Below are 52767 nucleotides of genomic sequence, written 5' to 3'. Positions count from 1 at the left end.
GACCAACCTACGAATACGAAGCGATCGCGCTTGAGCCAGTCGTCGAGAACGTCAAACCACCCTCTACTGGGGGCACGTCCAACTGCGATGGTCATCGGACTAAAATCCTCTTTTTTTACTAAAATTGCAACGTTTCTAAGGCGTTACGGAGAGCCAGTGTAACCGACTGCCGTGAGGAATTAACGTTTTTTTTGACAATCTCAACTGCTTTTAACCAACTGAGATTCTGAGAGCCTGCTGACTAGTTAAGTCATTATTTCTCAGGGTTATGACATTACACGTACCATCGGCTAGTAATCTAGCTTGTGGTAACTTAATGATTCTTAACTTATCACACTACTCAGGGTTTTTGCCTGATACGCAGAAGCAAATGAGCTATGAAACACAAACCTTATAAATAATATGAATATCAGAATTTTTACAATTTGACACAACTTTTCTCAGAAATCTCAAAAAAATTAATGCAGATGGACGTATGTAGGTAACTTTTTTCCAAGAGATCCACAAAGAGGCAGGGGGCAGTCCTGATCAAACAAGTTTCACAGCCTTGAATGAAAGAATGACTGGGGGCTGGGGACTGGGAACTAGTATTTTTACTCAGCACTCAGCACTCAGCACTTTCAAGTCAGGAGGGAATACTGACTCCTGCACTGAAGCCTGTGACCGAACTTGGGTCAAAAACCCCGCCGTCTGGCGCTTAGAATTGGGAGCCAGTCCGGTGGACGGGAAACCCTGCATAATACCATAAAAGATTATATCGGTAGTATGGAACATAGAGGGGCGTAGTTCAATACAGTTCAGAATGAGCAACAAAACACTTCTAGAGCCGACCATTGACGCGTCTCGAAAACCCAAAATTGTTGCCAGCAGTCCTTAACCCAAGTGTATTGGGGCGTAGTTGAGTTTTTGTTAACGATGTTTGGTAAAATGCAGGTGGTGAAACTTAGCCAAAGAAAAAAGAAGTTGGCATACCTTGACTAACTACAAATAGCCTAAGTGGTTTGTCCCGTAGTGCAAGTAAGGCAGCATCATCCAGGACAGTAAAATTTGTAGAGTAGAGGGTAAAAAATTTATGGTCTGCGGCAGGGTTTCCAGGGACTTAAAACATAGCCCTTAGTGCCTCCTAAGCAATAGCTAAATGGGCACAGACAGCTACCACTCTATGCAAAAGCATTTAGTGGGCGAGTATGTAACAGCGAGTATCTCACGGGCAATGGTAGTTCAATGACGACATCAACAACGATTAACAAAGGCGATCGCCTCCTGCATCAAAATGTTCTCGGTTCTCGTCGGTTCAGCAACTACTGGTGGGCAACTATCGTTACCTTGGGAGCAAGTGGCTTTCTCTTGGCTGGAATATCCAGTTATTTAAAAGTTAATTTACTTATAGTTTCCGATCCAACCCAACTGGTATTCGTCCCTCAAGGACTGGTAATGGGGTTATATGGGGCTGCTGGCTTGCTATTAGCCACATACCTGTGGCTAGTGATTTTATTGGACGTTGGAGGCGGTTACAACGAATTTAATCACGAAACTGGCGCAATCAAAATCTTCCGTTGGGGGTTTCCTGGCAAAAACCGCCAAATTGAAATTGATAGCCGCATAGAAGATGTACAATCTGTGATCATAGACGTAAAAGAAGGTCTTAATCCCCGTCGTGCCCTCTATCTACGCATTAAGGGGCGGCGAGATATACCCTTAACACGGGTTGGACAACCTTTATCTTTAACAGAGTTGGAAACAGAAGGCGCAGAGTTAGCCCGCTTTTTGGGAGTGTCGTTAGAAGGATTGTAAAGGACTGGGGACTGGGTACTGGGTACTGGGTACTGGTAAAATTTATTTGCCTGATATTTGTCTAATTCCTACATCCCTAATCCCCAGTCCCCAATCCCCAGTCCCCAATCCCTAATACCCCTTAAAACGATAAGATACTCTGGTTAAATCGGTAACAGGCAATGCGGTTAAAAATTTCACAATTTTTGCTTTCTTTTGTGCTTATCAGTGCCTTGATGTTGGGGGGATGTTCAACACAGCAAGTCGCTTCTAATGCGTCTTCTCCAACCTCGACAGCTACCTCGAACACAAGCGAGGCAAGCACCAAGACAACTACTGAAGCAACTTCTGTATCTCAAACTAGTAGTGAGAGTATTCCTGGACTGGCAGATTTACCAAGGCTGCAAGGTAAGGCAACTGTGGTAATCACGGTTAAAGGCTCACCGATTACGATTGAAGTAGACGGCACTGATGCCCCTATTACAGCTGGTAATTTCGTAGATTTAGTGCAAAAGGGTGTGTACAACGGTTTAGCTTTCCATCGAGTTGTACGCGAACCGCAACCGTTTGTAGTTCAAGGGGGCGATCCTCAAAGCAAAGATCCGAAAGTTCCAGCAGATAGCCTGGGAACCGGTAGTTATATTGACCCAAAAACGGGAAATGCCCGTTATATACCTTTAGAAGTTAAGCCAAAAGGCTCAGATACTCCGATTTACAATAAACCATTTGATGCTAGCGCCCAACCTGTCGTATTACCCCATAAGCAGGGTGCAGTAGCAATGGCGCGATCGCAATCACCAGACTCCGCTTCTGCCCAGTTTTACTTTGCTTTAGCAGATTTGGCGTTCTTAGATGGTAACTACGCGGTGTTTGGCAATGTCACTCAAGGCTTTGATGTCGTAAACAAAATTCAGCAAGGCGATCGCATTGACTCCGCTAAAGTCACCCAAGGTGCTGAAAATCTGAAAACACCAGGAAAGTAGAGGAAAAGGGCAGGGAGCGGGGAGCAGGGGGAGAATAATTACTAACTTCTAACTCCTAACTTCTAAATTGGTAAAGGTTGTTTTCACTGGTATTGGTTTAGTTTCCGCTTTGGGTGGAAGCCTAGAAGATAGTTGGCGAAATTTAATCGCGGGTAAATCTGGAATTCGATTACATCTACCATTTCCAGAACTTAGACCACTTCCTCTAGGTTTGATTGGTCAACAGCCATCTGAGTTGACAGCATTAACTCAGATGGTTGTTGCTTCTGCTTTGCAAGACGCTGGGTTAGTTGCACCTTTAGCTGATTGTGCTGTAGTCATTGGCTCGAGTCGTTCTTATCAAGCTTCTTGGGAGAAGTTGGCACGGCAAATGCATCATGAGGCAGAAAATTTTCCCGTGTCCTCTTTTGGAAATTGGCTAGATACATTACCTCATATCAATGCGATCGCAGCTGCAAGGCAAATCGGTGCATCGGGGATAGTTTTAGCACCGATGGCAGCTTGCGCTACTGGAATTTGGTCTATTGCCCAAGCAGCTATGCTTATCCAAACTGGGCAATGTCAACAAGCGATCGCAGGCGCAGTGGAAGCACCGATTACACCTTTAACTTTAGCTGGGTTTCAGCAGATGGGTGCTTTGGCGAAAACTGGGGCTTATCCCTTTGATTTGCATCGGGAAGGCTTAGTGTTGGGTGAAGGTGCGGCTGTGTTTGTCTTAGAATCAGCAGAGTTTGCCAAGCAGCGTCAAGCAAAAGTGTATGGTGAAATTCTTGGTTTTGGCTTAACCAACGATGCATATCATAGTAATTCACCAGAACCTAAAGGCAAAAGTGCGATCGCAGGTATCAAACAATGTTTAGAACGTAGTTGTCTATCAACAACCGATATTGATTATATTCATGCTCATGGCACAGCTACCCTGCTAAATGACCAAATGGAGAGCATGGTAATCCAGCGTTTATTTCCCCAAGGCGTGGCAGTTAGTTCCACCAAGGGAAGCACAGGTCATACATTAGGAGCATCTGGAGCTTTAGGTGTAGCTTTTTCTCTCATGGCATTAAAGCATCACATATTACCGCCTTGTGTAGGGTCGAAACAGCCAGAGTTTGATTTAGATATTGTTACAGCCGCACGTCTAAGTAAAATTCAGCAGGTATTATGTTTGAGTTTTGGCTTTGGGGGACAGAATGCCGCGATCGCCTTAGCAAGATGAAAGGGAATAGGGAGTGGGGAGTGGGGAAACTAAGAAAGCTTTTCATCAGGCGGAATATATAAATTTTGATTAAGTTGACACAAATTTCATTGGTGTCAACTTAAGCTAAAACTCCTTTAAAACCTCGTTTCCAGCCTCCGGATGTAAATGCTGCTCCTGGTGGCTCTGCCGCCAGCAAGAGAGGCGGAGCCTCTAGGACGGCATTCCCAGTCTCCGACTGGGAACGAGGCAATCTAAAAGCTACTTCTAGACTTGCTTTCACGTTAAGTTGACACCAATGCACAAATTTGCGCCCCTACAAATGGTGATTTTTGAATAATTTTTACATATCAGAATATAAAACATAAAACTGTAACAAAAACTACAAAAATCTTGTTTTTCTCAAAAAAAGGGATAGGCTTAAGTATAGATGATATCCGGTTCGTAAAGATACCGTGATTAGGAGAAAATTTATGATTTCAAAATCCTCGTTGCTGGCGGAAACTGCTTCTCCAGCGCATATATGCCCATTTGACCAAGCCTGTAGCTACTTAGAAGCGGCAGCTAAAGAATTAAATTTAAATCAGGGTTTACTAGAAATTCTCAGCCACCCGCGTAAGGTTGTCACAGTTTCCATACCCGTGAAACTAGATGATGGGGAAATACAAGTTCTCGCTGGACATCGGGTACAGCACTCTGATGTTTTAGGCCCATACAAGGGTGGAATTCGTTTCCATCCGGCTGTAACATTGCGCGAGGTATCCGCTCTAGCAATGCTGATGACCTGGAAATGTGCCTTGTTAGGTATTCCTTACGGTGGTGGTAAGGGTGGCATTGCTATAGATCCCAAACACTACAGCGTTGGCGAATTAGAACGAATCAGCCGTCGTTATATCAGCGAGTTGATCAAAGATATTGGGCCTTCCGTAGATATTCCTGCGCCAGATATGGGTACTTCTGCCCGTGAGATGGCTTGGATGATGGATACTTACTCTGTAAATGTCGGTCATGCTGTACCAGGAGTTGTAACTGGGAAACCACTTTCGATTGGTGGTTCTCTGGGGCGAGAAATGGCCACCGGACGTGGCACGATGATTATTGTCCGTGAGGCGTTAGCAGATCGAGGTAAATCCTTGGTAGGAGTGCGAGTAGCGATTCAGGGTTTCGGTAACGTCGGCTGTGCCGCAGCAGAATTACTATATGAAGCAGGCGCGAAAATTATCGCTGTTTCAACTGGTGCTGGGGGAATATTCTCTGAAGTTGGTCTTGATATTCCAGCGTTGAAAGTCTACGCCGCTGAAAATCGTAAGAGTATTGCGGGTTTCCCACAATCTGTACCAATTAGCAATGCAGATTTATTAACTTTACCTTGCGATGTCTTAATACCAGCAGCTTTAGAAAACCAAATTACTGAAGAAAATGTGAATCAGGTACAGGCGCAGATTGTGGCAGAAGCAGCTAACGGCCCGGTTACTCTTGAGGCTAACTTGGCATTAGAGGCGCGGGGTGTGACAGTGCTACCGGACATTTTGGCGAATGCTGGCGGCGTAGTCGTGAGTTATTTAGAGTGGGTGCAGGGTCTTTCTTACGTATTTTGGGATGAGGAGCGCGTGAACCGCGAAATGGAGCATTTGATGGTACAAGCCTACCGTAAGGTGATTCATCAGTCGGAGGTGCGCCAAATTTCCTTAAGGTTAGCAGCTTACACTTTAGGGGTGGGTAGAGTGGCTCAGGCACTAACTGACAGGGGTCTTTATCCTTAATTGTTGATAGCGACAATTGAATTTATGAGGGAGAATAAATCATCAGTGGGCAAAAGTTTAGGCGATCGCTCACTGATGATTTCTCTATTACAGTAGTTTTCATGTATTTGAACTACATCTGTCATAAGGGCACAGCATTGCTCATTGGTGTCAACATAACGTGAAACGGGCGGTTAGAAACCGCGTCTACACAAACAAAAGCTACCGATCCTGGGTTTCAAAGCCTGAATTTGAATTTAGTCCGCAAAGGCGGACTTCGCCTGTGTAGCCGCGAATTCTATTCGCTTAAATTTGTTGTAAAAGCCAATACGATCAAAAATTAACCAGGATTTTTATAAGATATCTATAAATATGAATATGTGGCTAGTAGTAGCTTTTATCTGTTTTAGTTGGATATTGTCTTTATGTTTGCATGAGTTTGGTCATGCAATAGCAGCATATTGGGGTGGTGATACTTCTGTCAAAGATAAGGGGTATTTGACATTGAACCCACTCAAATATACCGAACCGAGTTTGAGTTTAATGATGCCGTTATTTTTTCTCCTCATTGGCGGTATTGCTCTACCTGGGGGAGCAGTTTATATCAATCACAGTCGATTACGCGATCGCAAATGGAAAAGTGCAGTTTCGGCTGCTGGCCCAATTGCCAATTTGATTGTAGCTTACCTGCTATCACTGCCTTTTCAATTGGGTTGGGATTCTTTAGCTCTCGAAAATCCAAATTCAGTTTTATTTGCTTTGATTACTGCCCTAACTTATATAATTTCCCTAAATATCTATGTCGTTTTGATTAATTTATTACCTATTCCTGGCCTAGATGGTTATGGAATTATCGAGCCGTGGCTGCCAAAAGCAATTCAACAGCAAATCAACAAGGTTGCTAAATATGGAATTTGGATATTGATTGGTTTGTTATGGTTTGCCAGACCTTTTAATCAGTTTTTATGGAATTTCACTCATACAATTAGCGAATATCTTCATCTTCCAGAAAATTTAACTGTTTTTGCGAATGCAATATTTAGAGAGAATTCGCGGTATTTAGTTATCGGATTAGTTTTAGTTTTATGGATATTTAGAGATCAAAACCAAGAGTTACAAAAAAAAGGTGATAAATTAGTTTCATCGCGACAATATGAGCAGGCGATCGCTTGCTATGACAAAATAATTAAAAATAAACCCAAAAATGCTGATGCTTGGTATTGGCGAGGCTACGCGCTTTATTCTTTAAACAAACATGATGAAGCGATCGCCTCCTACGATCGAGTAATTAAAATTCAACCAAACTACGTTAATGCTTGGTATTCACGGGGTTATTCCCTTTATTTTTTGCAAAGATATGTAGAAGCAGTTGATTCCTATAAAAAAGCTTTGGAAATCAAATCTGATGATTCAAAAACGTGGTACTATCAGGGCATTGCTCTTACAGATTTAGGACGCGATGAAGAAGCTTTAGCAGCATATAAACAAGCGATTGCCATTCAGTTAGATTTTTATCAAGCTTGGTATAAACAAGGCGAAACCTTGGCAAAATTACAGCGTTATGAAGAAGCGATCGCAGCCTACGATAAAGTAATAGAAATTAGACCAGAAGATAGCAATACTTGGTGGTTACGAGGACAAGCTTTAGCAGCACAGAAAAATTATCAAGCAGCCTTAGACTCATACAATCAAGCAATTACAATCTATTCTGACTTTTATGGTTTCTGGTTGGATCGTGGCAATGTCCTATATTATTTACAACAATATGAAGAGGCAATTGCCTCTTACGAAAAAGTTATTGAATTAAAGCCAGATAACATCAATGCTTGGAATAACAAAGGTGGCAGTTTGATAAAATTGCAACGTTATGAAGAGGCATTGATTGTCTACAATCGAGCAATTGAAATTAAATCTGACAATGCTGATTGCTGGTATAACAAAGCCTGTTGTTACGCACTACAAAACAATGTCACTCTAGCAATAGAAAACCTACAACAATCAATCAAACTTGAAGCAAATAGATTGGAAAATGCTAAAACCGATCCTGATTTTGATACGATTAGAGAATATGAGATATTCCAAATTTTAATTGACGAATATAGTTAAGCTACTGCGCCCCTTTAATTTGCACTCTTGCTGGCGGCAGCCCCAATGACCGAAGAAGGCAAAAGTAAAAAGTAAAAAAGCAAAAGAAAGAAAAATAAAAATAGTTTGTTCGCGTAGCGTCTCGTAGAGAAGCCCCTAAATTTATTTATGGAATAAAATAAAAACATTTATAACGATAGCGCAGCGTTAACGAGTCTTCTCCCAAAGGGAGATGCTAAGAGCGAACGAGCGTCGTGGCGTAGCGCGTTCGCTCTTAGCGTCTCGTAGAGAGAAATAATACGTCATTATTAAATCTCCTAAATTTATTTATGGGGATTATCTTTTTACTTCTTAAGGGCATTCCCAGTCTGAGACTGGGAACGAGACAGGTATTTATTAACAGTTTATCTGCTAGATAGCTACCATGTAGCTACGTAATTTCCATGAATATCTCCTTTTGGGGGTAACATAGTGAAACAGCGGCGCTGATTTTTACTGTTTTACCTAGTCAAGTTTCGTTTCACAGTTTTGGGAATATGAGTAAACTAATTCCAGCTATCAGAGTCAAAAACTTCAGCTTCTATTACGACACTCAAAAGATAGTTGAAGGCGTGTCAATGGATATTTACCAAAACCAAATCACAGCAATTATTGGTTCTAGTGGTTGTGGCAAGTCTACTTTTCTTAAATCGTTAAATCGCATGAGTGAATTAGAAGCAGAAGTGAGAGTTGAAGGAAAAGTAGAATTTTTTGGACAGAGTATTTATGAGCGTCGTGTTAATATCAATCGCTTACGTCGCCAAGTTAGTATGGTTTTTCCCAAGCCAAATCTTTTTCCTATGAGCGTTTATGATAATGTTGCTTATGGGGTGAAATTAGTTGGATGGCATCCGAAAGTAGAATTAGATGGAATCGTTGAATCTGCCATCAAAGCTGCTGAACTTTGGGATGAAGTTAAGAATAAGCTGCACAAATCAGCTTTAGAGCTTTCTGGCGGTCAACAACAAAAACTATGTATTGCTCGTGCTTTAGCAGTCAAGCCGAACGTCCTGTTGATGGATGAACCTTGTTCAGGTCTTGATCCTACGGGTAGCATGAAAATTGAGAATTTGATTCATAATTTACGTTCTGAATTAACAATTGTGATTGTTACTCACAATATGCAACAAGTTACTCGCCTATCTGATTTTACAGCTTTCTTTTGTAGTAATGAAAATCGGATTACTCAAATGGTTGAATTTGGTACTACAAATAAAATGTTTACTAACCCGATGGATTCTCGTACCCGCGACTATGTTTTTGCCCGCGTCAGTTGAAGTGTTTCTAAAATTCTAGCTATTTAGAAGGTTACTAAGGGACTTCCAAATAAAAAAATATTCAATTAACTCTTGTGGGGTGGGCGACACGAGAGCCTTATGGACTGGGCGGGCAAGATGTTCACCCCACAATATTGGAATTGGATAATTTGTTTCTTGGAGTTCCCTAAATGGAGCAAGCGGAAATTAGGGGTTAAATTTAATTTTCTCTTGCTTTGAGTTTTTCTTGTGTTGGGCAATACGAACTGACATTTACAGTATTTTTTTATACTATATATTTAAAGATAAGTATCTGCTCTAGACCACCTGAATCATAAAATGAAATGTCCCCGGTGCGAATCTACTTCATATCGTAAAAATGGTCGTCGTCATGACAAGCAGAATTACCTCTGCAAAAACTGTGGTAAACAATTCCTTGAGTCTGCATTCCCTGGTTCTTTAGAAACTGACTTGCTTACTAACAGCAACGGCCATACAAAAGTATCTACAGATGAAGCGACGGAACTTTCTTTAGTAAAAAACTTACTAGAAGAAAAAATCACAGAGAAAAGTCTTGACTATTTTAGTTTGAGATTAGCTGAAGAATTGCTGCAAGTTATCTTATCGCCTGATTGGCTAGAATCTGCTGTATTCAGCCAATTTATCCAAAAAATTCAACAAAAATCTGAAGTTAAACATCAATTAGAAACAGGAATCTCACTTCTGCTTTTGGATGCAGAAAACTTAAAATTAGATTTAAATTCAGAATTATTTTTAGCCAGTATTTGTAAGTATCCTCTCCAATTTAAAATGGCATTTGCTAACTGGAGAAATCCCAGTATTGGGAAGCAAGATATTGAATTATATAATCGTGGGTATCAACTTGTCCATGTGCCAGAGGGTAAGGATAGCGCTGATGCAAAAATGATCGCATTTGGTGCTTGTATTTTACGGTCTTATCCAACAGTTAAAGAAATTTTGGTTTGTTCTAGCGATGGAATTTTAATTCACCTCTGTAACGAACTCCAAAACCAGGGATTGATTGTTTATTGGGTACGTAGACAAGGACAAACTTTGCATATAGAAAACCGAAATACTGGCAAATTAACTCATTATTCCTTAGCAATGGCAACAGAAGTTCCATCTTTGGAAAAAGTGGTTGAGCAAATACAAGATTTAATTAAAAATGAACAAAATTCAATCAATGCTCGATTGAACAGTTTAGCAACGATAGCAAGCTTATTTCAAGAAAGAGCCAATATCAATATTAAACATCATCCCAAGCAAGTAGAAATTGAGGAAATCAGCCCGATTTTAGATAACTTATCTGCACAATCTACTCAAGAAGAAAATTCTTCGGTAATTTCTAATGAAAAAACATTAGATAAATTACTATTAAAAATTATTCAAGATATACAAATAAAGTCCCCTAAAACTAAATTATCTGTGTCTAAATTAGGTTCAGAATTACATAAAATAACCGGAGAATCTCCTAATTCAATTATTAAAAAATTAAAGTTAGGTTCCAATTTTACTAAATATTTAGAATCATCTCCTACATTTACATTAAAGGCGAGTGGCAAGGAATATGAGGTAACGCCGCTACTCTGTGAGTAAATACTTTCTGGATATTTAGATACAACCTGAGCCTGTAATTCTGTATTATGTAAAAAGATGTAAAGAAATGTAAATAATAAGATGCAAAATAAAGTCGTTGTTATTGTCGGTGCTACTGGTGGTATTGGTTCAGCTTTGACACACAAACTTGCGCCTACAGGAGTCCGGTTGGTACTGGCTGCGAGAGATGTCGGTCGTTTAACAACACTGGCAAATGATTTACCAGGGGAAGTTTTGAGCGTTCCTACAGATATTACTGACCCTCAACAAGTAGATGCTTTGATAGAAAAGACCATAGCTGAGTTTGGTCAAATTGATATTTTAGTGAATGCAGCTGGTGCTGGTATACTCAAGCCATACAACAGCCTAGAACCTGCTGATTTAGACAAGATGCTAGATGTCAACTTAAAAGGCAGCTTCTACACCACTCAAGCGGCTGCTGAAGAGATGCAAAAGCGCAAGTCTGGTCATATCTGTAATGTGGTAGGAATTCTGGGCAAGCATTCGATGGGGATGGCAGCGGCTTATTCTGCTTCTAAGTTTGGTGTTGTCGGTTTCAGCAAGTGCATGGCAGAAGAACTCAAGCGTTTTGGTATCAAGTTCACGCTATTCTACTTTGGTGGGGTAGATTCTCCTTTCTGGGATAACGTCAACCTAAAAGTAGACCGGAAAAAAATGCTTAGTCCTGAAACTGCTGCCAATGCGATTTTCTTTGCCCTTTCTGCTGAACCGCAAGCTGTACCAATGGAAATTAATATTCAACCTGATAGTCATCTGTTCTTTTAGAGTGGGAGTACGCCTAGATAATTCTTGCTTAGGAAGGACGTGAAAATCTAGCAAAAATGGCAGAATTTACAGAGATATAAGCTGTTATGCTGTATTTTCAGTATCTATGAAAATTGATCACGTTCATTTCTATGTAGAAGACGCGAAAGTATGGCGGGATTGGTTTATACACCATCTTGGTTTTCAACCAGTAGCCGATCGCATCAGTTCATTTCATACTTGTACAGAAGTGGTGAAAAGTGGTGATGTCTGCTTTTTTCTGTCTTCACCACTGTTGCCTACCAGTCCAGTAGCCGAGTTTCTGCGTCAATATCCCCCTGGTGTGGCAGATGTCGCTTTTGCTGTTGAAGATGTCGAAGGCGCGATCGCACTAGCTCAAAAACACGGTGCTACAATCCTACAACCCATCCAAGAACGCCAGGTAGGTACAGCGTTCATCAAATGCGGCAAAATTGCTGCCTGGGGTGGACTGACTCATACATTGATAGAAAGGTCATTTGTCATTTGTCCGTCGTCATTTGTAACTAACACAAATGACAAAGGACAAATGACAAATGACAACACTTTTACCGCCATAGATCATATAGTGCTGAACGTAGCAGTTGGGGAATTAGAGAGTGCTGTGGCTTGGTACGAAAACATCCTCAATTTTCAACCCCAGCAAGCATTTAAAATTAAAACCAATCGCTCTGCTTTACACAGCCAGGTGATGGTTTCGCGTAATGGTAGCGTCCAATTACCAATTAATGAACCGGCTTCTAGAAATTCTCAAATTCAGGAGTTTCTCGATGTCAACCGGGGACCAGGAATTCAACATATTGCCTTGCGGACAACTAATCTTGTGAGTGCGATCGCTAAATTTCGTGCTAATGGTTTATCCTTACTCTCAGTTCCCCAAACCTATTACACCCAGCTAAAACAGCGTCCAGGACTTACACTATCACCTCTAGAACTGGATGCGATCGCTCAACAAGAAATTCTCGTAGACTGGCAAGAATATACTCCCGTCAGTAAACAACAAACCGCACCCCTACTATTGCAAATTTTCACTCAGCCCATTTTTGAACAGCCGACATTTTTCTTTGAATTTATTGAACGTCGTTTGCAAGCTAAAGGTTTTGGCGAAGGTAACTTTCGTGCTTTATTTGAAGCTATTGAAAGCGAACAAATCAAACGCGGTACTTTGCAATGATGTCTGAGTACAAAATATCAATTGAAAGTCAACCAGACTCCAAACAAGTTGATTTTGTAGACAAACAACTTCACCAATTCAATATAAACAAAATTGGAGATTACCAATATACGCCACTGTTTTTATTGCTTCGTGATTCCAAAGAAAAGGTCGTGGGTGGCTTGGAAGGTTTTATTGGCTTGGGATGGCTTCATATCGGTACTCTTTGGATTGCAGAAGAGTTAAGAGGTGATGGATATGGAAAAGCACTACTTTTGGCGGCAGAACAGGAGGCTGTTAATCGTGGCTGCTTAAACGTATATGTTTTTACTTACAGCTTCCAAGCTCCTGAATTTTATCAGCACTTGGGGTATGAAGTTTTTGGAGAGTTAGAAGATTTTCCTCCAGGTCATCGCCGATACTTTCTTAAAAAGAGTTTACAAAAAAACCTTAGCTAAACTTGATAGTCTCGAAAAATAGCCGTACATCTGAGATAATTTTAATAAAAATTAACATTTTCCGCCGATGCTAAGACTGATTACTGACTTCGACGGCCCAATTATTGATGTTTCCGAACGGTACTACCGTGTTTATCAATTCTGCTTGGAGAAAACCCGTCGTCCAGACCAAGTGGTGCAAGAACTTGCAAAAGAAGAATTTTGGGAGTTAAAGCGATCGCGCATTCCTGAAAAACAAATCGCCTTAAATTCAGGGTTAGACGAAGCCCAAGCCCAAGAATTCGCCCAATTACGGCGGCAAACTGTGCATACAGAAGCTTATTTCAACTATGATACTCTCGCCCCTGGTGCTGTGGATGCACTGTTAAAAATTCAACAAGCTGGAATTGATTTAGCAGTGATGACCATGCGCCGAGTTCGAGAACTAGATTATGCTTTCAAAAAATACGATTTGGGGAGATTTTTCCCAGAAAACCGTTGTTATTGCCTAAGTAACGACTACGTGAAAACTCGTGATATTGAAGATAAGCCCTTGTTAATGGCTAGGGCATTACAAGAACTACCCCCCGCTGCTGATAACTGGATGGTGGGAGATACAGAAGCCGATATCACCGCTGCGAAAAATTATGGTATTAGGGTGATGGCTGTAGAATGTGGGATTCGCGATCGCACCCAATTGGAACTTTACCACCCCGACTTAATAGTTAAAGACTTTAGCACTGCTGTAGATTTAGTTCTAGAATCTCAACGCCTTGTCTAGAAAGACTTTGTAGGCTGCAACAGCTTGAATCAATACCATATCCGTAGTGAGGGTACACGTATATGCACCCTTACCGCGTGTTAAAACCAAGAAAAATAACACACATCAATCATGTATTCTTTTTAGAAGTTTCTAGAAGCTTCCTGACGGCTATCGATTTAGCGTAGAAAGCTACTAACCAACCAAAAGAATATAAACGTCAGTACACTAGAGAACTGATTCGATGACAGATTGACGAATGGTATTTGTGGTAAAAGCCAGATAGCAATTAGTCCCCCAGCGATTAAGCCAATTATTAAACTAGCCAGGGTGAGTAAAACTGCCCGGCCAAATTTGCCTTCCTTACGATTGAGAAAGTAAATACTAGTGCCTACACCAACCACCAATGCCAACTGTAAAATCTGCTCGCCTCCTTCTGGATAGAACAGGCTAATAGAACTCAAACCAAGAAACCAAGCTCCTGGTAAGAGTATATCCGCAGGCGATGGCTCATCGAGCAGCCGTTGTAGCCATGCAGGTGACTGCTGGCGAGGGATTGGACTTTCTTTAGGAGGCGATTGCACTCGCAACTCTGGAAACCGGATGCGTTCAGGGACTTTGATTTTACCTTCCTGGCGCATCCGTAGGCGATCCATTAAAATCGCATCGTAAGCCGCTTCAATTACTTCTAAATGCTTGGCATCGCCATTGTGTTGCTCGAATAGGCGATTACGAGCATCCTGAATTTCATCGAAGCTAGCCTCTTCTGATACCCCAAGTTTTTCGTAGGGATTTTGATCGCTCATGGGAGTTTATTACTTCAGCCTCAGTCAGCGGCAGTCTTTATGTCGAAGAAAAAACAGCTTTAGGTTTTATTTTGATCGAAACTAAAGTCTCTATCTACTTTATGCCCTACCAGGATAGTAGCACGGGTTAGTTTGATCGACTTTCTAATTTCAACTATAGTCACTTTAACATATCACTATAACTCCGTGTATACCCTCATGCCGTTGCTTAATTCTGGCTTTAATCTAGAATTTGATCGGAGAGTACCTAAAAATGCATAGTTTTTATGAAAAAATCAACTTTCCTATTTCAAATTTGGCAACTTACAGTGCCCTAATAGATTTTTTTTAACTATACTGAATAATCGCTTGTGGTATATATCCGCATATCGATTTAAAATTAAAACGTTTTAAGTTACCACCTAACTGGGATCAAGAGGTGTCTTAGTATCAAGAACTGTTGCGACTAAAGTCAGAACGCTTATATACTGTGCCTAACAGAAATTTCGCGTTCTCATCGCCCACAATCCTGATTAGAGTATTTATTTTTGAATGATCGGGATTCTTATACCGTAGCCTTGTAGATTCTTAGTTAGTGCCAAAGTGGCAACTGCGTTTTTACGCAACTCTCTTGTTAATCTTACGAATTTTTGTGCAAAGTAATGGTCATGGCTCCCGCCAAGATTCTTGTAGTTGACGACGACCCTGCGGTTCGGAATTTAATCCAACGCTTTTTGATTAAGCAGAACTATCAGGTGGAGGCTGCCGAAGATGGAAAGACAGCCTTAACTCTATTTGAGCAATTTAACCCTGATTTGGTGATTCTAGATGTGAATCTACCAGATGTCACAGGGTTTAACCTCTGCCAAGAGATGCAAAGTCGTAATGGTGTTTTTGTTCTGATGTTGACTAGCCGTGCTGACGAAGCTGACAAAATTCGTGGCTTTGCTAAAGGTGCTGACGACTATCTCACCAAGCCTTTTGGGCTAGGAGAGTTAGAAGTCAGAGTTGGAGCTATTTTGAGGCGTCAGCGAGTGATAACTACGGCCGAGCAGAAACGCTTGGTATTTGAAAAACTTATGATTGATCCGGTGCGACGGGAGGTAGCACTTAATAATCAACCAGTACCTTTAACTGCTCTGGAATTTGACTTGTTGCATTTTTTAGCCAGTCATCCTGGCCGAGTTTGGCGGCGCGCAGAACTCATCCAAGAGGTCTGGGATTATGAATATGTCGGCGACCAGCGGGTTGTAGATGTACATATTGGCCAAATTCGCAAGAAGATTGAAATTGATGCTAGTCAGCCGGCATTAATTCAAACTGTACGCGGCGTAGGCTATAAGTTTGAATCTCCTGCCCATCCCCAGCAAGTGGAAGCCAAGTCCTGAGTTTTATAGTCTAGAGTTTTTTAACTCTTGACTGTTGACTCTTGGGGCAGATATTTAGTGAATTTCTTTGAATTTAGTAAAAGACAAATTTAGACAATCAACATAGGTAGATATTGCTCAAATACAGAAAAAGCTTTCTCTGGTTCCCAGTCTTTGGCTGGAAATGCTTATTGGGGGGCTACAACCTTCTAAGTTTGCGGCAGCAGACCAATAGACCTCTTGCAAAAGTTCTTTTTGCACTCTCGTAGTAAAAGGGGAAAGGGTAAAATGCAAAACTTTTACCCCTTGCCATTTGCCCGACTTCTGCAAGAAGTCTAATGATTTTCATTTCTAGCCAGAGGCTAGAAACAAGAATTTCCTCTTGTGTTTTGGCTGTAGTAACCGAGGAACGTGTTTGTATCCAAGAGAAAACCGCTATATAACAAGTACTAACGGTCAGATAATATATTTAGTTAAATCTGGCACTATTACCAACTAGTTTTGGCAACAGAAGAAACTATTGGAACCTTTTTAAAGATCAGTAGATTCTGATCTTTTTTGTTATCTTATTGCCGATCGCTATTGGCTTAAAATCCCGTTAATGGGGTATGGTATGCGATGCCCCATTAATAGGGTATGAGCCAGAATAACGCCCTTCATACCAGTACCTACGGGGTATCTAGTAAATTAGCTGTTGCTGGTAAGTCGGTACAGGGCATTTCTACTGTGGAGTGGTGAAACAAAGTTTCCAGATAGACTCGAGCAGCACGGCGATCGCTATCTCCATTTTGGAGTAAAAACAATGATAGCGCCGCCGTCAATACTCTGTTTTCATCCCAATCAGGATGGGTTTCTAAGTAGTTTTTTAAGGATTCGTGGAGTGTTTCGGGAATTTCTGTAAAGATGCTAACCGTTGCTTTCATGAGATTTTCCTCCTATGAGGATAATCAAGAGGGACAAGTTGCTTGCGGTAAAGCGGCTTAGGGCTTCACACGCTCTTTCGCTATCCAAACAATCTACGCTGACATCTATTGGTAATATATCTTACACATTTGATGCCAACGGTTGAACGGATTACAAAAGCAAGCCGCATCATTGTGCGCCAAGAGGGGGTAGGTTTGTCAATGCTGCGAAATGTTAAAAACGATTGTATAAAAAATAAATACGAACGAAAGAATAGGACTTTAAGCTAACTTTTCGTTACTTAACTTAATAAAAACTCAGTCCTTAAACTTCTTTGCTACTTATAATTAACAATCCCCAGTCAGGCGGCAAGAAGCCTATTAACTCGTATAACACCTGTGGAAAACTGCTAAAATCCCTGTGGAAACCCTGTGGAATGAGTGAGGAAAATAGTAGCCAATGATAAGAATTACCAAAATGTCATCAAATCATGACATTTAAACTCATGAAATTAGCTTCTCAATCTCAGTTATCATCGTGGTTGCCATCGATACATCCCCAGGTCTGGATTTTCGCAATTGGTAGATTTTTCTCAGAAGTTGGTACTGGCTTCACCCTGTTTTACGCCCCCATCTTTTTTGTCAATCAACTTGGTTTATCTGCAACCAGTGTTGGGGTAGCCTTGGGTAGCGCCTCGATTTCCGGCATCTTCGGGCGGATTGGAGGTGGTTCTTTGGCTGATTCTGGACGATGGGGACGCCGCCGCACTTTGTTGCTAGCCACGGCGATTTCAGCAATTGGTTCTCTAGTTTTAGCGGCAACCAATGATTTCACTACTTTGATAATTGGTAGCTTGATTAGCGGTTTAGGGATAGGTTTCTATTGGCCGGCGGCTGAAGCTGTAGTTGCTGATGCTAGCCAAATTGACAATCGCCGCGAAACTTTTGCGATCGCTCGACTAGCTGATAATCTGGGGTTAGCGATCGGAATTGTGCTAGCTGGGTTTTTGATCGCGATCGTTGGGAGTTATCGATGGCTATTTGTGATTGATGCCATCTCTTTTATGGTATTTTTTGGGGTTGTCTATGTGGGAATTAGCGAAACTGAGCAACAGCAAATAGCGGAATCTGAAAAGACAGAACTTTTTGCTGCTTGGCTGGCAGTATTAAGCGATCGCCGTTTCCTGGTGTACATAGCAGTTAATATATTCTTTACAATCTATATTTCTCAAATCCATAGTACCCTACCGCTTTACTTCAAAAACTTTGTCCTTGTCGAAAGTACTGCCAAGGGATTTGCTGAAACCACCATTAGCGGATTATTTGCTTGGCATTTAGTGTTCGCTATTATTTGTCAGTTACCTGTCACCAGCATCTTAAAAAGCTGCTCTCACACACTGGCGCTGACTGTTTCGGCTATTTTCTGGGCAATTGGTTTTGCCCTAATTTGGGTAAGCGGCACTGCCCCATCTCATCAATTAGTTTGGGTAACATTGGCATTGGGAGTATTTGCAGTGGCGATTGTTTCTTATACCCCATCTTCTGCCTCTTTAGTGACTGAGTTAGCCCCGGAAAATCAACGCGGCGTTTATTTTTCCATCAACGCTTTGTGTTGGGCTGTTGGCTCTTTTATTGGTCATCCCTTGGGTGGATGGGCATTAGATCAACCACAAATTATTACTAATAGTTACTGGCTAGGGTTCATTTTGAGTGTAGTGATCGCCGTAGCAATTTTACAGTACCTCAATCGAATTTTGGCTGAGTAACATACTTCTCACCATAAGATAACTAGACATCTCCAGAAATTAAATATGCGTTATCCAGAATCCTTTTAGAGACGTAGCACTGCTACGTCTCTACATTCATTTTCACCAGATGTCTACTGATGTTTTTGCTCTACTGACGACGTTCTTGCAACTTGCGATACACTGATTTCAAATCCACTTGATGGTGAGCTAAGGCAACCAAAGTATGATATAGCAAATCGGCAACTTCACCTGCGATCGCATCTGCTTCGTCATCCTTAAAAGCCATTACCACCTCAGCAGTTTCCTCACCAATCTTTTTCAATATTTTGTTATCACCACCTGCGAATAGTTTACAGGTATAAGAACTTTCAGTAGGATTGTCACGGCGATCGCAGATTACTCGAAACAATTGTGACAATGTATCCCCCGGTGGAGCAGCAATTTCCCCTTCTATTTGGTGAAAGCAACTGCGCTCTCCAGTATGGCAGGCAACATCTCCTAATTGCTCTACACCGATGAGCAACGCATCACTATCACAGTCATAACGGATACTTTGCACCTTTTGAAGATGTCCCGAAGTTGCCCCCTTGTGCCACAATTCTTGTCGAGAACGACTCCAAAACCAAGTTTCTTCAGTTTCTAAAGTCTTTTGTAACGATTCCTGATTCATCCATGCCATCATCAGGACAGTACCATCCAGATAATCTTGGACAATTGCAGGCACTAGACCCCGCTCATCGTAGCGAATTTGCTCAACCGGGATAGTGTAATGCAGCGATCGCGAATCGTTAGAAGACATACCAGCTAGTTTGCTCTAATGAGAATAACTTATGGATTCACGATACCATTCAGAATAGGGCAACTGGTATATTTTTTGGAATTGAACTATATTATCCAGCTATGATATCATGTTTTGTAAATCACTTACGATTTGTCATTGCGGATGCAACGAAGTGGAATAAAGCAATCGCAAAGGTTTCGGATTGCTGCGCTCCGCTCTCTACGAGACGCTACGCGAACGCAATGACATAAGCATTAAGTCGAACATGATATGAAATACTCCTACACAGATGCAGGCATACATCTCGGTAAAGATCCTGGTCTGCCTCAAATCATCAAGTTTGAATATCTAAAGTCAAGTCCTCATTGGACTTGTATAACATATTGTTATTTTTTTGCTTCAGCTAATTCTATAGGATAGAAATTCTAAGCAGTGTTTGACCCTATTCTAAGATAGAGCTTCTTATTGCCCACTGTTAGGAGATGAACCTTGGTAAATACCACAATTAAAACAACAAAATCACAAGAAGTTTTTGCCGCTGCTCAAAACCTGATGCCTGGAGGAGTCAGTTCTCCAGTTCGTGCCTTTAAATCTGTGGGCGGACAACCCATCGTTTTTGATCGTGTTAAAGGCGCATATATTTGGGATGTAGATGGCAATCAATACATAGACTATGTAGGCACATGGGGCCCAGCTATTTGCGGTCATGCTCATCCAGAAGTCATTGCAGCGCTGCATGAAGCCTTAGAAAAAGGTACCAGTTTCGGCGCTCCCTCAGTCCTAGAAAATGTTTTGGCAGAAATGGTCATCGATGCCGTTCCTAGTATCGAAATGGTCAGATTTGTCAACTCTGGAACTGAAGCCTGTATGGGAGTTTTGCGACTGATGCGGGCTTTCACCAACCGCGAGAAAATTATCAAGTTTGAAGGTTGCTACCACGGACACGCCGATGCATTTCTAGTAAAGGCGGGTTCTGGTGTTGCTACACTTGGTTTGCCAGACTCACCGGGAGTACCTAAATTAGCAACTAGCACCACTCTAACTGCACCTTTCAATGACCTAGAAGCCGTCAGAGCTTTATTTGAAGAAAACCGCGACGAGATTGCTGGTGTCATTCTTGAGCCAGTCGTCGGCAATGCTGGATTTATTGCCCCTGATGCTGGCTTCTTAGAAGGATTACGGGAACTAACTCACGAGTATGGAGCATTATTGGTATTTGATGAAGTTATGACAGGCTTCCGCATTGCTTACGGTGGCGCTCAAGAAAAATTTGGCGTCACTCCCGATTTAACAACCTTAGGCAAGGTAATTGGTGGTGGTTTGCCAGTGGGAGCCTATGGTGGTCGTCGGGATATTATGTCAATGGTTGCTCCCGCCGGCCCCGTATATCAAGCTGGGACACTTTCAGGTAATCCACTAGCGATGACTGCTGGCATTAAGACTTTAGAATTGCTGCAAAAGCCAGGTACTTACGAGTATCTTGACCGGATTACTAAAAAACTAGGAGATGGTTTGCTGCAAATTGCTAAAGAAAATGGTCATGCAGTTTGCGGCGGTCAAATCAGCGCCATGTTTGGATTATTCTTTACCTCTGGCCCAGTTCATAACTACGAAGATGCGAAAAAGTCTGATACAGCCAAATTTGGACGCTTTCATCGCGGTATGTTAGAGCATGGTGTTTACTTAGCACCTTCTCAATTTGAAGCTGGGTTTACCTCTTTTGCTCACACCGAAGAGGATATCGATCAGACTTTAGCAGTCGCACGGGATGTAATATCTAGCCTGTAAGCTGTTAAAGTATTTCCAAATAAAAAAGTATCCTGTAACATTTTGTAGGGCGGGTAAAATACCTACCCTACAAAATATAGATGATTTATTTGCAAAATTTTCAGCCGCCAATGGTAAGCTGTTGTGATTATAGTTTACACATTGAGGCGGCAGGGGAGCAGGGTGCAGAGAGCAAGGGAGAGGAGTTACAGGTTTTGCCTAATCATGCTTGTGATGCAATCTGTAGGCGCAACAGCTTATTAACTCATCTTGGACAGTCGGGGATCAAAGAAATTTTTTAACAGGTCTGCCCTGTGCCTTTATCACTAAAGGAAGGTCACATCTTCGTCATAATTTTGCAACGGCTTCGTCAATAGGATATGCAATATTTAACCTACATTAAATATATTCATGTTAAGAAGGCAGGATTAATTGCCTTTTACAGTTCTTGAAATTCCCCTCATCCCTATAGTCTACAAAAATTAACGCTTAAGTTGGCTCTGACCTTCATAGCGAGGATTTTACTTATAGATATTAGATTATCCGTCGGGTAAGGCATTTTTTCAGAGTCAGGGTTGGAGCTAACTTTAAAAAATACCAATCCTACTGTAGCTTGCATAGCAAGGCTTACCAGAGTATAAAAAATTGCCAGAATTCTTGTGAAAAAAAGATGGTTTTACCCTTTAAGGAGCTATGAAGTGGAGGAAAAAAAGTCATTTTTTGGTCTACAAAAAATATTAGTTACATTGCTGGTCGTAAGCACTGGTTTGAGTGTTGGGGCGATGATGCTTATCAAGTCAAGCTCTTCTGAGGCTCAAAGTACAGACAATATAAATGTCAGCAATCTACCAGCCAAGGTTGGAACTCAGCAGATGATTGAAGACCTAAAAGCGACGATGCTGAGAATTTGGCAGCAACAAGCACAAATAAAGAATCTCTCATATACTGTGCCACTACGCTTTCAAGGGGAAACAATTGAGGCGGCAAAACTTACTCCTGACCAGAAAGTAATTGCTCTCACTTTTGATGATGGGCCATGGCCTGAGAGTACGGCGCAAGTACTAGATATTCTTAAACAAAATCAAATCAAAGGCACATTTTTCCTTATTGGACAAAACGTGAAGAATTATCCAAGCTTAGTCAAGCGTGAGATTGCTGAAGGTCACGTAATTGGCAATCATACTTGGCATCATTGGTATCAATTCTTGAATCCCCAAGCAGCTGCTTATGAAATTGACCACACAGCAGACTTGATTTATCAAGTTACAGGGATTAAAACAAATCTGTTTCGGCCGCCAGGGGGAATCATGCACAATGGGGTGGCTGCTTACGCTAGAAATAGCAAATATGCCATCGTTCTCTGGTCGTCTGACTCTGTAGACTACTCGCGTCCGGCTGTACCAAAATTAATTAATAATGTGTTCAGGCAGGCCAAACCAGGTGGGATTGTGCTGATGCATGACGGTGGTGGTAATCGTTCTAAAACGGTACAAGCTTTACCAGAAATTATTGCTAACTTTCGCAAACAGGGCTATAGCTTTGTTACTATCCCTGAACTTTTAGAAATGCAAGATAAAGATATAAAGCGGATTGCAAACAAAAAGTAATTGTTATTGAAACAAAATTCAGGAGTCCTAAGGGCACAGCATTGCTCATTGGTGTCAACTTAAGCTAAAACCCTTTTCAAATCTCGTTTCTAGCCTCTGGCTGGAAATGCTGCTTTTGGCGGCTCTGCCGCCAGTAAGGGAGGCGGAGCCTCAAAGACGGGTATTCCCAGTCGGAGACTGGGAACGAGGCAATCTAAAAGCTGGTTCTAGGCTTGCTTTCACAGCAATGCTGTGTCCTTAGGAACATCCAAAAATCAAATTACTCAATTTTTGCATCCCATAGGAGTAGGGGGACAAGGTAGATAAGGTAGCAATATCTCTGCCTTGTCTCCCCAAAGCGATTGATTATTTTTTTATTTGGAAGTCCCTTACTGCGTGGTCTATTTACCTGAAAATAGCTTTAACTCACCATTCTGACAAAAAACCGTCCAAAAGTAACATCTGAACGGGGTTTTTATCTATTAATAATTTATGCCAACCTAATTATCTTCTCGGTTGTACTGATACGGTCAAGCTACAAGTCAGGAGGTAAAATCACTTGATCAATTGCGTGGATTACACCGTTAGTGCCTGTGATATCTGCTTGTGTCACTTTAGCATCATTGACAGTCACACCAGTTGTAGGATCAACCTTAACGTTGATTGCGCCGCCTTCAAGGCTTTTTACTTCACCAGACTTCAAATCAGTGGACAATACCTTACCAGATACTACATGGTAAGTTAGGATTTTGATCAATACTTCTTTATTGTCTGGTTTTAACAATTCTTGTAAAGCATCTGGTGGCAATTTAGCAAAAGCGGCGTCAGTGGGTGCAAAAATAGTTAAGTTATCTTTGCCTTGCAAGGCTCCGGTCAATCCTGCTGCTTTCAAAGCCTTAGTTAAGGTGGTAAAGGAAGCGTTGGACTCTGCTAAGGCTAGCAAGTTCTTGCCTTGATTGTCGCTTGCTCCTGGTCCTGGTGGAGTTTTAGTCGGTGTCTCAGTAGATGGTACTTTTGTTGGTGGTATTGTAGGTTGATTTTCTGGGTTAGTACTTGGGGTAGTGGGTACAGGTTCAGTAGGTGTAGCACCACCACGGTTATAGGGAGGCTCGTTGAAAATACTTGGTTTGGGATTTAGCGTCCCACCACTTTGTGCTACTGGTTTGCGTTTGGTATTGCCTTTTTCTGTTTCAGAAGCAGTCTCACCAATTGTGTATTGAGCGTCTGCTTGAAGGCGTTGCCCCTGATTGTAGGGAGCTTCCTTAAAAATATTAGGGTTAGGATTTAGTGCCGATTTCGCATCAGATGGTAAACTAATGAGAAAGTTGAAGCTAGTAAATCCGGCGATGCCTGCCAAAGTGGTCAGCAATTTGCTGTAATTTGTCTTCATAAATTTTGTTTGTCTTTTTGTCCACACATTACATAAAGATTTATAACATTTTGCTATGCACAAAATCTAACCAAAGCGGGAAGTTAAGATTTTTTCCGAGAAGATTTTTTGTGCTAGTGAGGTAAAATCTCTAACTTTGACTGACACTGACAAGTATGAAATATATTTAGCATATATTGAGCAAATTTTCTCCATTCCACCAAAAAGAGTTAAAATCCTCGCGCGTAGCATAAACTCTAAGATGTGTGAAAATTCGCAGATTATACTAAAAAACTACACTTCTATTCCTTTCTCCGAACGGTTGAGGGGCTGTTAAACGCCTATTCCTTTGTGTATATAGGAATCCTATTTGATTTTTGAAAAAAACTCAGTATATCTTTATTCCTTCTTCCCAGTTAAGAGTCCAGTTAAGAGTTCCCTATTGCCCGTTCCCTTTCTCTACGAGTGATTCAGGAATCAAACCGGATTGCTATATATACCGAATTCAATACTCTAATTGATTTTTAGTAAATTCAGAAAACAATATTTTAAAATCAATAACTTTACCAAAAATTAGGCATTAATTAAACCAGAATGTCAATTAAATAGACAACTAAGGCACTAATGCCAATAAAAATTACTTAAACTAAAGATACAATTGTAAAGTTAAGAAGTTGACCAGTTACAAGGTATCCAATAGATGCTGGAATTATACCAATGGGAACTCTCTCAATACTCAGAGAAAGTACGCCTCATTCTAGATTTTAAAGGACTAGATTACCGCAAAATAGAGGTGACTCCGGGGATTGGACAGGTAGAACTGTTCCGGCTGACTGGTCAAAGACAAGTCCCGGTATTAAAGGATGGTAATAAATATATTGCGGATTCTACGGAGATAGCTAAGTATTTAGACTTAGAGTATCCCGAACGCTCGATTATACCGCAAGATCCTAAAAAACGGGGTTTAACTTTATTAATAGAAGAATGGGCGGATGAGTCCATCGGCATTAAAGGTCGCAAAGCACTATTTGCTGCCATAAGTCAAGATCAAAATTTCCGTAAGTCTTTATTACCCACTTCAACACCAGATATATTTAAAAGTCTGGTTGGAGGAGTACCTAGTGATTTTCTGACACTATTCGGTTTTGGGGTTGGTTACAGCCCAGATGTGATACAGTCAGCGATCGCATCTTTAAAACAAGATTTGGAAGCCTTGACGTTATTATTGGCAGATAGTCCCTATTTAACAGGAGATGAGCCAACTCTAGCTGACTTAGCGGTGGCTGGCTTATCGATATTGCTCAAGTTCCCCCCTGGCCCCTATCTGGATTTACCAGCTTCTATCAGAGGAAAAGGATTGCCAATCTTTGCCGAAAATATAGATTATGAACCATTCTTCACCTGGCGCGATCGCCTTTACGCCCAATTCCGCAAACCGTTAATCAGTAGCACTTCCGCAACAGGGAGTGCGCCAACTTCGATTCAGATTGATTAGGGATTGGGGACTAATGACCAATGACCAATGACAAATGACAAATGACTAATCAGATGAATTCGGCACAGCCATTAGGTTCGGTCATTCAAGGTTCTTTAACTGAAGGTTTAGAAGTACGATTGCATCCCGACATTTCTGTAGAAGATATGCGGGTGGGTAAATTTCTTGTTGTGCAAGGGATGCGATCGCGTTTTTTTTGTATGCTGACAGATGTCGCATTGGGAGCTGCTAATGCCCGAATTATTGCTAATCCCCCCAGTTGGGAAGACACTTTTTTACGAGATGTTTTAGCTGGAAGTGGTACTTACGGTACTATCAACCTCGCGCCGATGTTGATGTTCACTCCCGAATCTGAAGAATCTTTCTCCCCAACAAATGGTAAATCGGCAAATCCCTTTATCCCGTCGATGACAGGTTTAGCTTCATTTGTGCCACAAACCAGCACAACAATGGAATTGTTACCTGTTAAAACTATTCCTAGCCACTTTAGTCAGGTTTACGACGCCAGTGTTGACGATTTTCGCCGGGTATTTGGTTGGGAAGATGACCCCCAAAGGCGAAATTTTTCTATCGGCAAACCTCTGGATATGGATGTGCCCGTTTGTATCGATTTAAACCGCTTCGTGGAACGGAGTAATGGGGTTTTTGGGAAATCTGGTACTGGTAAATCCTTTCTCACACGGCTACTTTTAGCTGGGGTTATCCGTAAAAATGCGGCAGTAAATTTGATTTTTGATATGCACTCGGAGTATGGCTGGGAAGCCGTTGCAGAAGGTAAGAATGTCAGTACTGTTAAAGGCTTAAAGCAACTTTTTCCGAGTAAAGTTGAAGTCTACACCCTCGACCCGGAATCGACAAAGCGCCGGGGTGTACGTGATGCCCAAGAACTTTATTTGAGCTATGAGCAAATAGAAGTTGAAGATATTAAGTTATGTAGCCGAGATTTAGGACTCTCTGACGCGGCCTTAGATAACGCCAATATTTTGTACAGCGAGTTTGGCAAGTCTTGGATTGTCCAGCTGTTAAATATGACCAACGAAGAAATCGAGATGTTCTGCGACGAGAAGCGCGGACACAAAGGCTCGATTATGGCATTGCAGCGCAAACTCTTGCGGATGGATAGCTTGAAGTATATGCGAGCAGTTTGCCCCCAAAATTACATTAGTAAAATTGTGCAATGCCTGGAATCTGGGAAGAATGTTGTGATAGAATTTGGTTCCCAGTCTAATATGCTCTCTTATATGTTGGTGACAAATATGATCACCAGGCGTATTCACGAGCATTACGTCAAGAAAGCAGATAAATTTCTGCAAAGCAAAAATCCTAGCGATCGCCCCACGCCATTGATGATTACCATTGAAGAGGCGCATCGTTTCCTTGACCCGGCGATTGTCCAAAGTACCATCTTTGGGACTATTGCCCGCGAACTGCGTAAGTACTTTGTCACACTTTTGGTAGTTGATCAACGCCCATCAGGCATAGATAATGAAGTTATGTCCCAGATTGGGACTCGTATTACCGCTTTGCTGAATGATGAAAAAGACATTGAGGCAATTTTTACAGGTGTATCTGGTGGTAGCGGACTGCGATCGGTATTGGCAAAGCTAGACTCGAAACAACAAGCCTTAATTTTGGGTCACGCCGTTCCTATGCCAGTAGTAGTACGTACCCGACCTTACGACGCAACCTTTTACGAAGAAATTGGCGAGCCAGCCTGGGAAGAAAAACCTGATGCAGAAGTATTCGCCGCTGCTGAACTAGCCAAAGCTGACCTTGGTTTCTAGATTGTCATTGGTCATTGGGCAATAATTAATAATTATTCTTCCCCATCTCCCCAATCCCCAATTCGTAACATCCCTCCATTGTCACAGCAAATTCAGTTCGGTTATCCGGCTAGTTTTTGGCAACAGAAGAGGGGTTTTTGGCGTCACTATAGATGTAGTAAGTAATTTCAAGGAAATTTTAAAATTTTTTCACTAACTACCGCTTTTGAATTATAATTCTAGGCTTTATCTTAAGATAGTTTACTATCTGCCTGATTTGTCGTAATATAAAGTTAAGTAGAACTCATACCGACTTCGGATTTACCGATTGGCATGAGTCGCTGCCCAAAAGAAAAATTCTCAAAAACAACCAGCGTGCTTATAAGAAATTGAAAATTTAGTGAAGGTAGGGGAACCTATCATTGGGAGTTTACCGTCTTAAAAACGGCTATATCAATTGATAATCACTTTTGGTAGCTCCCAATATTTCGTGATAGATGTACTACCTTTTTCATCCATTTTTAGTAAGAAAAGATACATTATATTTACGGAGTAGAGGACATCGCGCCAATGCCTACTGTCAATACACAAACGGAAAACCTCAACACCAAATTCACGGCTGATATGGTGCGAACCTATCTGCGAGAAATTGGTCGTGTACCATTGCTAACCCGCGAACAAGAAATTGTCTTTGGGAAGCAGGTACAACAAATGATGACGCTGATCGACGCCAAAGAAGCTTTGGCGAAGAAACTGCAACGTGAACCGAATATGTCAGAGTGGGCTGACCATGTTCAACAATCGGAAACGGAAGTACAGCAAACGGTCGCGCAAGGTAAGCGGGCAAAGCAAAAAATGATCGAAGCGAATTTACGCTTGGTTGTTGCTATTGCTAAAAAGTATCAAAAGCGGAATATGGAGTTTCTGGATTTAATTCAGGAAGGAACACTAGGATTAGAGCGGGGTGTAGAGAAATTTGACCCAATGAGGGGTTATAAGTTCTCGACTTATGCTTACTGGTGGATTCGCCAAGCAATTACTCGCGCGATCGCTCAACAAGGTCGAACTATCCGCTTACCGATTCATATTACCGAGAAACTGAACAAAATCAAAAAAGTGCAACGCGAGTTAGCTCAAACCTTGGGGCGATCGCCGACTCCAGCCGAAATTGCCAAAGCACTAGAACTAGAACCTGCTCAGATTCGTGAGTATCTGAATATGGCTCGTCAACCAGTGTCTTTGGATGTGCGAGTTGGTGAAAACCAGGATACCGAGTTGCAAGAAATGCTCGAAGATGATGGCCCATCACCAGAGTATTACACCAACCAGGAATTTTTACGCCAAGACTTGAACAACTTGCTAGCGGAACTAACCCCGCAACAGCGAGAAGTTGTAGCCTTACGCTTTGGTTTAGAAGATGGTAATGAAATGTCATTGGCGAAAGTCGGTGAGAGATTGAGTCTCAGCCGCGAACGCGTCCGTCAGTTAGAGCATCAAGCTTTGGCTCATCTGCGTCGCCGTCGTGCCAATGTCAAAGAATACGTTGCTAGCTAAAACTAGAGACGCAAAATCTTGCGTCTCTCCACCACCTTGGTGATGCGCCTCCTGAATTCAGGGGGCGATTTTTTTTGCTGAAAACTTAGCGGCGAAAGCGGAGGCCAATAAAGATTAGTACAGAAAAAATGACACCGATGCCTACACTCCACCCAAAAACTTCAGCCCGAAAGCGGAGATGTTGTTGATAATCGTTAGGCTGGGCGAGAATGACGGCGGAGGCTATTTGGCTGGTGGCGAGTCCAACACCTGCGATCGCTATAGTTGTATTGAGAGTGCGATCGCTTTTAGTTTGCTCTAGGTCAATAATACCTTGGATAGTGTTATTGAGATTTTGTAGCAAGGTTAATCCAGGGCTGAGAATCGCATAATCTACTTCTACTTGTCGCTGATATTTTTTGCCATAAAATTCACTTTCGCTAAACTCTTGGAGAAATTTTAAGTCGCTACTTGTGTATTTTTTCTGGATATCTGCTAAATGAGATTTATAATTTTCTAAGTTTAATTGAATAGTCTGGCTTTGATTTTCTAGATAGTTTAAGGCAATCGTGTAGTCTGATAAGTTGATTAAATTATTTGTCAGACTTTCTTGGAGTTTACTTAATTTTAGGCTATTGGTTTGTAGTAGCTTTGGTAACTCGCTTGTCTGCTGAATCGATGGTTGAATTTCGATATATTCTTTTTTGAGAATCTGTTTTTGATAGCGACTTTGATAATATGACCAGACTACTTTATGACGGTATTGCCATAAACGTAATAAATCATAATATACATCTTGTACTTGTTTTCTCATCTCATCTGGTGAAATATGTTCGGGAAACAACCAAATTAAGATGTGATAACTTGATTTTCTAAATTCATCCCAAAATTCTTTACCATCTACGCTCAAATTTTGTGGACAATACCACAATTCAAAAATCGTTCCTGCTTGTAACTTGCCCTTACCAATAAAATCTCGTTGCCATTTGTAATCGCTGACAATTTTGGTGTAACATTCTTTAGCTATCTCTTCAACTTCTGCTTCTGTTTTAGTGTTAGTTAGCTTTCCCCAAAGTAACCAAGTTTGTCCAATTGTGCCTGTTTGCTGAGATAAGTACTTAGTAATTTCTTCTTTTAGTTTTCTAAAAGGTGCGCCGTCAATATCTTGGGGAGCATAATTAGGTTTCCTGTCAGCATCTAATTCACCAGAATAGTCAACTTGCAGCGCGTAAGTATCACCAATTTGCAGTGGATAGTAATAGCCATCTAGAGGTGGTGGAAAGTCTCTAGTTTGGGCTTTTCCGAGCAACTCAATTACATCTCCACTATTATTTTTATGCTTCAGGAATTCTTGGTGCTTTTCCTGAAAGCTTGTTTTGTCTAAATCGCCATATATTTTTCGACAAAAATCTTGGCAGTTCTCGTTGATTTTTGTCTGATCTTCTCCTAAACCATCTTTTAAATCGTAGAGGAATAAATCAATAGTGGGATAAATAATCTTCTCAGTCATTTACTGTTCTGCCATGAATAAAGTCCCGAACCTTTTGCAGAAGATTTGGTTTTACAGCTATCTTTGCAGCAGCTACCGAATTATTGTTACTAAAAGCATTAAATGCTGCATTCGTCAATTCCGCAGTTGGTTCAGTTGGTAAAGGCAGAGGTGGTAAACCTTTAGTACGTTCGCCAGTTTTTTCAATTCTAGTAAGTTCTGTTTGATAAACTTTATCTAAGGGTGGATAACTTTCGGCGATCGCATCTAATTTTCCGATATTATCAGGATCGACTATTAGGGCTTTGCTGATGTCATTAAGCTGTGTTTGGATATTGTCTGGCAAAGGTTCATCCAATTGTGTGAGAGCCGTTAGAAAGGCTGTTAGAGTAATTATGTTGTTAGGTTTCATAGAGATTTTTTAGAGTCATTTATTAATGTCTCATGCAAAGGCGCAAATAAATAAGAAATTTTATCTACCAGTAATTGTGAAAGCTGCCCAATAGTAGGGATGGTGAAAAGGTTGTTGGTTCTTTTCTGATAACTCCATTTGACTAATTTGATTCAGTTTTCTTCTGATAAAAGGGCGAAGAGTTGTTTCATCTGATGGTAACTTAGCCCAGATTACTCGATAAATTCTTTCGAGTTGACTAAATGTTAAACTACGTAACCATTTTGTTGCTTTATTGAGGGCAACTACTGGCGATTTGCCTTTCTTTATTTGCCAGTAAAAGTAAATCATTAAAAAACTACTAGCATCGTCAGTCACAGTCCACAATGTACTAACAACATCGGTAACACCCTGATAGAGGAAGGCACTGACTAAACCAACATATTCAGCAGTGATAGTTTGATTGCTAGTGATGGCAGTTTCACAAGATGAAAGGCTAACTAGTTGATATCCTTTGAGGTTCTCAATATTAAAAATCTCCTCTAAAGTCAGAAACTCTTTACCGCTAAGAGCCAAAGCAGATTTTTGGGGATTGTGGAAATTATAGGTGCTATGTCCTGTAAAGTGAAAAATACTGTAACGATCTTTTAGGGCTGCTTTAACTGTGGTATTCGTCGCCGCTTCTCCAGAAATTCGTTTCGGCGTAGGGTTTTGGAATAACTGGGTAATAGCAGCAGATTCGATTTCTGCATGGGGCAAAATAGGAAAACCTTCACTGTCGGGATGTTCTACACTCAATAGGGGCAATTCACCAATTGCTCTGAGATTTGTTTGCTTCAAGCTTTGTAAGGTAATACCTATTTGGGCGCTAGGTAAATAGGTGATGGTGAAGTTATCTGTAAATATTGCATGGAGTGGTAAGCGGTGCAAATCACGATGAGGAATGAGAATTAAGTTTGTGATGCCGTTTAATTCTTCTTGAATAGCAGAAATATTGAGGATATTTTTCAACTCCTCAAGTTTATCTGGCATTAACTGTCGCCAAAGTTTGTTTTTGGGGCTTTGTTCGTCTTTTGCTTTGTCTCGATAATCGGCATATTGTTGATTCCAATTTTTCACCCAGCCTTCAAAATCGCGTAGACGCAGATCCCCTCTAGCCCCGTTTAAAAAGAGAGGAGTTGTAGGAGCATTTTCATTCTGGCTGGAAAAGGAGGGAGTAGAGAGGATGATGGGTGATGGTGCGTTGTGTTTCAGGATGAAAGTGTGTAGGGCGTAAGGGCTGAGATGCCAATAAACAACAGCAGTTGAGGGATTCAGCAGTTGTTGCATTGTTGAATAACTGGCAGAGGAAATTTCATCAGTCCATTCATCCAAAAGCCAACGCAAGCAGGTATTTTTGCTCTGTTCTGCTAATTCAACAGCTTGTACTAGCTTCTCAGACTGCACAGCTAAATCAACAGTTAACTGTTGAAACCATGCAAATTTCAGAGCTAGTTGTTTTTTACTTTTATCAGAGCGATTTGGTTCATTTAATAAGCGCCGCAATAAATCAGTACCCTGTCGCTGGAGTTCTGTAACTTCGGCTGTTTCGTTTAAATCTAACTGGACGTGAATCAAGTTTTGCAAAACCTCTAGATGCAACTCAGGAAAATTTGTTGCTGTAAGAGTTTGTAGTGCCTTTTTGTAGCTGGTAACAGCTTTGTCAAAAAAATAGCGGGCGTTATAATCATCTCGCCCTCGCAAATAATGAGCATCACCTATTGTCTTATGCAATTCTCCCGAATATTGTGGGTACGTGTCTTGCGGGCAATGCTTCAAACCTTCTTTATAGTTTGCCAATTTACCTTCATAGCCAGGCTTGTTTAAATCGGGATTGTTAAATTTTTGAGCAAATTTTTGAGCAGGGTCGGGTACTGCTGCACTAAATAAATCTATCCTCTTTCCAGTTACGTTTCCTCGGTTAATCCAACCTAAGTGTAAGTCTGGTTTTATTTCGAGAGCTTTGTCGTATGATGCGCTTGCTTCTTCTAGTAGCTCTAAGTTAAATAGCGCATTACCCCGGTTGTACCAAGCTTGGTGTAAGTCTGGTTTAATTTTGAGGGCTTCATCATAGAATGTGATCGCTTCTTGAAATCGCCCTAATTTAAATAACGCCGCACCCCAGCTGTTTGAAACTTCGTGGTCGTTGGATCTAATTTTGAGGGCTTTAGCGTAGGATATGATCGCTTTTTCAAATTGCTCCAAATTACTCAGCGCATTACCCCGGTTTTGCCAAGCTTCGTGGTCGTCGGGTTTGATTTTCAAAGCTTCGTCGTAGGATGTAATCGCTTCTTCAAATCGCTCTAAATTACTTAATATGAAACCCTTGTTGTACCAAGCTTCGTAGTCGTCGGGTTTGATTTTCAGGGCACTTCCAATAGATACAATTGCTTCTTCAAATCGCTTTAAACTACTCAGCGCCAAACCCCGGTTTTGCCAAGCTTCGTGGTCATCTGGTTTGATTTTCAAGGCTTCATCGTAGGATGCGACTGCTTCTTCAAATTGCTCTAAATTACTCAGCGCATTACCCCGATTGTACCAAGCTTGGTATAAGTCTGGTTTGATTTTCAAGGCTTCATCGTAGGATGCGATCGCTTCTTCAAATCGCTCTAAATTACTTAATATAAAACCCTGGTTGTACCAAGCTTCGTGGTCGTAGGGTTTGATTTTCAAGGCTTCATCGTAGGATGCGATCGCTTCTTCAAATTGCTCTAAATTACTCAGCGCATTACCCCGATTGTACCAAGCTTGGTATAAGTCTGGTTTAATTTTGAGGGCTTTGTCGTAGGATGTGATAGCTTCTTCAAATCGCTCTAAATTACTTAATATAAAACCCTGGTTGTACCAAGCTTCGTAGTCGTCGGGTTTGATTTTCAGGGCACTTCCAATAGATGCAATCGCTTCTTCAAATCGCTCTAACTTATTCAAGGCTGTTTTAAAAGATGTGTTTGCTTCTTCATATCGCCCTAACTGACGCAACGCCACGCCGCGATTCTGCCAAGCATCATAGAAATCAGGTTTAATTTCAATAGCATTGTCGAAGAATGCGATCGCTTGTTCATATAGCCTGAAACCATACAGCACCGTCCCTTGATTAAACAAAGCTTCTGCTTCATCTGTAGTAGATTCACCAACAACATCAACTTGCTTAATCCCTTCTTGATTTCGCCTTCTCTCGGCGTCCTCTGAGCCTTTGCGGTTCATTTGCTGCAACCATGTATTGCTTTTGTAGTGTATTTTAGCAATTTTACGGAAAGTTATATCGGCGGTTGAAAAACGTATCTACAGAACCAAAACCCACCTTCGTGGGTTTTAAACCCTCAATTTTTCCTTAATCTACGGAGGTAGACTTTGCCTGTGTAGGCGCGAATGACCTTCACCCTAGCTCTAAGTTGACACACATGCTATTGTTAGTCCATACAATCGCAATGTAACTCAAAACAATCGCATTATCAGGCGAAACAATCGTATTGTCAGCCTATAGTTTAGATAAACAAAAATATTTACAGTCATTGTGAGCAGAGCGAAGTAATCCCAGCCTTTGCGATTGCTTCGCTTTGCTCGCAATGACATTGTGTAATTAGTTATAGTTCAGCCGCGATTTCTAATTGCCAGGGCTATATCCGTTTCAAATCTTGTAAAACTTCGGCGGCTGATTGATAGCGATCGCTAAAATGATAGCAAACCATCTTATCTAAAATTGCTGCTAATCCTTCGCTCACTTGCACTGTTTGCCGCCACATCACATTACCCGTTTCTGGATCTGGATGAAGTTCTTGCGGTGGTATGCCAGTTATGGCTTGAATAGCAATCATTCCTAAAGCGTAAATGTCACTGCACAAGCGGGGATGACCGGCAAATTGTTCTGGAGGTGCATAACCCCGCGTCCCGATGGCTACTGTGGCTAATTCTGTTTGCTCATTACTCGATGGTTGCATCAATTTCACAGCACCAAAGTCAATCAATACCAGCCGATTATCTTCAGCGCATCTAATAATATTAGTCGGTTTGATATCACGATGAATCACTCGATGCTGATGAACAAATTCTAGAACTTCTAAAACTTCTTTGAGCATCTCCATCACAAATGATTCGTTTTGCACATTCTGCACAGGTGGTAATTCTTCGCTTAGGGTATGTCCCTCAATATATTGTTGAATCAAATAGAATTCTTGGTTATCTTCAAAATAAGCAAGTAATTCGGGAATCTGATGATGTTTACCCAAAGATTCTAAAATTTCAGCTTCACTATTAAACAACCTGCGAGCAACTTGCAAAAATCTTGTATCTTGACGGGCTGGCATTAACTTTTTAACTACACAAATCGGATTACCTGGGCGTTGAGTATCTTGTGCTAAATAAGTCCGACCAAATCCACCAGCACCAAGAGTTTGAGAGATTTTGTAGCGTCCACTCAAAAGCAAATCACCCGATTTTGTTTCTCGTGAATCAACTGGGGGAGGAAAGTCAAGATAGGAGTCGGGAACTGCCGTTTTGTCTTCTAAGAGGACATTTAATTGGGCGATCGCTTCTTGTTGTTTTTCAACTTGCAGAATAATTACCTGAGTTTGCCGCTGATTTTGGTAGTTAGTATAAGCAATCACACAGATACTACTAATTACGAAGGCAAGAGCAGAAGGAATTAACGGTATCCATCCAGCTTGCAAAAATAAAGCAACACAGATTACTACTAAGCCAGATAGAGTTATCGTTCCCACCACAAGCAACAGCAGCGGATTTTGCCACCGCCATGCTAAAAAACTACCTAAAAGCGACCAACTCCATACCCAAACAAGTTCCGCCCAGTTTGGCCAATACCAAATTAGCGATCGCCCATCCAACACTGTACTGATGAGTTGACTTGCTATCTGTGCATGAATAAACAGAGCAGGCATTCTGGCTGGTTGGTCTGGTAAAGCGCTGTAAGGTGTATAAAAGCCACCTGGAGGCATATTAGCTGCTGTAGTCCCAATAATTACCAGACGGTCTTTAATTAAGCTGGGATTTACTCGACCACTAAGAACATCTCTAAGGGTTACTTGGTTGGCAAGGCTGTTGGGGTGACGGTAATTTAATAATATTTGATAGCCATCTGCATCCAAATGTTGGTAGCCACCAGAATTAGCTTGTAAACGTGGAAACAGGGTTTTACCTAACTGAAAATCTCCTTTCTCAGTGAACTTGTATTTAATACCTTGTTTGTCTAGATAATTAATTGCAACTAGGGCACCAAATGCAAATGATGTTGTACACTTTTTGTCTGTAGAATAAGCAAATAACAAACTGCGGCGGAGAGTTTGGTCATTTTCACTATCAGGAACTACATCGCTAAAACCAACATTATTTATAGGAAAGTTGGGTGGTGGTGGAATTTCATCTCTACCCAAGCTGCTGAACAAACAAGTGCTGACAATGCGATCTTGATTTTGTTCCTTAGCCGCCAAATTATTGTTTTCTGGTTGGAAAAGATATAAACCAACAATTCGCGGTTGATAAGACTCTATTTTATTTAATAGCTGATTGATTGTCCGACCTGATAGAGTCCATTTCTCTCGTTTGAGATCCTCATCAGTAATTTTTACTAGCAAAATCCGCCGATCGGGTGCTTGTATTGGACGCGATCGCAACATCTGGTCATAAACTCTTAACTCCCAAGGCTGTAACCATTTGAGTTGCCGAACTCCCCAAATAAAGGCGGTAACTCCTACACTGGTAACAAAAATAATTTGCAACCAGCTTTTGCTCTTGGAAGTTTCACGAGAATCTTGAACTTTGACAAAGGGGACACGGAGTTTTTCTAATAGTCCACTAATCACGGCATTGGGGCGATACCCTGAATTGGATAAATGTTGCAGGCACAGAAGTTAATTTTCGGAATCTAGGTTAAAAACTAGTTAACCTAAGCTTCTATTAATGTAGCAATTTACTCGCTGGTTAGAGAATTTGGTGTATTCCTACTTGTAAAGCAAGCTTACGCGCAGTGTCAACTATAAAATAAAACAAGCGCTAATCATCTGTTTGAGATGTTTGGGCATCTTCAACAGAACTAGCAATTGGGAAAGAAATCGGATTAGTAGATGAAGTTAATGAATCTAATTGAGGTTGTTCTAGTGATGCTTCAATGCTTGAATCAGCAAAATATGAGCCTATGATTTTATCATAGTTAGAAGCAACAGCTAAAAAAGCGCCACCCAAAATATAGATAGGTAATGGCAGATTAAATTCTTGCAACCAGTCAAACAGTTCCGCCAAGGCAAACAGCACCAAAAAGCAGGTAAGCCAAACCCTCATATTCTCATTCCCTGGATTGAAACAACTCTATTACTAGCTTAAATAGCTTGCATGATAATTGATGTAGTACATAATCAACAACTTACACCCTCTATAAACCTAGATAAGTGCAATCAGAGTTATACCATCTGCTAGATTGCAATATATCTTAGAAAAATAAAAATATATTTAGCTTAGGAACATGGATTAAATAAGATGCAAAACGTCATTCTGTCTCTAGCTTCCCTCTCCAATATATAAGACATCTCCAGAAATTAAAGATGCGTTACCCAGAACCCTTGTAGAGACGTAGCACTGCTACGTCTTTACATTCTTTTTCGGAGATGTCTATAGGCTACGGTGTACATACAAGTCAGATCCAGTTTTATCCCACCCTTGGGATTTCTCGTTCCCAGTCTCCGACTGGGAATGCATTCATTGAGTCTCTGACTCAATGTCTGACTGGAGGCAGCAGCCCCTAAATCAGGCATTCCCATGCAGAGCTTGTGTTCGAGAGTAACGATAAAACAATGGAAAACCAAGCTTTTTTCAGCTTTTTTTGACTTGTGTGTACACCGCGTAGCCTTTATAAGGAGAGAACAGCAAGCGATCGCGAAGCAAGCTACCTGATACGTTGAGGTGTGATGGCTTGATATTGTTGAGTCGGAAGGATCGCGTCTCTGATATCTATCTTACGGGGGATGACTTTTTCTTGAAAATAGAAATCAGCAACTTTTTGTTGTTCAGCAATAATCGCAGGTGTGAGTTTTCTCAGTCTAAAAGTACGTCGGCGTGCTACCTTTTCTAAAACTGATACATCTAATTTCAGTTCCGGCGCAAAAGCTTTGGCAACATCCGTTGGGTTTTTTTCAGCCCATTCTCCTACCTTATCTGCTTCCTCTAAAAATACTCGCACCAATTCCAGATTTTGAGTGACAAATTGACGCCTACCAAGATAAAAGCCGCCTAGAGTATTAATTCTGGCTGCATTTCTCAGATTACGAATCGGGACAATTTTTTCCACAAGAGCCAAAAAAGGATCACTAGCCACCCAAACCTCAACCTTATCTTGAATAAAGGCATCACGGGCTTCAGATGGAGTCAAACCAACAATTTGAACATCGCTAATTTTTAACCCCACCTCTTTCAGAGCTTTTGCTAGTAAATAGTGTGCATTCGATCCCCTCTGAAAAGCAATTTTTTTACCTTTAAGATCGGCTATTTTCTTAATGGGAGAATTAGCTCTCACGACAATTCCTTGATTTTCACCCTTGCTAGGGGTACGTCCAGCAATATAGATAACTTCGGTTATACCTGCGGCTTGGGAAAATATTGGAGGTGTCTCTCCCACATTACCGATATCCACCTTACCTGCATTCATCGCTTCGATCAATTGCGGCCCAGCTGGAAATGGCCCAACCCAATTTACAGTCACACCCAACGCTTTGAAACGTGGTTCAACAACTTTTTTAACTTTGACTATATCTCCAGAAGTTTGATATGCCAAATTGATAACTTTAGCAGTAAAGCCGGGTTTTGTTTGTGCTTGAGTGTTATTTACCAAGCTACCTACTAAGGGAGTTGATAGAGTAAACAATCCCACTACAGAATATTGGAAAATGCGGTTTAAAACTGTGCGGCGTTGTGGTAAAAATGCTATTTTCATGGTTGAAATATTTTAGTAATCTAACTTTTCAAGACTTAGTTAATCCGTTTAGGTATGATAGCTTCAGACACTTGAGGGGTAAGCAAAATGTCTTTAATATTTACCTTACGAGGAATAATTTTTTCCTCAAAATAGAAATCTGCAACCTTCTGTTGCTCTGCAAGAATTGCAGGTGATAATCTTTTTAACCGATATGTACGTCGGCGTGCTACGGTTTCTAAAATTGGTGTATCAATTTTCAACTGAGTAGAAAGAACTTTAGCAACTTCACTTGGATTTTTTTCTGCCCATTCTCCTACCTTATCCGCTTCCTCTAAATACACTCGCACTAATTCTGGATTTTGATTAACAAATGCCCGTCTACCAATATAAAAGCCGCTACTAGTGGAAATTCCTGCTGCATTTCTCAAAATCCGAATCGGAATAGTTTTTTGCACCAAAGCAAAAAATGGATCAAAAGCTACCCAAACATCAATTTTATTTTGTATAAATGCATCACGACTTTCAGCTAAAGTCAGATTAACGGCTTGAACATCAGTAATTTTTAACCCCACCTCTTTCAATGCTCTGACTACAAAATAGTGCAAACCTGACCCCCTCTGAAAGGGAATTTTTCTACCTTTCAAGTCTGCTACTTTCTTAATAGGAGAATCAGCCCTAACCACAATCGCACTACTTTCGCCCTTGTTAGGTTTGCCCGTAGCAAGATAGGCTACTTCAGTGACACCTGCGGCTTGGGCGAATATTGGCGGTGATTCTCCGACACTACCAACATCAACCCTACCTGCATTCAAGGATTCTATTAATTGCGGCCCGGCTGGAAATGGCCCAACCCAATTCACTTTTACACCTAATGCTTGGAAACGTGGTTCAAGAACTTTTTTGGCTTTTATGAGGTCGCCAAAAGCAAAATAACCCACGTTAATAACTTTGGCACTAAATCCAGGTTTTGATTGGGCTTGAGTAGTTTGCAAAAAACTACCGACAATTGGAGTTGATAGAGCAAACAATCCCAATACTGAATATTGCACAATGCGTTTTAACACTGTACACCGTTGCGGAAAAAATGGTATTTTCATGGCTGAAATATTTGGGGAATATTTTAGTTACAACTAATTGTCCATCCAAAATTGCATCTGTACGTTCTTACAGATGTAATTAGTATCAATATTGAATATATAACTCGTAATTGAGGGACTAAGAACCTATTTATAGGAGAATTCAGAATGGGCTACGCCCGGTTGCGCTAACAGAAATTGCTTGACTTTGACCTTTGCTGGGTTTGCGTCCAGAAATATAGACCAATTGTGCGCCTGCTGCTTGGGCAAAGATTGGCGGTGACTCTCCCACAGAACCGATATCAACCCTATTTGCATTCATTGCTTCCAACAGTTGCGGCCCAGCTGGAAATGGTACCCAATTTACAGAAATACCAAGAGCCTTCAAACGTGGCTCTACAGCTCCTCTTATCTTGACAATATCCCCAGAAGTTTGATATGCCAAACTGACTGATTTTGTATTAATTCCAGGTCTTGTTTGTGCTTGAGAATTTTGCACCAAGCTACCCACAAAGGGAGCGGATAAAGCAAATAGTCCCAGTGCTGAATATTGGACAATACGCTTTAAAAGCGTGCGGCGTTGCTGTTGAAATGGTTTGTTCATCAGTTAAGATTTTCCTCCTAAGTATTGGTTTTTCATTTTTCAGCCTTACTTTTAAGAGTCAGTAAGATAATTGGAAGTTGCTATATCAACCTCCTAGAACACCAATTAAGCATTCAAATATAAGTGAACTTATTTATATTTAATACTAGTAAATTGGTGTTTTAAATAAGTAGATGCAATTATAAAATTCATTGCGATCGCATCACTTTTTCAACTCTGATAAGTACTGGGGAATAAAATATAAGTAAGATTTACTCGAAGTCTAAATCCCCATTCAAATATTCCCAATCCCCAGTTCAATATTTATTTTTCACTGATGAGTGTTTCAGGGGTGATAGCTGCATATTCTTGAGGTGTTAGTAGTGCTTCTTTAATATCAATCTTTTTGGGTAAGATTTTTTCGTTATAGAACAAATCAGCAACACTTTGTTGGCTTTGCATTAGTTGTGGGGTAATTCCTCTCAGCCGATAAGTAGCACGGCTAGAAATTATTTCCTGGATGGGTAAATCAATTTTGAGTACAGGTGCTATGAGTTTGGCTACTTCTTTCCGATTTGCTTCTGCCCATTGACCATTTTTGTCAATTTCTTCTAGAATGATGCGAACTAATTCGGGATTTTCCTTAGTAAACTCACGTGTTCCTATGTAATAGCCCCCTGGAGTGCCAATATTTGTAGCATCTCGCAATACACGGGCACCGTGGAGTTTTTCTACCAAAGCTAAATGAGGATCACCAGTTACCCAAACTGGAATAGTCCCCTGAATAAATGCCCCACGTGCTTCAACATTTGGCATACTCAGAACTTTAATATCACTATATTTGAGATTCACCTCTTCTAAGGCTTTGATAATAAAATAGTGAGAAGCCGAACCTTTTTGAAAAACTACTTTTTGACCTTTGATTTGAGCTAAAGTTTTAATTGGAGAACCCTTTGGAACTGCGATCGCACTACCTTTCCCGGAATTAGGGCCAAGTCTTCTACCAGCCAAATAGATAATTCTTGCACCCGCAGCTTGGGCAAAGATCGGAGGCGTTTCTCCAACTGAGCCAATATCAATTTTGCCCACATTCATCGCTTCCATAAGTTGTGGTCCTTGAGCAAATTGTGACCACTCTACTTTCAAACCCAAAGGCTCTAAACGTTTTTCTAAAACTCCTCTGACTCTAACTAAATCACCAGAGCTTTGATATCCTATTCGCAGTAACTTTGTTTTAAAAGTTATAGTCTTTTCCCCGGCTGGTTCTACTTTAGGAACTGTTCCCGTATTTGTGTTAGGTACTGTTGAGGTACAACTGATTAAAGTAGTAGATAAAGCTAGAAAACTAGGCATTACAAATAATGCTAGTCTGCCGATTATCGTTGTCTTGGTTCTGACAAAATTGTTAAACATTTTTACACCTATGTTTTGGTTAACTACTGATACAAAGACATCAGTTAATAACTTAAATTGTCCAGTTTTTAAAGTTGATAAAAATTATTTACTTATTAGATTTAATGGAATCAGGTGTGAATGCTGCATATTCTTCTGGAGTGAGTACTCCATCTTTGACATTAACCTTCTTTGGTAGAAGTCCTTGTGCATACCATAAATCAGCTATTTGTTGTTGTTTTTTAACAACTTCATCAGTGATTGGTAATAGACCATATACTGCTTTACTATGAATTGTTTTGAGGGTAGGTACATCAATCCCAACGTCACCTGTCTCCAGTTCTGCTAACTTATCAATATTTTTCTGCGACCAATCTTCAGCTTTGATAAACTCCTCCATAAAAATTTTGAGAATTTCAGGATGCTCTTTTGCAAATTTGCGTGAGGTCGTATAAAAGCCACCAAGATCCTGGAGTCCTTGTCCATCTATCAATACACGACCAAGATTTTTTTGGACATTTCTGGTAATGTAAGGTTCCCAAATTACCCAAACATCAATTCCGCCCTGACTAAAAGCCACATTTGCATCTGGAGGTGGGAGAAAAAGAGATTTTATATCACTTAGTTTTAGCCCCTCTTTTTGTAAGGCTTTTAGTAAAACATAGTGGGCAATAGAGGCTTTTTGAAAGGAAATTTTTTTGCCCTTAAAATCAGTGACACTTTTAACTGGAGAGTTTTTTGGTACTAAAAAAGAAACTCCTTTACCATTAAATGGGGTCGTTGCAATATATACAAGAGGTGTACCTGCGGCTTGAGCGAATATAGGTGGTGATTCAGCTGTGGCTGCGATATCAAGGGAACCAGCATTTAACGCTTCTAAAGCTTGTGGGCCAGCAGCAAACTCTAGCCACTTTACAGTAAAATTCTTTGCTGCCAAACTTTTTTCTAGAGTTCCTTGCTTTCTCATCACTGCAAGAGAACCAAGTTTAGAATAAACAACTCGTAGCTCTTGTTTTTGTGGAGTATTAGAAACTGTTTGACTCTGAGATTGTGTACTAATTGAGGATGCTTCGTTTTGAGTAGTTTTAGTTTCTTGGCTGCAACCAAATATAGCCATTGGCATTGTGATCAAGCAAGCAGCTATCAATAAAGATAATTTGCGCTCAATTTTATATTTCACTTCTATAGATTTAGTATTTAGGCTATATTCATCTACCGTATTTATCTTTTGAAATTTTGATTGTAGCGGCTTACTGCTAGACAACTTGAGGCTCTGCAAAGATTTGAAAAATGCCATACTACCGTCTATTTAAATTTAATAATTATTGTTGTTGTTTCTCATGACTGCAAACAACTATCAATTTCAGTATAAATTTTACCTAATTTGTTCTTGAAATAAAGTATTCATCAACACTAGTTTTAAACAAAAAAGTAATATTTTTATCTATTTATCTTTATAAGCATATAGTCTGACACTTAAAAAAAATATAGTCTGACACTTAAAAAAGTTTTATGAGTTTTTTACTTATTTATATCAAAATCACTCTATCAATCCTATTTGATTGCTAAGAATTGCAATCCACAGATCCCCGACTTCTTTAAGAAGTCGGGGATCTTGTTTGTTGAACAGAATACATGCGTCATTCATCAGAATTCAGTTAGGTATTCTGATCGAAAAAGCGCATGAATAATCGACGTTTAATGACTATTGATTACCTTAAGAAAATGCAGAATTTAAAGGCGCATTAGCTTTATTTTTTGAGGTATAAAGCCTAAAAGGGACGACTACCTGCAAGGCTAACCCGCTTCAATACTCGTCGCTCATTAGGATCAAATGCTTGACGGTAATGCAAGGTAGCTTGATTATCCCAGTAGACAATATCACCTACTGACCATTTGTGTTGGTAGTAGAACTTGGGTTGATTGAGATGTTGCCTTAACTGTTCAATCAGTTTAGATCCTTCTTCCGGCTCTAACCCAACAATTTCCACTTCTGTAGCAGCATCTAAGTAAAGATGTTTTTTACCACTTTCTGGATGTGTCCTAACTAAAGGATGGGGAAAGACCGGACTGATTAAAGGAATATTCTTATCTAAACGATACAAAGAGCGGGGTGCATTCCGGTCTCGCAAAAATGGGTTGTAGGTAATTAACTGCAAATCTGCAATTCGTTCTTTGGTAGCTTCATCTAATGCTTCATAAGCTAAATTGGTATTTAACCAATAAGTATCTCCACCATGAGTTGGTATTTCTAAAGCATAAAGAAGTGAACCACTAGATGGGGTAGGAGTCCATTTGTGGTCAGAATGGAAAGTTAATTCTCCAGTACCGGTATAGCCACCATCGACATTGGAAATCGGAATTACCACCGGAGTTTCTCCTGGTTTAGAAGCCAATACTGGAGTTTCATCAGATGGTACAAAGAGTGCGCCAAAGTATAGAGAAAAGTTCAAAAGTTGTTGGTCAGACAGCTTTTGGTCTTTGAAGATTAAAATGTGGCGATCGCGCAGAGCTTCCTTAAGTTGTAAGATAACTTCAGGTGCGATCGCTTGACTAGCATCAAGATCGGTAACGATCGCTCCCAAAGGGGCATCAATAGACCTAATTTTAACTGTTGTCAAAGTCGAAGTAGACATAATATTCTCCTGTGTTTTTGTTTCTTCCTGAGGATAACTACTTATTCGCTAGAACCTCTGAAGGAGTAATTTTGGCGTACTCTTCAGGTGTCAAAAACCCGTCTTTAACATTCACCTTTTTGGGGATAAGTCCTAAGCTGTACCATTTATCTGCAACTTCCTGTTGCTTGGTAATAGTTTTATCAGTGATTGGTAGCAACCCATAGTCATATTTTTTATGCATTATTTCTAGAGTTGGTGGATCTAGTTGAGTCACAGGAGCAAGTAATTGTGCAACTTCTTTGGGATGATCCTTAGTCCAGATTTCTGCTTTTTCTAGCTCCTCTAGAAACACTTTGATCACATCAGGATGAGCCTGATAAAACTGGCGTGAGGTTGAGTAAAAGTTGCCAGTATCCCGCAACTTATCACCATCTGCTAAAACACGGGCTATTTTATTTTCTACATTTCTGGTAGCGAATGGCTCCCAAATATACCAAGCATCTACCTTGTTCTGACTGAATGCTGCATTTGCATCTGCCGGTGCGAGAAAAACTGATTGGACATCGCTCAGTTTCAATCCGGCATCTTCTAATGCTTTAACTAATAAGTAGTGACCGATGGAAGCTTTCTGGAAAGCTACTTTTTTACCCTTCAAATCGGCAACACTTTTAATCGGAGAGTTCACCGGAACTAAAAGTGAAATAGCTTTACCACTGGGGCGTGTAGTAGATAGATAAACAAGAGGCGCTCCTGCTGCTTGCGAAAATACAGGAGGCGATTCGGCTGTAGATGCGATATCTAGTCCATTTGCATTCAGAGCTTCTAGCTGTTGTGGCCCAGCGGCAAATTCAGGCCACTGTACTTTAAAACCCAGAGGCTCTAATCGCTTTTCCAAGGAACCCTGTTTTTCTAGAACTGCTAAAGCGGAAAGTTGTTTGGAACGTACAATCCGCACTACTTGCTTCTCAGCGGACTTTTCTGTAGTACTAGATGAAGCAGTAGACTCAGGGGAAGCTGTTGACTGCTGAGTGTTATTTTTGGCTTCACCACAACTCGATAAGACTGTCGATAGCATTAAGCAGTAGCCCAAAGCAAACAACAAGGAACGACGTGTTGTTCTCTGACTTTTCCTGAATTCAAACTTTCCTTTTAAAGCTGGCATGGGTTGTTTTATTTATTCCTTTATTCGTGGTCAGAACGATTATGATTAATTACGAGCTAAATAGCCAAAAAACTCTTGCTTATTAATATAGTTGAAAATTGGGCTAATTAAATATTTTTTATCTAATTAAAAATATCTATCAATAAATCACGATATTTTATTCATATCAAGCTATTAAGATCATTGTGATAGAAATTATGTCAAGCTATCAAAGTTAAATAGAAAAGCTGTACAGCACTGTTGTCGGAAAAAGTGCTGTACAGCCTTCAAGAATTATAACTTCTCTTTTAATAAATCAACTTTTAGGTTTCCATACTGCATCTTTGATTTGAAAAGTTTTAGGAATCAGCTTTTGACTGTAGAAAAGGTCAACTACTTGCTGTTGTTCAGCGATAAATTCATCAGTTATATCAAACACACCCAAGATAGGCCGTCTCTCTAAAGCCCATTTCCAAACTCCTGGTTCTTCTTTGGTTTGCGCTGCCAATAAGTTAGCAACTTCATTGGGGTTAGCTTTAGCCCATTCTTCTGCTTTTCTTTGTTCTTCCAAGATTATCTTCACTAAGTCGGGGTGATTTTCAGCAAAATTGCGTGTAGCGATATAGTAGGCTCTTTGGGGAGCGACATCAGAACCTTTGGCTAGAACTCGTATTTCATTTGCTCGCTCTTTCCGAGCATAAAAAGGATCGCTAGTGGGTAACACATCAACCTTGGCACCTTCAAAAGCAACCTGACTTTCTGGAATAGTTAGGTAAGCAGGTTGAATATCATTGAGAGTTAATCCAGCACTTGCTATAGCTTTTAAAAGCAAATATTGCAGGGCTGTTCCTTTCTGGATCGCAACTTTCTTACCCTTGAGTTCCGCAAGAGTTTTGATTGGTGAATCCTTACGGACAATAACTGCTTGAGCGCCTGCGTTGGAACCAGTTGCAGCAACATAAACAATCGGATTATCACCAGCTTGAGCAAAAATTGGTGGTAGATTTCCAACGTTACCAATATCAATACTATTTGCGGCCATTGCTTCCATCATTGGCGGGCCACCGCGAAATTGTATCCACTTGATAGCAATGCCATCAGCGGCAAAGCGCTTTTCCAAATAGCCCTGAGCTTTAAGTAGGTTCAGACCTGGTGTACCACTCTGATGACCGATGTTGATCACCTCTAGTTTTTTTGAGCTTGCAGTAGTTGGCTCAACTTGGGGAGTATTGCTTTGAGTACTTGGAGAGCTACAGCCTGTAACTAACAGAAAAGTCGTAAACGCCAGCAAAAAATAACGAGCTATACTCGCAGGCAACCATGACTTTCTGTAGCTTCTGAACATGATTCAATGTAATTTCTTGGGGTAAGTGGATATTTTTAGTTTTTATTTTTGTTGGACTGAATTTTATTGATAATTCAGATTTCAAAAGTGGTCAGAGTATCTATAACCACTTTCATGAAAACCACTTTTATCATGTTTACGCGTCATTGGGGACAATTTTTTAATAAATAAAAATAATTTTTTTATGTCTGAAGTTAGAAAAGAGAGTGGGTCATACCCACTCTATAACGACTCGAGGAACTGAGAATTTAAGAGTTAAGAGGAAAAATTTAGAAAGTGGAGTGAGAAAGACCCACTCCAGAGTGGTGCTAGTGGAAGATTGAAATTTGTGAATGAAACTCTGTTTGATTCGTGTTCAATTTTGCTAGTGCTTCCAAGCGACTAGAATTGTAGCTTCGAGTTCTTCCGTAAAATGTCCAGACGGCTCAACCGCTAGTAGCGCTTCTCTAAGATCCTTTTCAAATGCTGGGGCATTATCACCATAGAAAATTTTGAGTGAGAAGGCTGTAGTGTATAAATAGCCAAGATAGCTATCGACAGTCCAAGATTTTTCAAATGGTACTTCATAGGTTTCTTGACGAGCAAAAGCCGAATTGCCAATTACAACTTCATGGGGAGGATCGACTGGCTTACGAATACCTTGTCCTCGTTGTCCAGTCCGTCGCTCATCACCTAACCATTTTTTCACTACTCCAACAGCAGCTTGTTTCCAAGGTAGATTGCTTTCCCAAGGGTTATCACCAGTGTTAAGCAGTGCTAATGCACCATCATCAGTTAGCAATTCATAAAGGCGTTCAAGGACTAGTTCGCGTTCCATCCAGTGGAAGGCTCTACCAATTGTGGTTAACTTAAATTTCCCTAAGCTAGAGTCGATTAACTCTGCTCCTTGCTCTAACCAAGTAATATTATTTGCTCCAACTGTTGCTGCTTGCCGTTTGGCTTCTGCAATCATGCCGGGATCGGGATCGATCGCCACAACTTCTTCAAATTTGGTTCGTAGGGGAATTGAAATTAATCCTGGGCCAGTACCTAAATCAAGGAGTCGTCCTTGACCATTGAGATGAAATATTTCGGCTAGTTTGTCGAATACAACTGGTGGGTATTTGGTTCTATATTGAGCGTAGCCCTCTGCGGCTCCCTCAAATAAACTTGGGTCGTAGGTAGGAAGTGTTTTTAGTTGAGTCATATTAATTTTAGATTTTGGATTTTAGATTTTGGATTTAGGTAAGTAAGGTGGAATTAGATAACGCCCACCCTACAAAACAGCGAGTAGACAGCTTGAATATTGGGCATTGGGAAAACTCTTTTTTAGTTCCCGTTCCCATTCCCAATGCCCTAAGAATATTGGGTGATGACGGGTAGCTGATCGTTGAGTACCCAATCGCCGATCGCACGCAATTTGTAATCTACAGGATCGTGCAGGGTAAAGGTTCGCAAATCTCGCCAGTAGCGATCAAATCCATATTTGGTTGCTGTGGCGCGAGTTCCCGTAACTTCAAAGATGCGGTTGGTTATATCTATACCTACACGGGTCGCTAATGCCTTGGCTGCGGAAACTGCGATCGCAACTTCTCCCCTCTCTTGATGAGTCAGTTCTACATCCTTGTCCCAGGCTGCTTGCACTTTCTCGGCTGCTTGGTCGGCTAGTGCGATCGCAGCTTGAATTTCAAGCCAAAAATCTCCGTAATGATGCAGAATATAGGGGTCTTGAGTAGCACTATCTACTCCCGATGTAATCCACGGTTGAGTAGTAGTTTTAGTATATTCACGAGCGGCGGCGAAGGCTCCTTTAGTAATTCCCAGATAAACGTTGGTTTTTGTTAGCTGGGCGATAATACCAAGGAAAGTTGAGAAGGCACTATCGGGAGGATTTGGTGGCCCCAAAATCTCATCTTTCTCTACTAAGACATTGTTAAATGTATAACTACCGCTATCAGTACGACGTTGCCCGATGTTGTCCCAATCGTGATTAGAAACTAACCCTTCCCTGTCTTTGGGAATTATGAATATGAAGGGCAATTCTACGCCATCTTCTAAAGCGGAGAATACCCGATAATCGGCAACGGAAATACCTGTACCAAAGCTTTTAATACCATTTACCCGAAAATTCTCACCTTCTGGATTAATTTTCAGCCTAGTATCCTTTGTATTAATGGCATTTGCCCAAAATAAGTTATTCTTAGCAGTTTCTCTATAATATTTTTCCTTTTGGGCTGCTGTGCCGGAAACGTGACCCAAAGCCGTCAAGTTGAGATGATTACCATACAACTGACCAATTGAACCATCTGCTTTTGATAACTTTCTGACAATTTTTAAGGCATCAATCCAAGTTGCACCAATGCCACCATATTGCTTGGGTACAACCAGCGGTAACAAACCACTCTCACGTAGTTTATTAATTTCCGGTTCTGGAACTCCAGCTTTAGCATCCCGTTCAACTGCGGATTGAGCAAGTTCCTTGGATAGAGAAGTTGCTAGGTCAATGTAATCCTTTGGTTTTGTAATATCTAGCACCATAATCAAATCATCCTTGGTATTGTTTCGGCAGTAGGCAGCAATCAGACACAGAACTTAAGAGAAATGTAGAGTGGGCAAGGCCCACGCTACAAGTGAACAGAGGAAATGGAACATGGAACGTTGTAATTGTCCTTAGTCCTTTGTCCTTTGTCATTTGTCCTTTGCAAATGACTAATGACTAATGACTAATGACAGTTATTTCTTAGCCGCTAAATATTCGTTTGCGGCTTTCTCAACACCTGTACCCTTGAAGAAGTCTTGATTGAGACTGGTGTACAACTCCAAGGGATGGATTGAGAGGAAGTAGCGGAGGTCTTCTTCGGTAATGATTTCGTGTTCTGCCATTGAATAGGCGTTGGCAGTAACAGCGGTGATATCAGGCACATCCCAGTGACCGGAATCGGAACCCAAGAAGGCTTTAACGCGATCGCCAAAGGGATTAGCTGCACGGTTAAATGCTTGGCTGACACGGGTATCGTCTGATTCTGTACCGAAGTAGAAATGATTCAAGAAGCGATCGCGCACATCTTCTGGCTTCTCTATTCCTGCTAGCTCAAATTCATCGAGTTCGCCTGGATCTTCTGGCGCTAATAGTTGATGGTGGAATCCTAAGCCGTCACCAATTTTATCTAAGCGTCCATCTACTAGTTCGCCACCGTAGCGGGTGTACAACTCTACTAGTGCTTCCTTGTCGATAATAGCAGGATTGTTATTTGACAACAAATGTTGTTTGTTGCGGGTTTCCCAATGCCAAATAATATCAGCGTAGAGACTAGCACCCCAAGCTGAACCACCTTCTAAGAAGGCAAACTTTAATTGCGGGAAGCGGCGAGTAACTCCACCAAAGAACAGCGATTTGCATAATGCTTCGGCTGCAAAGGCAAAGTGATTAATGTGATTGTACTGGGCGTTGGTGACAGAGCGTTGAGTTGTCCAACCTTGGCTAGAGGCGTGAGTTGTGGGTACAACTTTCAATTCTACGCACTTAGCCCAGAATGGATCGTAATCATACTGGCTATCTAAGCCAAAGTTATCAATCCAAACCACTTCGTTAGCGACTTCTTTGCCATACTTCTCAAAGGCAGGAATTGGCCGACGGACGTAACCGGGGATTTGAATTGCTTTGAGTCCGAGAACATTCACCGCATATTCCAACTCTTCAATCCCTTCTTCGGGAGTGTGCAGGGGAATGGCGGCGATGGGTGTTAAGCGATCGCTATAAGGGCGGAAAATATCAGCATGGTAGGTGTTAACCGCCCGACAAACAGCCCGCCGCATTTCTTCGTTGCCGATATTTGGGGCCATTGTTGCCAAGTTGGGGTACACAACGGCAAAGTCTGTACCTGCTTCTTGTAAGCGTTCGTGCAGCAATTTGGGCAAGCTAATGGTAGCCAAATTCAAAGTATTTTTGGTTGGACGACCCCACCAGTTAGGGCGATTAGTACGATAAGCAAAACGTTCTTCCCAACTTTGCTTGTACCACTTAAAGCGAGAAGATCCTGGTAAATTCTCTTTGAAACGTTCTACAAGTTCAGTTCCACCAACTTGTTCTAAATAATCCAAGACTGCTGGTTCAAATTCTTGGGTATGTACATCGGTGTCAATGATTGGATAACCAAGTTTTTCACGAATTTGAGCAGACCTGGTTTTTTGTGGGCGGTCTAAAGCGATCGTCATGATAGTTTATCCTAAATTATTCAAAAGATTTGTGTATCTTTAGATCCCCCCTAGCCCCCCTTAAAAAGGGGGGGAATTGAGGCACTTTCAGTCCCCCTTAAAAGGGGGTAATTGAACCACTTTCTGCCCCCTTAAAAAGGGGGGTTGGGGGGATCATCAAGATTGAGGAACATAACGACAAGATGGAATTAACGGCCAGCTTTAGCCAAAAATTCATCTGCTGTTTTCTCCACAGCCGTACCTTTGAAGAAGTCACGATTTAGGCTGGTGTACAACTCCAAGGGATGAATCGATAGGAAATATTGCAAATCTTCTTCGGTGATAATCTTGCGTTCTACCATTGAATAGGTATTGGCAGCGATCGCAGTAATATCAGGTACATCCCAATGACCAGAATCGGAACCCAAGAAAGCTTTAACGCGATCGCTGTATGGGTTAGCTTTGCGGTTAAAGGCTTGAGCTACACGGGTATCATCTGATTCTGTCCCGAAGTAGAAGTGATTCAAGAAGCGATCGCGGATATCCTCTGGCTTCGTTACTCCTGCTACGGCGAATTCATCTAAATCACCAGGTTCTAACGGCGCTACTAAATCAGCGTGGAAACCTAAACCGCTACCTAGCTGATCCAAACGACCATGTACTAGTTCACCACCATAACGGGTATAGAGTTCTAGCAGTTCTTCGCGATCGATATTGGCGGGATTGTTATTTTCCACCAAATGATCTTTATTGCGAGTATCCCAATGCCAAATCAAATCGGTATATAAACTAGCACCCCAAGCTGCACCTCCTTCTAAGAAAGCAAACTTGAGTGTGGGGAAGCGATGAGTTACACCACCAAAGAATAGAGATTTACATAGTGCTTCGGCAGCCGATGCAAAGTGACCAATATGGTTGTATTGGTAATTGCTAATGGAACGCCGATTTATCCAGCCCATACCGGAAGAGTGGGTGGTGGGTACAACTTTCAGTTCTACGCACTTCGCCCAGAAGGGATCGTAATCATATTTACTATCCAAGCCAAAGGTGTCAATCCAGATGGCTTCGTTGGCTACTTCTTCGCCATACTTCTCAAAGGCGGGAATCGGGCGGCGGATATGTCCGGGGATTTGAATTGCTTTGAGTCCCAGCACTTTCACCGCATATTCCAACTCTTCGATCGCCTCTTCGGGCGTATTCATGGGGATGGAAGCAATGGGTGTTAAGCGATCGCTATAAGGACGGAAAATATCAGCGTGATATGTATTAGCTGCCCGACAAACAGCCCGCCGCATTTCTTCATTGCCGATATGTGGTGCCATCGTTGCCAAGTTGGGGTACACAACGGCAAAGTCTGTACCTGCTTCTTGTAAGCGTTCGTGTAACAACTTGGGCAAACTAACGGTAGCTAAATTTAAAGCATCGTTAGTGGGACGAGTCCAGAAAGGAGGGCGGGCGGTGCGGTTAGCGCGGCGTTCATCCCAAGATTGCTTAAACCATTTAGAGCGAGATGCACCAGGTAAGTGTTCTTGAAAACGCTCTGCGATCGCAGTTCCAGCAACTTGCTCTAAATAATCCAAGAATGCTGGGGGAAATTCTTGGGTATGTACATCGGTATCGATGATCGGATAACCCAGTTTTTCCCGAATTTGAGCAGACTTAGTT

The 52767-nt window shown here is 41.1% G+C and carries 42 protein-coding genes and 1 pseudogene (1 of these 43 running past the window's edge); 20 read left to right on the top strand and 23 right to left on the bottom strand.

Annotation, left to right across the window (positions count from 1 at the left end; genetic code table 11):
• Window positions 1-547: 547 nt before the first annotated feature.
• From V7L07_RS01555 to V7L07_RS01540, 4 genes are all read left to right on the top strand, one after another.
• Window positions 548-748, top strand: a complete 201-nt coding sequence (locus tag V7L07_RS01555; RefSeq protein WP_335054417.1) for a hypothetical protein — start codon at window positions 548-550, stop codon at window positions 746-748.
• A 476-nt stretch (window positions 749-1224) separates the two neighbouring features.
• The gene (locus V7L07_RS01550) at window positions 1225-1794 is read left to right on the top strand and encodes a photosystem I assembly protein Ycf4 (protein ID WP_335054415.1); all 570 of its coding nucleotides are present in this window, start codon (window positions 1225-1227) and stop codon (window positions 1792-1794) included.
• 161 nt (window positions 1795-1955) lie between these two features.
• Complete coding sequence (locus tag V7L07_RS01545) at window positions 1956-2756, top strand: peptidylprolyl isomerase (RefSeq protein ID WP_335054413.1); 801 nt, start codon at window positions 1956-1958, stop codon at window positions 2754-2756.
• Between the two features lie 67 nt (window positions 2757-2823).
• Window positions 2824-3969 carry a beta-ketoacyl-ACP synthase gene (locus V7L07_RS01540; RefSeq protein ID WP_335054411.1) on the top strand — a complete coding sequence of 382 codons (1146 nt, stop codon included), beginning with the start codon at window positions 2824-2826 and terminating at the stop codon, window positions 3967-3969.
• A 100-nt stretch (window positions 3970-4069) separates the two neighbouring features.
• Here the strand turns inward: V7L07_RS01540 and V7L07_RS01535 are convergent, their stop codons facing one another.
• Window positions 4070-4252, bottom strand: a complete 183-nt coding sequence (locus V7L07_RS01535) for a hypothetical protein (protein ID WP_335054409.1) — start codon at window positions 4250-4252, stop codon at window positions 4070-4072.
• Window positions 4253-4421: 169 nt separating this feature from the next.
• On the opposite strand from V7L07_RS01535, the gene V7L07_RS01530 reads away from it, so the two are divergent.
• Window positions 4422-5711: a Glu/Leu/Phe/Val family dehydrogenase gene (locus V7L07_RS01530; RefSeq protein ID WP_335054407.1), complete on the top strand. Its 1290-nt coding sequence runs from the start codon at window positions 4422-4424 to the stop codon at window positions 5709-5711.
• Here the strand turns inward: V7L07_RS01530 and V7L07_RS01525 are convergent.
• Entirely contained in the window at window positions 5708-5836 is a 129-nt protein-coding gene (locus tag V7L07_RS01525) for a hypothetical protein (protein ID WP_335054405.1), read from the bottom strand. The two genes, V7L07_RS01530 and V7L07_RS01525, sit on opposite strands and share 4 nt — an antisense overlap.
• Before the next feature lie 226 nt (window positions 5837-6062).
• Here V7L07_RS01525 and V7L07_RS01520 point away from each other — a divergent pair, with 226 nt between their 5' ends.
• The 7 genes from V7L07_RS01520 to V7L07_RS01490 all read left to right on the top strand — a co-directional run bounded on the left by V7L07_RS01520 (window position 6063) and on the right by V7L07_RS01490 (window position 13862).
• Window positions 6063-7796 (top strand): tetratricopeptide repeat protein, encoded by a 1734-nt coding sequence (locus V7L07_RS01520; protein ID WP_335054403.1) that lies wholly within the window; start codon window positions 6063-6065, stop codon window positions 7794-7796.
• A 515-nt stretch (window positions 7797-8311) separates the two neighbouring features.
• The gene (locus V7L07_RS01515; protein ID WP_335054401.1) at window positions 8312-9091 is read left to right on the top strand and encodes a phosphate ABC transporter ATP-binding protein; all 780 of its coding nucleotides are present in this window, start codon (window positions 8312-8314) and stop codon (window positions 9089-9091) included.
• A gap of 318 nt (window positions 9092-9409) precedes the next feature.
• The gene (locus tag V7L07_RS01510) at window positions 9410-10687 is read left to right on the top strand and encodes an IS1/IS1595 family N-terminal zinc-binding domain-containing protein (protein WP_442935991.1); all 1278 of its coding nucleotides are present in this window, start codon (window positions 9410-9412) and stop codon (window positions 10685-10687) included.
• 81 nt (window positions 10688-10768) lie between these two features.
• Complete coding sequence (locus tag V7L07_RS01505; protein ID WP_335054396.1) at window positions 10769-11473, top strand: SDR family oxidoreductase; 705 nt, start codon at window positions 10769-10771, stop codon at window positions 11471-11473.
• A gap of 106 nt (window positions 11474-11579) precedes the next feature.
• A complete protein-coding gene (hppD, locus tag V7L07_RS01500) occupies window positions 11580-12665 on the top strand; it encodes a 4-hydroxyphenylpyruvate dioxygenase (RefSeq protein WP_335054394.1) in 1086 nt (361 codons plus the stop codon).
• The gene (locus V7L07_RS01495; protein WP_335054392.1) at window positions 12662-13102 is read left to right on the top strand and encodes a GNAT family N-acetyltransferase; all 441 of its coding nucleotides are present in this window, start codon (window positions 12662-12664) and stop codon (window positions 13100-13102) included. The genes hppD and V7L07_RS01495 overlap by 4 nt, the downstream gene beginning before the upstream one ends.
• 67 nt (window positions 13103-13169) lie before the next feature.
• Window positions 13170-13862 (top strand): HAD family hydrolase, encoded by a 693-nt coding sequence (locus V7L07_RS01490; RefSeq protein WP_335054390.1) that lies wholly within the window; start codon window positions 13170-13172, stop codon window positions 13860-13862.
• Window positions 13863-14020: 158 nt separating this feature from the next.
• On the opposite strand, the gene V7L07_RS01485 is transcribed toward V7L07_RS01490, so the two are convergent.
• Window positions 14021-14647 (bottom strand): CPP1-like family protein, encoded by a 627-nt coding sequence (locus V7L07_RS01485; protein ID WP_335054388.1) that lies wholly within the window; start codon window positions 14645-14647, stop codon window positions 14021-14023.
• 647 nt (window positions 14648-15294) lie between these two features.
• Between V7L07_RS01485 and V7L07_RS01480 the strand changes: the two genes are divergently transcribed.
• Entirely contained in the window at window positions 15295-16014 is a 720-nt protein-coding gene (locus V7L07_RS01480; RefSeq protein ID WP_335054386.1) for a response regulator transcription factor, read from the top strand.
• Between the two features lie 710 nt (window positions 16015-16724).
• Here the strand turns inward: V7L07_RS01480 and V7L07_RS01475 are convergent.
• Window positions 16725-16916 (bottom strand): annotated as a pseudogene (locus V7L07_RS01475) (DUF2811 domain-containing protein); the annotation flags it as partial.
• A gap of 485 nt (window positions 16917-17401) precedes the next feature.
• On the opposite strand from V7L07_RS01475, the gene V7L07_RS01470 reads away from it, so the two are divergent.
• Window positions 17402-18661 (top strand): MDR family MFS transporter, encoded by a 1260-nt coding sequence (locus tag V7L07_RS01470; protein WP_335054384.1) that lies wholly within the window; start codon window positions 17402-17404, stop codon window positions 18659-18661.
• Between the two features lie 130 nt (window positions 18662-18791).
• Here the strand turns inward: V7L07_RS01470 and hisIE are convergent, their stop codons facing one another.
• A complete protein-coding gene (hisIE, locus tag V7L07_RS01465) occupies window positions 18792-19442 on the bottom strand; it encodes a bifunctional phosphoribosyl-AMP cyclohydrolase/phosphoribosyl-ATP diphosphatase HisIE (protein WP_335054382.1) in 651 nt (216 codons plus the stop codon).
• 471 nt (window positions 19443-19913) lie between these two features.
• Here hisIE and hemL point away from each other — a divergent pair, with 471 nt between their 5' ends.
• The 3 genes from hemL to V7L07_RS01450 all read left to right on the top strand — a co-directional run bounded on the left by hemL (window position 19914) and on the right by V7L07_RS01450 (window position 22798).
• Complete coding sequence (gene hemL, locus V7L07_RS01460) at window positions 19914-21212, top strand: glutamate-1-semialdehyde 2,1-aminomutase (protein WP_179065382.1); 1299 nt, start codon at window positions 19914-19916, stop codon at window positions 21210-21212.
• A gap of 80 nt (window positions 21213-21292) precedes the next feature.
• Entirely contained in the window at window positions 21293-21493 is a 201-nt protein-coding gene (locus V7L07_RS01455; RefSeq protein ID WP_335054380.1) for a hypothetical protein, read from the top strand.
• A gap of 396 nt (window positions 21494-21889) precedes the next feature.
• Window positions 21890-22798 carry a polysaccharide deacetylase family protein gene (locus tag V7L07_RS01450; RefSeq protein WP_335054378.1) on the top strand — a complete coding sequence of 303 codons (909 nt, stop codon included), beginning with the start codon at window positions 21890-21892 and terminating at the stop codon, window positions 22796-22798.
• A gap of 514 nt (window positions 22799-23312) precedes the next feature.
• Here the strand turns inward: V7L07_RS01450 and V7L07_RS01445 are convergent.
• On the bottom strand, window positions 23313-24167 hold the full coding sequence (locus tag V7L07_RS01445; protein WP_335054376.1) for a fasciclin domain-containing protein: 855 nt from the start codon (window positions 24165-24167) through the stop codon (window positions 23313-23315).
• A gap of 679 nt (window positions 24168-24846) precedes the next feature.
• Between V7L07_RS01445 and V7L07_RS01440 the strand changes: the two genes are divergently transcribed.
• The 3 genes from V7L07_RS01440 (at window position 24847) to V7L07_RS01430 (ending at window position 28958) form a co-directional block, all read left to right on the top strand.
• Window positions 24847-25641 carry a glutathione S-transferase family protein gene (locus V7L07_RS01440; RefSeq protein ID WP_335054374.1) on the top strand — a complete coding sequence of 265 codons (795 nt, stop codon included), beginning with the start codon at window positions 24847-24849 and terminating at the stop codon, window positions 25639-25641.
• Window positions 25642-25694: 53 nt separating this feature from the next.
• Window positions 25695-27425 carry a helicase HerA domain-containing protein gene (locus tag V7L07_RS01435; RefSeq protein WP_292841937.1) on the top strand — a complete coding sequence of 577 codons (1731 nt, stop codon included), beginning with the start codon at window positions 25695-25697 and terminating at the stop codon, window positions 27423-27425.
• A 549-nt stretch (window positions 27426-27974) separates the two neighbouring features.
• A complete protein-coding gene (locus tag V7L07_RS01430; protein ID WP_334777662.1) occupies window positions 27975-28958 on the top strand; it encodes an RNA polymerase sigma factor, RpoD/SigA family in 984 nt (327 codons plus the stop codon).
• A gap of 85 nt (window positions 28959-29043) precedes the next feature.
• On the opposite strand, the gene V7L07_RS01425 is transcribed toward V7L07_RS01430, so the two are convergent.
• From V7L07_RS01425 to V7L07_RS01345, 17 genes are all read right to left on the bottom strand, one after another.
• The gene (locus V7L07_RS01425; protein WP_335054372.1) at window positions 29044-30447 is read right to left on the bottom strand and encodes a hypothetical protein; all 1404 of its coding nucleotides are present in this window, start codon (window positions 30445-30447) and stop codon (window positions 29044-29046) included.
• Window positions 30440-30838, bottom strand: a complete 399-nt coding sequence (locus tag V7L07_RS01420; RefSeq protein ID WP_335054370.1) for a hypothetical protein — start codon at window positions 30836-30838, stop codon at window positions 30440-30442. The genes V7L07_RS01425 and V7L07_RS01420 overlap by 8 nt, the downstream gene beginning before the upstream one ends.
• Window positions 30839-30898: 60 nt before the next feature.
• Window positions 30899-34060 carry a tetratricopeptide repeat protein gene (locus V7L07_RS01415; protein ID WP_335054368.1) on the bottom strand — a complete coding sequence of 1054 codons (3162 nt, stop codon included), beginning with the start codon at window positions 34058-34060 and terminating at the stop codon, window positions 30899-30901.
• Window positions 34061-34473: 413 nt separating this feature from the next.
• Entirely contained in the window at window positions 34474-36672 is a 2199-nt protein-coding gene (locus tag V7L07_RS01410; RefSeq protein WP_335054367.1) for a CHASE2 domain-containing serine/threonine-protein kinase, read from the bottom strand.
• Window positions 36673-36862: 190 nt separating this feature from the next.
• A complete protein-coding gene (locus V7L07_RS01405) occupies window positions 36863-37147 on the bottom strand; it encodes a hypothetical protein (RefSeq protein ID WP_335054366.1) in 285 nt (94 codons plus the stop codon).
• Window positions 37148-37748: 601 nt separating this feature from the next.
• Entirely contained in the window at window positions 37749-38792 is a 1044-nt protein-coding gene (locus V7L07_RS01400) for an aliphatic sulfonate ABC transporter substrate-binding protein (RefSeq protein ID WP_335054365.1), read from the bottom strand.
• A gap of 35 nt (window positions 38793-38827) precedes the next feature.
• Complete coding sequence (locus V7L07_RS01395; protein ID WP_335054364.1) at window positions 38828-39871, bottom strand: aliphatic sulfonate ABC transporter substrate-binding protein; 1044 nt, start codon at window positions 39869-39871, stop codon at window positions 38828-38830.
• Window positions 39872-40013: 142 nt separating this feature from the next.
• On the bottom strand, window positions 40014-40454 hold the full coding sequence (locus V7L07_RS01390) for a hypothetical protein (RefSeq protein WP_335054362.1): 441 nt from the start codon (window positions 40452-40454) through the stop codon (window positions 40014-40016).
• A gap of 303 nt (window positions 40455-40757) precedes the next feature.
• Complete coding sequence (locus V7L07_RS01385) at window positions 40758-41846, bottom strand: sulfonate ABC transporter substrate-binding protein (RefSeq protein WP_335054360.1); 1089 nt, start codon at window positions 41844-41846, stop codon at window positions 40758-40760.
• An 88-nt stretch (window positions 41847-41934) separates the two neighbouring features.
• On the bottom strand, window positions 41935-43122 hold the full coding sequence (locus V7L07_RS01380; RefSeq protein ID WP_335054358.1) for an aliphatic sulfonate ABC transporter substrate-binding protein: 1188 nt from the start codon (window positions 43120-43122) through the stop codon (window positions 41935-41937).
• Between the two features lie 475 nt (window positions 43123-43597).
• On the bottom strand, window positions 43598-44461 hold the full coding sequence (locus V7L07_RS01375) for a TauD/TfdA dioxygenase family protein (RefSeq protein WP_335054356.1): 864 nt from the start codon (window positions 44459-44461) through the stop codon (window positions 43598-43600).
• A gap of 37 nt (window positions 44462-44498) precedes the next feature.
• Window positions 44499-45605: an aliphatic sulfonate ABC transporter substrate-binding protein gene (locus tag V7L07_RS01370; RefSeq protein ID WP_335054354.1), complete on the bottom strand. Its 1107-nt coding sequence runs from the start codon at window positions 45603-45605 to the stop codon at window positions 44499-44501.
• A 295-nt stretch (window positions 45606-45900) separates the two neighbouring features.
• Window positions 45901-46929, bottom strand: a complete 1029-nt coding sequence (locus V7L07_RS01365) for an aliphatic sulfonate ABC transporter substrate-binding protein (protein WP_335054352.1) — start codon at window positions 46927-46929, stop codon at window positions 45901-45903.
• 364 nt (window positions 46930-47293) lie between these two features.
• Window positions 47294-48115, bottom strand: a complete 822-nt coding sequence (locus V7L07_RS01360) for a class I SAM-dependent methyltransferase (RefSeq protein ID WP_335054350.1) — start codon at window positions 48113-48115, stop codon at window positions 47294-47296.
• A gap of 149 nt (window positions 48116-48264) precedes the next feature.
• The gene (locus tag V7L07_RS01355; protein WP_335054348.1) at window positions 48265-49446 is read right to left on the bottom strand and encodes an acyl-CoA dehydrogenase family protein; all 1182 of its coding nucleotides are present in this window, start codon (window positions 49444-49446) and stop codon (window positions 48265-48267) included.
• A gap of 195 nt (window positions 49447-49641) precedes the next feature.
• Window positions 49642-51123, bottom strand: coding sequence for an amidohydrolase family protein (locus tag V7L07_RS01350; RefSeq protein WP_335054346.1), 1482 nt, complete (start codon window positions 51121-51123; stop codon window positions 49642-49644).
• 188 nt (window positions 51124-51311) lie between these two features.
• Window positions 51312-52767, bottom strand: the 3' portion of a protein-coding gene (locus V7L07_RS01345; RefSeq protein ID WP_335054344.1) for an amidohydrolase family protein. Its footprint extends 29 nt past the window's final position; the window shows 1456 of its 1485 coding nt (coding positions 30-1485); the start codon falls outside the window, past its right edge; its stop codon occupies window positions 51312-51314.

Source organism: Nostoc sp. (genome assembly GCF_036916985.1).
In the GTDB taxonomy this organism is placed as follows: Bacteria; Cyanobacteriota; Cyanobacteriia; order Cyanobacteriales; family Nostocaceae; genus Nostoc.
Note: the sequence above shows the minus strand (reverse complement) of the source record. Positions and strands in the feature narration are given on the sequence as shown.

What these genes read in the sequence shown, in the direction of transcription:
- V7L07_RS01550 (WP_335054415.1), top strand. Translation starts at nt 1,225, where the DNA reads ATGACGACATCAACAACGATTAACAAAGGCGATCGCCTCCTGCATCAA.
- V7L07_RS01545 (WP_335054413.1), top strand. Translation starts at nt 1,956, where the DNA reads ATGCGGTTAAAAATTTCACAATTTTTGCTTTCTTTTGTGCTTATCAGT.
- V7L07_RS01530 (WP_335054407.1), top strand. Translation starts at nt 4,422, where the DNA reads ATGATTTCAAAATCCTCGTTGCTGGCGGAAACTGCTTCTCCAGCGCAT.
- V7L07_RS01525 (WP_335054405.1), bottom strand. Translation starts at nt 5,836, where the DNA reads ATGACAGATGTAGTTCAAATACATGAAAACTACTGTAATAGAGAAATC.
- V7L07_RS01520 (WP_335054403.1), top strand. Translation starts at nt 6,063, where the DNA reads ATGAATATGTGGCTAGTAGTAGCTTTTATCTGTTTTAGTTGGATATTG.
- V7L07_RS01515 (WP_335054401.1), top strand. Translation starts at nt 8,312, where the DNA reads ATGAGTAAACTAATTCCAGCTATCAGAGTCAAAAACTTCAGCTTCTAT.
- V7L07_RS01510 (WP_442935991.1), top strand. Translation starts at nt 9,410, where the DNA reads ATGAAATGTCCCCGGTGCGAATCTACTTCATATCGTAAAAATGGTCGT.
- V7L07_RS01505 (WP_335054396.1), top strand. Translation starts at nt 10,769, where the DNA reads ATGCAAAATAAAGTCGTTGTTATTGTCGGTGCTACTGGTGGTATTGGT.
- hppD (WP_335054394.1), top strand. Translation starts at nt 11,580, where the DNA reads ATGAAAATTGATCACGTTCATTTCTATGTAGAAGACGCGAAAGTATGG.
- V7L07_RS01495 (WP_335054392.1), top strand. Translation starts at nt 12,662, where the DNA reads ATGATGTCTGAGTACAAAATATCAATTGAAAGTCAACCAGACTCCAAA.
- V7L07_RS01490 (WP_335054390.1), top strand. Translation starts at nt 13,170, where the DNA reads ATGCTAAGACTGATTACTGACTTCGACGGCCCAATTATTGATGTTTCC.
- V7L07_RS01485 (WP_335054388.1), bottom strand. Translation starts at nt 14,647, where the DNA reads ATGAGCGATCAAAATCCCTACGAAAAACTTGGGGTATCAGAAGAGGCT.
- V7L07_RS01480 (WP_335054386.1), top strand. Translation starts at nt 15,295, where the DNA reads ATGGCTCCCGCCAAGATTCTTGTAGTTGACGACGACCCTGCGGTTCGG.
- V7L07_RS01470 (WP_335054384.1), top strand. Translation starts at nt 17,402, where the DNA reads ATGAAATTAGCTTCTCAATCTCAGTTATCATCGTGGTTGCCATCGATA.
- hisIE (WP_335054382.1), bottom strand. Translation starts at nt 19,442, where the DNA reads ATGTCTTCTAACGATTCGCGATCGCTGCATTACACTATCCCGGTTGAG.
- V7L07_RS01455 (WP_335054380.1), top strand. Translation starts at nt 21,293, where the DNA reads ATGATTTATTTGCAAAATTTTCAGCCGCCAATGGTAAGCTGTTGTGAT.
- V7L07_RS01445 (WP_335054376.1), bottom strand. Translation starts at nt 24,167, where the DNA reads ATGAAGACAAATTACAGCAAATTGCTGACCACTTTGGCAGGCATCGCC.
- V7L07_RS01440 (WP_335054374.1), top strand. Translation starts at nt 24,847, where the DNA reads ATGCTGGAATTATACCAATGGGAACTCTCTCAATACTCAGAGAAAGTA.
- V7L07_RS01435 (WP_292841937.1), top strand. Translation starts at nt 25,695, where the DNA reads ATGAATTCGGCACAGCCATTAGGTTCGGTCATTCAAGGTTCTTTAACT.
- V7L07_RS01430 (WP_334777662.1), top strand. Translation starts at nt 27,975, where the DNA reads ATGCCTACTGTCAATACACAAACGGAAAACCTCAACACCAAATTCACG.
- V7L07_RS01425 (WP_335054372.1), bottom strand. Translation starts at nt 30,447, where the DNA reads ATGACTGAGAAGATTATTTATCCCACTATTGATTTATTCCTCTACGAT.
- V7L07_RS01420 (WP_335054370.1), bottom strand. Translation starts at nt 30,838, where the DNA reads ATGAAACCTAACAACATAATTACTCTAACAGCCTTTCTAACGGCTCTC.
- V7L07_RS01415 (WP_335054368.1), bottom strand. Translation starts at nt 34,060, where the DNA reads ATGAACCGCAAAGGCTCAGAGGACGCCGAGAGAAGGCGAAATCAAGAA.
- V7L07_RS01405 (WP_335054366.1), bottom strand. Translation starts at nt 37,147, where the DNA reads ATGAGGGTTTGGCTTACCTGCTTTTTGGTGCTGTTTGCCTTGGCGGAA.
- V7L07_RS01400 (WP_335054365.1), bottom strand. Translation starts at nt 38,792, where the DNA reads ATGAAAATAGCATTTTTACCACAACGCCGCACAGTTTTAAACCGCATT.
- V7L07_RS01395 (WP_335054364.1), bottom strand. Translation starts at nt 39,871, where the DNA reads ATGAAAATACCATTTTTTCCGCAACGGTGTACAGTGTTAAAACGCATT.
- V7L07_RS01390 (WP_335054362.1), bottom strand. Translation starts at nt 40,454, where the DNA reads ATGAACAAACCATTTCAACAGCAACGCCGCACGCTTTTAAAGCGTATT.
- V7L07_RS01385 (WP_335054360.1), bottom strand. Translation starts at nt 41,846, where the DNA reads ATGTTTAACAATTTTGTCAGAACCAAGACAACGATAATCGGCAGACTA.
- V7L07_RS01380 (WP_335054358.1), bottom strand. Translation starts at nt 43,122, where the DNA reads ATGGCATTTTTCAAATCTTTGCAGAGCCTCAAGTTGTCTAGCAGTAAG.
- V7L07_RS01375 (WP_335054356.1), bottom strand. Translation starts at nt 44,461, where the DNA reads ATGTCTACTTCGACTTTGACAACAGTTAAAATTAGGTCTATTGATGCC.
- V7L07_RS01370 (WP_335054354.1), bottom strand. Translation starts at nt 45,605, where the DNA reads ATGCCAGCTTTAAAAGGAAAGTTTGAATTCAGGAAAAGTCAGAGAACA.
- V7L07_RS01365 (WP_335054352.1), bottom strand. Translation starts at nt 46,929, where the DNA reads ATGTTCAGAAGCTACAGAAAGTCATGGTTGCCTGCGAGTATAGCTCGT.
- V7L07_RS01360 (WP_335054350.1), bottom strand. Translation starts at nt 48,115, where the DNA reads ATGACTCAACTAAAAACACTTCCTACCTACGACCCAAGTTTATTTGAG.
- V7L07_RS01355 (WP_335054348.1), bottom strand. Translation starts at nt 49,446, where the DNA reads ATGGTGCTAGATATTACAAAACCAAAGGATTACATTGACCTAGCAACT.
- V7L07_RS01350 (WP_335054346.1), bottom strand. Translation starts at nt 51,123, where the DNA reads ATGACGATCGCTTTAGACCGCCCACAAAAAACCAGGTCTGCTCAAATT.